Origin of the sequence: Saccharothrix sp. NRRL B-16314 (assembly GCF_000716595.1) — a bacterium.
In the GTDB taxonomy this organism is placed as follows: Bacteria; Actinomycetota; Actinomycetes; order Mycobacteriales; family Pseudonocardiaceae; genus Actinosynnema.
Window position 1 is genome coordinate 1 of the sequence record NZ_JNXC01000019.1, and the last position, 57,671, is coordinate 57,671.

The 57,671-nt window shown below is 68.6% G+C and carries 46 protein-coding genes, 3 pseudogenes and 1 other annotated feature (1 of these 50 running past the window's edge); of the genes and pseudogenes, 31 read left to right on the top strand and 18 right to left on the bottom strand.

Features of this window, described 5'->3' with window-relative positions; genetic code table 11:
• Positions 1 to 420: 420 nt before the first annotated feature.
• From OQ02_RS43980 to OQ02_RS43985, 3 genes are all read right to left on the bottom strand, one after another.
• The gene (locus OQ02_RS43980) at positions 421 to 963 is read right to left on the bottom strand and encodes a HEAT repeat domain-containing protein (protein ID WP_156077253.1); all 543 of its coding nucleotides are present in this window, start codon (positions 961 to 963) and stop codon (positions 421 to 423) included.
• Positions 964 to 1,728: 765 nt separating this feature from the next.
• Positions 1,729 to 5,535, bottom strand: coding sequence for an nSTAND1 domain-containing NTPase (locus OQ02_RS23945; protein ID WP_033440819.1), 3,807 nt, complete (start codon positions 5,533 to 5,535; stop codon positions 1,729 to 1,731).
• A 54-nt stretch (positions 5,536 to 5,589) separates the two neighbouring features.
• Positions 5,590 to 5,775, bottom strand: coding sequence for a hypothetical protein (locus tag OQ02_RS43985; RefSeq protein WP_156077254.1), 186 nt, complete (start codon positions 5,773 to 5,775; stop codon positions 5,590 to 5,592).
• 115 nt (positions 5,776 to 5,890) lie between these two features.
• On the opposite strand from OQ02_RS43985, the gene OQ02_RS44950 reads away from it, so the two are divergent.
• Positions 5,891 to 6,214, top strand: coding sequence for a hypothetical protein (locus OQ02_RS44950; protein WP_033440820.1), 324 nt, complete (start codon positions 5,891 to 5,893; stop codon positions 6,212 to 6,214).
• On the opposite strand, the gene OQ02_RS47210 is transcribed toward OQ02_RS44950, so the two are convergent.
• The 3 genes and pseudogenes from OQ02_RS47210 to OQ02_RS23955 all read right to left on the bottom strand — a co-directional run bounded on the left by OQ02_RS47210 (position 6,098) and on the right by OQ02_RS23955 (position 7,430).
• Positions 6,098 to 6,409, bottom strand: coding sequence for a helix-turn-helix domain-containing protein (locus OQ02_RS47210; protein WP_197043459.1), 312 nt, complete (start codon positions 6,407 to 6,409; stop codon positions 6,098 to 6,100). The genes OQ02_RS44950 and OQ02_RS47210 overlap by 117 nt on opposite strands.
• Before the next feature lie 31 nt (positions 6,410 to 6,440).
• A pseudogene (locus OQ02_RS47215) lies at positions 6,441 to 6,668 on the bottom strand (helix-turn-helix domain-containing protein); the annotation flags it as partial.
• Between the two features lie 345 nt (positions 6,669 to 7,013).
• Positions 7,014 to 7,430, bottom strand: a complete 417-nt coding sequence (locus OQ02_RS23955; RefSeq protein ID WP_156077255.1) for a hypothetical protein — start codon at positions 7,428 to 7,430, stop codon at positions 7,014 to 7,016.
• Positions 7,431 to 7,875: 445 nt separating this feature from the next.
• Here OQ02_RS23955 and OQ02_RS47220 point away from each other — a divergent pair, with 445 nt between their 5' ends.
• Positions 7,876 to 8,028, top strand: coding sequence for an IS3 family transposase (locus OQ02_RS47220; RefSeq protein WP_442973674.1), 153 nt, complete (start codon positions 7,876 to 7,878; stop codon positions 8,026 to 8,028).
• Between the two features lie 55 nt (positions 8,029 to 8,083).
• Here OQ02_RS47220 and OQ02_RS42615 read toward each other — a convergent pair whose 3' ends face one another.
• Positions 8,084 to 9,796, bottom strand: a complete 1,713-nt coding sequence (locus OQ02_RS42615) for a WD40 repeat domain-containing protein (protein ID WP_156077256.1) — start codon at positions 9,794 to 9,796, stop codon at positions 8,084 to 8,086.
• Positions 9,690 to 11,771, bottom strand: coding sequence for an nSTAND1 domain-containing NTPase (locus OQ02_RS42620; protein ID WP_156077257.1), 2,082 nt, complete (start codon positions 11,769 to 11,771; stop codon positions 9,690 to 9,692). The genes OQ02_RS42615 and OQ02_RS42620 overlap by 107 nt, the downstream gene beginning before the upstream one ends.
• A 133-nt stretch (positions 11,772 to 11,904) precedes the next feature.
• On the opposite strand from OQ02_RS42620, the gene OQ02_RS23970 reads away from it, so the two are divergent.
• On the top strand, positions 11,905 to 12,702 hold the full coding sequence (locus tag OQ02_RS23970) for an AfsR/SARP family transcriptional regulator (RefSeq protein WP_197043460.1): 798 nt from the start codon (positions 11,905 to 11,907) through the stop codon (positions 12,700 to 12,702).
• Here the strand turns inward: OQ02_RS23970 and OQ02_RS23975 are convergent.
• Complete coding sequence (locus tag OQ02_RS23975; RefSeq protein ID WP_156077258.1) at positions 12,683 to 13,012, bottom strand: hypothetical protein; 330 nt, start codon at positions 13,010 to 13,012, stop codon at positions 12,683 to 12,685. The two genes, OQ02_RS23970 and OQ02_RS23975, sit on opposite strands and share 20 nt — an antisense overlap.
• A 242-nt stretch (positions 13,013 to 13,254) precedes the next feature.
• Here OQ02_RS23975 and OQ02_RS23980 point away from each other — a divergent pair, with 242 nt between their 5' ends.
• The 7 genes from OQ02_RS23980 to OQ02_RS24010 all read left to right on the top strand — a co-directional run bounded on the left by OQ02_RS23980 (position 13,255) and on the right by OQ02_RS24010 (position 22,123).
• On the top strand, positions 13,255 to 13,449 hold the full coding sequence (locus OQ02_RS23980; RefSeq protein WP_156077259.1) for a hypothetical protein: 195 nt from the start codon (positions 13,255 to 13,257) through the stop codon (positions 13,447 to 13,449).
• Positions 13,450 to 14,029: 580 nt separating this feature from the next.
• Positions 14,030 to 14,587, top strand: coding sequence for a hypothetical protein (locus OQ02_RS23985; RefSeq protein ID WP_033440826.1), 558 nt, complete (start codon positions 14,030 to 14,032; stop codon positions 14,585 to 14,587).
• Between the two features lie 151 nt (positions 14,588 to 14,738).
• Positions 14,739 to 15,812 (top strand): integrase core domain-containing protein, encoded by a 1,074-nt coding sequence (locus tag OQ02_RS45985; RefSeq protein ID WP_033440926.1) that lies wholly within the window; start codon positions 14,739 to 14,741, stop codon positions 15,810 to 15,812.
• A 507-nt stretch (positions 15,813 to 16,319) separates the two neighbouring features.
• Positions 16,320 to 17,546: a hypothetical protein gene (locus OQ02_RS23995; RefSeq protein WP_231500192.1), complete on the top strand. Its 1,227-nt coding sequence runs from the start codon at positions 16,320 to 16,322 to the stop codon at positions 17,544 to 17,546.
• Positions 17,547 to 18,382: 836 nt separating this feature from the next.
• Complete coding sequence (locus OQ02_RS24000; RefSeq protein WP_033440827.1) at positions 18,383 to 18,589, top strand: hypothetical protein; 207 nt, start codon at positions 18,383 to 18,385, stop codon at positions 18,587 to 18,589.
• 37 nt (positions 18,590 to 18,626) lie between these two features.
• Entirely contained in the window at positions 18,627 to 20,519 is a 1,893-nt protein-coding gene (locus tag OQ02_RS24005; protein WP_033440828.1) for a hypothetical protein, read from the top strand.
• Entirely contained in the window at positions 20,516 to 22,123 is a 1,608-nt protein-coding gene (locus OQ02_RS24010) for an ABC transporter substrate-binding protein (RefSeq protein WP_033440829.1), read from the top strand. Before OQ02_RS24005 ends, OQ02_RS24010 begins: the two co-directional genes overlap by 4 nt.
• 130 nt (positions 22,124 to 22,253) lie before the next feature.
• On the opposite strand, the gene OQ02_RS44975 is transcribed toward OQ02_RS24010, so the two are convergent.
• The 3 genes from OQ02_RS44975 to OQ02_RS45990 form a co-directional block, all read right to left on the bottom strand.
• Positions 22,254 to 22,520, bottom strand: coding sequence for an IS3 family transposase (locus OQ02_RS44975; RefSeq protein WP_033440830.1), 267 nt, complete (start codon positions 22,518 to 22,520; stop codon positions 22,254 to 22,256).
• Positions 22,521 to 22,572: 52 nt separating this feature from the next.
• A complete protein-coding gene (locus OQ02_RS40200; protein WP_081915896.1) occupies positions 22,573 to 22,827 on the bottom strand; it encodes a transposase in 255 nt (84 codons plus the stop codon).
• Between the two features lie 120 nt (positions 22,828 to 22,947).
• Positions 22,948 to 23,151 (bottom strand): hypothetical protein, encoded by a 204-nt coding sequence (locus OQ02_RS45990; RefSeq protein ID WP_231500193.1) that lies wholly within the window; start codon positions 23,149 to 23,151, stop codon positions 22,948 to 22,950.
• Positions 23,152 to 23,278: 127 nt separating this feature from the next.
• Between OQ02_RS45990 and OQ02_RS41220 the strand changes: the two genes are divergently transcribed.
• From OQ02_RS41220 to OQ02_RS24030, 3 genes are all read left to right on the top strand, one after another.
• A complete protein-coding gene (locus tag OQ02_RS41220; RefSeq protein ID WP_081915897.1) occupies positions 23,279 to 26,173 on the top strand; it encodes a S8 family serine peptidase in 2,895 nt (964 codons plus the stop codon).
• Between the two features lie 534 nt (positions 26,174 to 26,707).
• On the top strand, positions 26,708 to 26,923 hold the full coding sequence (locus tag OQ02_RS44980) for a hypothetical protein (protein ID WP_231500213.1): 216 nt from the start codon (positions 26,708 to 26,710) through the stop codon (positions 26,921 to 26,923).
• Between the two features lie 30 nt (positions 26,924 to 26,953).
• A complete protein-coding gene (locus tag OQ02_RS24030) occupies positions 26,954 to 27,142 on the top strand; it encodes a substrate-binding domain-containing protein (RefSeq protein WP_033440831.1) in 189 nt (62 codons plus the stop codon).
• On the opposite strand, the gene OQ02_RS24035 is transcribed toward OQ02_RS24030, so the two are convergent.
• Complete coding sequence (locus OQ02_RS24035; RefSeq protein ID WP_081915898.1) at positions 27,116 to 27,952, bottom strand: TetR/AcrR family transcriptional regulator; 837 nt, start codon at positions 27,950 to 27,952, stop codon at positions 27,116 to 27,118. The genes OQ02_RS24030 and OQ02_RS24035 overlap by 27 nt on opposite strands.
• Positions 27,953 to 28,032: 80 nt before the next feature.
• On the opposite strand from OQ02_RS24035, the gene OQ02_RS24040 reads away from it, so the two are divergent.
• From OQ02_RS24040 to OQ02_RS47225, 6 genes and pseudogenes are all read left to right on the top strand, one after another.
• The gene (locus OQ02_RS24040) at positions 28,033 to 28,638 is read left to right on the top strand and encodes a GNAT family N-acetyltransferase (RefSeq protein ID WP_033440930.1); all 606 of its coding nucleotides are present in this window, start codon (positions 28,033 to 28,035) and stop codon (positions 28,636 to 28,638) included.
• 309 nt (positions 28,639 to 28,947) lie between these two features.
• A pseudogene (locus OQ02_RS40205) lies at positions 28,948 to 29,710 on the top strand (transposase family protein).
• 707 nt (positions 29,711 to 30,417) lie between these two features.
• A complete protein-coding gene (locus OQ02_RS44005) occupies positions 30,418 to 30,900 on the top strand; it encodes a hypothetical protein (RefSeq protein ID WP_197043462.1) in 483 nt (160 codons plus the stop codon).
• A 77-nt stretch (positions 30,901 to 30,977) separates the two neighbouring features.
• Positions 30,978 to 31,529, top strand: a complete 552-nt coding sequence (locus tag OQ02_RS24050; protein WP_033440832.1) for a hypothetical protein — start codon at positions 30,978 to 30,980, stop codon at positions 31,527 to 31,529.
• Positions 31,530 to 31,702: 173 nt separating this feature from the next.
• Positions 31,703 to 32,146, top strand: a complete 444-nt coding sequence (locus tag OQ02_RS24055) for a hypothetical protein (RefSeq protein WP_156077262.1) — start codon at positions 31,703 to 31,705, stop codon at positions 32,144 to 32,146.
• Between the two features lie 136 nt (positions 32,147 to 32,282).
• Positions 32,283 to 32,477, top strand: coding sequence for a tyrosine-type recombinase/integrase (locus tag OQ02_RS47225; RefSeq protein WP_442973675.1), 195 nt, complete (start codon positions 32,283 to 32,285; stop codon positions 32,475 to 32,477).
• Positions 32,478 to 32,502: 25 nt separating this feature from the next.
• Here the strand turns inward: OQ02_RS47225 and OQ02_RS24060 are convergent.
• A pseudogene (locus OQ02_RS24060) lies at positions 32,503 to 33,391 on the bottom strand (Tn3 family transposase); the annotation flags it as partial.
• A 586-nt stretch (positions 33,392 to 33,977) separates the two neighbouring features.
• Here OQ02_RS24060 and OQ02_RS45995 point away from each other — a divergent pair.
• The 10 genes from OQ02_RS45995 (at position 33,978) to OQ02_RS44010 (ending at position 50,339) form a co-directional block, all read left to right on the top strand.
• A complete protein-coding gene (locus OQ02_RS45995; RefSeq protein ID WP_231500194.1) occupies positions 33,978 to 34,313 on the top strand; it encodes a hypothetical protein in 336 nt (111 codons plus the stop codon).
• 264 nt (positions 34,314 to 34,577) lie between these two features.
• Positions 34,578 to 36,059, top strand: coding sequence for a family 43 glycosylhydrolase (locus OQ02_RS24065; RefSeq protein ID WP_156077263.1), 1,482 nt, complete (start codon positions 34,578 to 34,580; stop codon positions 36,057 to 36,059).
• A 350-nt stretch (positions 36,060 to 36,409) separates the two neighbouring features.
• On the top strand, positions 36,410 to 37,480 hold the full coding sequence (locus OQ02_RS24070; protein ID WP_033440835.1) for a glycosyl hydrolase 53 family protein: 1,071 nt from the start codon (positions 36,410 to 36,412) through the stop codon (positions 37,478 to 37,480).
• Between the two features lie 40 nt (positions 37,481 to 37,520).
• Positions 37,521 to 39,254 (top strand): right-handed parallel beta-helix repeat-containing protein, encoded by a 1,734-nt coding sequence (locus tag OQ02_RS24075; protein WP_197043464.1) that lies wholly within the window; start codon positions 37,521 to 37,523, stop codon positions 39,252 to 39,254.
• Between the two features lie 11 nt (positions 39,255 to 39,265).
• Positions 39,266 to 41,458: a family 43 glycosylhydrolase gene (locus tag OQ02_RS24080; protein ID WP_231500195.1), complete on the top strand. Its 2,193-nt coding sequence runs from the start codon at positions 39,266 to 39,268 to the stop codon at positions 41,456 to 41,458.
• Positions 41,459 to 41,602: 144 nt separating this feature from the next.
• Positions 41,603 to 43,543, top strand: a complete 1,941-nt coding sequence (locus tag OQ02_RS24085; protein WP_033440836.1) for a glycosyl hydrolase 53 family protein — start codon at positions 41,603 to 41,605, stop codon at positions 43,541 to 43,543.
• Between the two features lie 887 nt (positions 43,544 to 44,430).
• Positions 44,431 to 47,982 (top strand): NACHT domain-containing protein, encoded by a 3,552-nt coding sequence (locus OQ02_RS24090; protein WP_197043466.1) that lies wholly within the window; start codon positions 44,431 to 44,433, stop codon positions 47,980 to 47,982.
• Positions 47,983 to 48,194: 212 nt separating this feature from the next.
• Positions 48,195 to 48,932, top strand: a complete 738-nt coding sequence (locus OQ02_RS24095) for a helix-turn-helix domain-containing protein (RefSeq protein ID WP_231500196.1) — start codon at positions 48,195 to 48,197, stop codon at positions 48,930 to 48,932.
• Positions 48,933 to 48,961: 29 nt separating this feature from the next.
• Entirely contained in the window at positions 48,962 to 50,059 is a 1,098-nt protein-coding gene (locus OQ02_RS46000) for an integrase core domain-containing protein (protein ID WP_033440838.1), read from the top strand.
• 103 nt (positions 50,060 to 50,162) lie between these two features.
• Positions 50,163 to 50,339, top strand: a complete 177-nt coding sequence (locus OQ02_RS44010) for a hypothetical protein (protein WP_156077265.1) — start codon at positions 50,163 to 50,165, stop codon at positions 50,337 to 50,339.
• A gap of 221 nt (positions 50,340 to 50,560) precedes the next feature.
• Here OQ02_RS44010 and OQ02_RS41225 read toward each other — a convergent pair whose 3' ends face one another.
• The 4 genes from OQ02_RS41225 to OQ02_RS24120 form a co-directional block, all read right to left on the bottom strand.
• The gene (locus OQ02_RS41225; RefSeq protein WP_051772729.1) at positions 50,561 to 53,785 is read right to left on the bottom strand and encodes a tetratricopeptide repeat protein; all 3,225 of its coding nucleotides are present in this window, start codon (positions 53,783 to 53,785) and stop codon (positions 50,561 to 50,563) included.
• A 7-nt stretch (positions 53,786 to 53,792) separates the two neighbouring features.
• Positions 53,793 to 54,179 (bottom strand): toll/interleukin-1 receptor domain-containing protein, encoded by a 387-nt coding sequence (locus tag OQ02_RS24110; RefSeq protein ID WP_033440839.1) that lies wholly within the window; start codon positions 54,177 to 54,179, stop codon positions 53,793 to 53,795.
• Between the two features lie 121 nt (positions 54,180 to 54,300).
• Positions 54,301 to 54,483: a hypothetical protein gene (locus tag OQ02_RS44015; RefSeq protein WP_033440840.1), complete on the bottom strand. Its 183-nt coding sequence runs from the start codon at positions 54,481 to 54,483 to the stop codon at positions 54,301 to 54,303.
• Positions 54,480 to 56,633: a hypothetical protein gene (locus OQ02_RS24120; RefSeq protein ID WP_156077266.1), complete on the bottom strand. Its 2,154-nt coding sequence runs from the start codon at positions 56,631 to 56,633 to the stop codon at positions 54,480 to 54,482. The genes OQ02_RS44015 and OQ02_RS24120 overlap by 4 nt, the downstream gene beginning before the upstream one ends.
• A 447-nt stretch (positions 56,634 to 57,080) precedes the next feature.
• On the opposite strand from OQ02_RS24120, the gene OQ02_RS44020 reads away from it, so the two are divergent.
• Entirely contained in the window at positions 57,081 to 57,401 is a 321-nt protein-coding gene (locus tag OQ02_RS44020) for a transposase (protein ID WP_033440841.1), read from the top strand.
• Positions 57,356 to 57,487, top strand: a sequence feature (AL1L pseudoknot). Its footprint overlaps the gene before it by 46 nt.
• Positions 57,398 to 57,671, top strand: partial view of an IS3 family transposase gene (locus OQ02_RS24130; protein ID WP_063747140.1) — the 5' portion only. Its footprint extends 143 nt past the window's final position; only the first 274 of its 417 coding nucleotides appear in the window; the start codon lies at positions 57,398 to 57,400; its stop codon lies off the right edge, out of view. (Overlaps the previous feature by 90 nt.) Before OQ02_RS44020 ends, OQ02_RS24130 begins: the two co-directional genes overlap by 4 nt.

The window sequence follows — 57,671 nt, forward strand, 5'->3', positions numbered from 1 at the left end:
CGCCACCTCCAACGATTACTCGCCGCCTGGACCGGCATCTGCCACACCTGCCGACAACCCGTCCAGGCCACGAACAGCCAACAGAAACCGCAGGTCAACAGCACTTAACAAAGTCCTACTAGGCGCTGCAACTCGCACCACCACGACGGGACCGGCTGATAGCAGAGCCGGGCCGCACCTCAATACGTCGCCTACCAGTCGTCGGCGGCCTGATCAACGAGTACGAACCTACAGCAGCCTAACCCGCAGGTCAGACCACGTGGCCGACTTTGACACCTCGCAGGGCGGCCGAAGGGGCGAACCCCCGGTCCGCTGACGTTGCCGTCAACTACTGCCGTCACCCCACGAAGAAGCCCCGCCAGGTCATGCCCGACAGGGCTCCACTTTTGCCATGTTATCGACGCCCGCCCGGGGTACGCGCTACCTCAACATTTGACCTTCGTCGAACCCAAGCTCATCTTCGATCCCCAGTTCGACAGCCGCATGCCATCGCACAGTGTCAGGCCATGACTGGGCTGTCATCTGACGAATGCACTCAAAGGCCTCCGGCGTGCCAATTTCCCCCAGAGAGGAGATAACCTTCTGGCATAGCCAGTACGCTGGGGCGTCCTTGCTCACCGAACCTTCCGCTACCCGAAACAGACAAGCGACCGAGCCCGCTTCCCGGATCTCACCCAAAATGTCCACGAGATCCTCTTTGTTCAATCCTGCGGCGCCTGAATCAAGAATCTCCTGAAGAACCTCGCCGAGGCCCGCCACCCGGAGGGGAGCAGCCAAGTTGGCAAACTTCTCAACCCTGGTCCATCTTCCCACGTGTGCCGCTTCGCGAATCCAGGAAACGATGCCATCACAGACCCCAGGATGCAGTTCCGCAATAGACCTGGCATCCCGTTCCGCGAGAAACCCATTCACGAGCGATTCCACTCGATCGGCTTCAGATCGTTCGGCCATTGAGGCGGTCACCAGTCATCCACCCTTCCAAACCCGGCAATTCTCGAGTTGAACACTCCGACCATCCCGTCCTCAGACCGAAAGTGTCGGCCGACGCCGCCTGACGGGCAGGACGCGACCACACTGCGACCACATGAACCCAAAACGAACCAGCGGGTTCACCACAAAGGTGAACCCGCTGATCACGACCGTCGGGACGACAGGATGAACATGCACCCCTTGACCCCCAGTGATCGAATCAAGGTCTGACCTGCGGAAATAGTTCCGGAGCGCTCCGAGACGGCTCCGTTGAGCGCAGTTCGAAGCAGGCGAACTCCATTGCAGCACAACGAACTCTCCTTCGTTCGCTCCTCCTGGCCGCTCCCTTGATCACCGATCAAGGGAGCGGTCGCCAGCCTCGACATCCGCCAACGGCAACGACTGGGCGGCATCATCTCCAACGAGTACCACCACGCCGCCTGACCTGCACAAGCACACCCCAGTCCCGAAACACCCAGCGTGTCCGGTCGCAGCAGGTGCAGCAGGCGGCCAGCGTAGATTGTCTCGCCCTCGGCGGTGGGTCCGAACACCGCGCCGACCAGGGCACGGGCTCCGGCCTCGATCAAAGTCATCAACTCAAGCGTCGGACAGCCGCAACCCGCTCAACGGCTTGCCCGCACCCGGCAGGTTCTCGCTCCCACCACGGTCCTGCGCCTCCCGGATCTACCGCTCGATCCAGGTCTCGAACCCGACACCAGCCGATTCCACTCGGTCATCGCAACCACCCCGAGCCCAGATCTACCGAGCACACGGCCGGTCACGGCTGACCCCGGCAGGCAGGTCCAACAGCTCCTCGGGCGTGAACTCCCGATCCGCCATGCCGCACAGGTGTGCCACGATCGCCTCGGGGTCGAGCCGCAACGACGACAGTTCCCTGATGTACCTCCCGTCGCCCCGATCACCGTTGGTGACGTAGTGCAGGGTGGCGCCGTCCAGCCGGAAGTGCCGGATCCGCTCCTCGACGGCGATCTCGCCGATCAACTGGTTCCCGAGCCACACCTGCACCCCGGCGTCCACCTCCACCACCAGCGCGGCGCCGTGGAAGCCGATCAGCGTCCTCACCCGCTCCGACAGCTCACTGAACTTCCAGTCCTCCTGCCACACCTCGACGCCACCCGGCCCGGCTTTCACCGCGGCGATCCGCACGCCGTCCGGGTTGTGCACGAATCCACCCCGAACACCGCTGACCGGCGTCGGCAGCCTGCCGAGGAATCGCCGCCCGACGACGTCCCACCGTTCGAGGCCTGCCGGTGTCTCCAGCACGACCTGGTGCGGGTGGCCGGGGCGCGGGTGGAGGTGGCCCGCCTCGCCGACCTCGGCGAGGCGTTCGGGTGCCGAGGCGAGCGGGAGGGGCCGGTCCACCGGTTGTCCGGTGTCGAGCCTCCACCTGGTGAGCGAGCCGTCGTGGAGGGTGGCCACCTCGCCATCCGACAGCACGGCGAACGACAGCTTCCGCATCGGCAAGTACGGCGGCGCGACTGTGTGCTCCAAACGCAACCCGGGCAGCGAGTACACGCGCAAGACGTGCTCGGACGCGGCGAGCAGGTGGCGACCGCCCGGGGTGAACCGCAACCTCGTGATCCGCTCCGATGCCGCGGTCCGCTGGACACCGTCGGTGGAGACCATCCTCAACTCGGTGTCGGTCGCCTCCGCCCACGATCGGCCGTCCGGCGCGACGGCCACGGTGGGATAGTCGTCCGGCGACTCGGGTGACTGCGGCGGGTCCGCCCGGTCCGCGTGCAGGTGGACCGTGGCCTTATCGTTGATCAAGATCGCAGTGAAGCCACCGTCTGCGGTCAACGCGCCGATCACGCCGTGGACCGGCCGACGCTGCCCGCGGACCGTGTACGTGCGGCCGGTGGGCCAGTGCAGATAGGTGCGCTTGCCGGAGTCGTCCTCCCCCTCCAGGTCGATGAACTGCCCGCTCGCGTCCACCGCGCCGGGAGTCGGGTCCGGAGCGCCGCAAGCACGTCCACGCGGCGGGAACGTGCGGGTCTCGTCGGTGGCGACCACGCGGATCCGAATGCCATCGGGCACGCACTCGGCGACCGCCTCGCCGTGGCCGAGCAAGACGGTGGAACGGCCGTAGTCCCGGCGCTGTCCGGTGATCAGGTCGAGCGTGATCACGTGGAACGGACCCGTCGACCCACCTTGGTGTTCGTACCCGACGAGCGTGCGCCGGTCCGGCTGGAGCACCGCGTAGACACCGTTGTAGGAGAGAGCGGCGACCTGCTCGCCGGTGCGGGAATCCCAGGTGATCACTTTGACGGGCCGTGTCGTCGCCACCAACTCGCTCCCGGTCAGGTACCGCCCCTCGCGGTCGAACCGCAGTGCGTGCGGCACGCCATCGGACGGAATCGTGTGCCGTTTCACGCGATCCGGGATGTGCCACAGTTTCAGCTCACCGGAGGTCGTGACGACCGCGAGCGTGGTGCCGTCCGGGCTCACCGCGTGTCCGATCACGTCGGAGGTCGGCACTTCCCACGCCCGTCCAGCCTGCCGCACCACCAATCGGCTCGGACCGTTCGAGGAGACGGCTACCACGCTGCCGTCACCGCTGGCCGCCGTCCGCCCTTCCGGAGGGCCGAGCAGGTGGTCGGCGAATCCGTGGTCCTGCTCCTGCGCGAACAGCGCCCGGTACGCCTCCGGGTGACGCGGGTACTCGCGCCACGCGACGAGGGCCAGTTGCACCGCCTTGAGCGGGTGGTTCTCCCGCAGCCTCAACGACTCCTGCGCGAGTTGCCTCGCGTTGCTCACCCGCAGCTGCTCGCCCATCTCCCGGCGCTGCGCCTCGGTCCGCACCCACAACCCGGCCGCGACCAGCGCGATCACGGTGACCAGCGCCGTGACGGCGCGCCACGTCCACACCTCCCGCCGTTGCCGCACGCGACTGCGGTCTATGAAGTCGCGCTCCCCCGCCGACAGCTCGCGCCTCGCCCGCCATGCCAACGCCCGTGCCAGAGCGACACCGCCGAGCAGGCTCCTGCGGTCCCGGCCGGCATCCGCCCACTGCGCCCGCCGCTGGTCCAGATCCGACCGCCAAGCCACGAACTCGTGATCCGCCGCCAGCCACGCGCGCAGGCGCTCCCAGCGGTCCGCCAATGCCTGGTGCGCCAACTCCACCGTCCCGTCGTTGACCACCACCAGCCTGGTGGCCACCAACGCCTCCAGCACTTCCTGGTCGTCCACGTCGGATGCGTCCAGCCGCTTGCGGACGAACCCACCGGCGCCGTCGGGGCGGGCCAGCCTGGTCAGAACGTCCCGCACCCTGGTCTCCGGCAGCCACAGCGCCCGGTCGGCGTAGTCGGTCAACGCGCCCGACACGCCGCCGATCTCGTCGTACGCCTGGTGTGTGAGCCGACCACCGGTGCGCCGCCGCCACAGCTCGGTCAACGCGAACTCGACCAACGGCAGCCGACCGGGTTCCTGGCCCGCGTCGGCGATGATGCGGTCGACCAGGCCGTCCTCGAAGTCGATACCGCCCACGGCGGCCACCGGCTCGGTGATCGCCGCACGCATCCCGTCGGCGTCCAACGGCCCCACGAACATCACCGCGTGGTCCAGGGCACGGGCCGTCGAGGCGGTGAGGAGGTGGTCCAGCGAGTCCGACCGCATGGTCAGCACCACCCTCGACAAGGCGCCGGCGAGACGGTCGAGCACGACGCGCGCCAGGTCCGGGTCCTCGTCCACAACCTCCTCGAACTGGTCCACGAACAGCAGCACCCGCCGGTCGCGCGGCAGTTCCGGCAGGCTCGAACCCAGCCGGGCCACCGAGATGTGCACGCCGTCGCGCCGCAGCGCCGGCAGCAGACCCGCCCGCACCAGCGACGACTTACCGCTCCCCGACGGCCCCACGACCAGCACCAACGAACGGTCTTCGACGTGGCGGCGCAGGCGGGCGACGTCGGCCTCCCGGCCGTGGAAGAACGGCTCGTCCTCCTCCTCGAACGCGGCCAGCCCGCGGAACGGCTCGGGCAGGTCGTCCCACGACCCCAAGTCCGCCGACGGCACGACGAAAGCGGTGCCGTCACCGGCCCTCGCCACCAGCATGCCGACCACGCCGGCCCGCTCCTCGTCCCACACCGGCGCGCCGCTGAAACCGGACCGGACCCCGGCCACCTCCGCCTGCAACCACCCGGTGCCCTGCTTGGCCCGCAGCACGCCGGACAGCCACCGGCCGTCCTCGAACCCGGCCGGGAACCCGCACACCCTGATCCGGTGACCCCAGACGTCGTCTGCGGAACTCAGCGGCACGGGTCTCGCCCCGGAGGGCGGCTCCACGTCCAGCACGGCCACGTCACCGGTGCCGTCCGCCGCGATCGGCTGCCACGACACCACCGACGCCGACACCGGATCACCGCCGAGCAGCGGGAAGTCCACGGTCAACGGGCCGGACGGCGGCGCGGCGGCACGGCCGTCGTCCGCGATGACGTGCGCGCAGGTGACGGCCGAGGTGGGCCCGACCAGGAAACCGGCGCCGACGGCCACGCCCGTTGCGTTCCGGACCCGGATCAACGCGGGCCCGATCCGATCACCGACAGTCACGAATAGTGACTGTAGTGGCACCGGGTCAGCAGGCGAGTCGAGCCACCTACTCCATCAGGTAACGCTGCTCGGACGTGCCCGTCGTGCGCGCGGCGGCCACCTGGTAGTGCGCCACAACGCGCGGCGCGTCCCTGCCATCTCGCGCAGGTGGGCGCGCACGGCGTCGAGCCGGCAGTGGCAGGGCAGCCGCTCGTCCAAGGCGTCGATCAGCTTCAGGCCCTCGGCAGGACCGTGCACCATGCCACCGCGATCGCCCGGCTGAATGACACCATCGGGTTGCCGGGCATCTTCTCCAGCAGCCCGTACATGCCCAGGATCTGCGGCCAGTCGGTGTCCTTGGGCGCAGCGCGTTGTCGTGAATGGCCGCGATCACCGCCTGCGACTGGACGAACTGCTGGTCGCCGTCACCAACGTCAAGGTGACCGGAGACATCGAACTGTCACGTGAAGAGGAGAGCAAAGCCGCCCGCAAGGCCGGCGGTTCCGCGACGGCGTCCCTCAAACCGACACCGGCGTTCGAGGCGAAGTTGAGTGCTGAACCGTCCACCGAAGGCCGCGACCTACTACGAGAGACGCGACGCGGCACCGAACGGCTCAGCTTGGACTTCAGCGACGTCACCCGCGCGCGGTCCGCTATTGACCGACAGCGGCACCTGCGGCGAGAAGCCCATGCGGTGTAACAGACACGACACCCCGCGCAGCATGTAACGGGTGTGGAACAGCCGGGCGATCAGATCGGAGACCCGGGCCAGGGTCCAACGCCGGTCCCCACCGAACCCATACGCGGCAGGGCCCCGCTCCAGCGCTTCGGCGAGTTGGTCCAACCGCCGCTGGTCCAGCCGGCACGACGACCCGCCCGGGTCCTTCGACGCCAACCCGGCCTCGCCCCCGGACGCGCCATCGACGCCGCCAGGTGTAGACCGCGTTGGTCGACACCCGCAGCCGACGGGCGATCTCCCCGACCGGCACGTCCCGGGCGAACCACTCCGCCGCGCCCCACCGGGCCTGCTCGCGAGTGGCCCTGCCCCGCACCGACAGTCCACCACCGTCCGCATACCTCATGACTCCGGGATACCCAACCCCGGTCATGTTCATCGAGGGCTGACCATGACCGGCGCCATCAATCCTTTCCATTCAAGGTCTGTAGCTGCCCGCCGCAGGAACGGCGGACGCCTGGGCCGGTGCGAGCATGGCGGTGCCGACGACGGCCGCTACCAGAACCGCTGCGACTCCTCGGAAAAAGCGTGTCGCAAGCATGATCGCACTCCTCCGACGAAGTACCCGCGCCCGTCGGCGCGGTCGCGTCTGACCCTCGTAACCGGCGCGGCGACGCGCTCGTGGCGGGGCAAGGCACTGGGCCTGCACCGGGCACAGCGCCGCACTGCGGACACCGACCGCGTAGAGCGCAAACTCCTCGACGAGGGCTGATCCGCCCGACGCTCCTACCGGTCGGATCAGCCCTCGCAGCGCGGACGTGTCCTACACCCACGCCGTCCCGGTCTTGCACTCCAGCGTGCCCCCACTGGAGGTGAGCGAGCAGATCTGGATCGAGATCTCGTCACCTGACTCGAAGGTGTTCGGCAGCACGAAGTTCTTGCTCTGCCCGTTCACCCCGGACCGCCATTCGTGGGTCGCGGTGAACGTCAGGGTCGTGTTCTTCTTCGTGACCCGCAGGCGTGCCCTGGTGCCGTCGTCGGGGCGGTAGTTCGGGCCGTTGTCCCAGACCGTGAAGGTGTCGATCGAGCTGTCGTACCGGGCGCCCGCGTAGTTCCGCGCCGTGTTGACGTCGGTGATCGCGGCGAACGCCGGAGCGGCCACGGCCAAGCTCAGCAGGATCGCAGAGCCCAACGCGAAAGCGCCGCCGACCACAGTCCGCCCGGATACCTGGAAACCCATCCTGAGAACCCCCTGTAGGGTAGTGACACCCGGTGGTGCTCCACTGACCACCCGTCCCGGGTCTGTACGGTTCCCATGGTGGCCCGGTGATCTGGGAGAAATCTTGGACGAATCTGGTTCGCCGCCCGGTCGTCCTCCGGATCGCGCCGCCGCCAGCGGGGCGAGTCGACGGCTGAGACCGCCGAAGCCGCGAAGTCCAGGGCGTCTGAGGAACATCGGAACGGAGCCAGTGCTAATGGCTCGGCGGATCGACGTCGTGCCCGCCACCGCCCCAGCGGGACTGACCGGTGCTGGCTGTGCGGACGGCCCGCAGTCGCCGACGAAAAGCTTCCCGGTCGCCACCACAAGATCCGACTGCTGTGCCGGCGGCACGACCAACATGTCTTCTGCGGCAACCGCGAGCCACACGACGACCAACAACTCACTCCCGCGGCCCTCATAACTGCTGGTCAGCGATGTCCGTCGGTTCTCGGCGGATGCTGCGGCGACCTCTTACCTCGGCTACTACAACCACGACCGTCTACATTCGACACTCGACTACCGCACCCCGCACGAGTTCCGCGTCGACTATCGTCAAGGTCTCGTCCTCGTGGCATGAAACCCCGTGTCCGGTCTTCGGGGACAACCTCACGAGGTGCCGAAAGTCTGTTGTGTCATCGTGAACAGCTCGATGGCTGTCCTTCGGTGGAGTTCGTGAGTTTGTGGCACAGCTTGTCGATCGCGGTGTCGGGGTCGGTGTGCCACAGGGCGATGGTGCTGTCGGCTCCGGCGGTTGCCAGGGTTTTGCCGTCGGGGCTCCAAGCGAGGGCGGTCACCGGGCCTGGCTGGCCGGTGAGGGTAGCCCAGCGGGTGCGGGTGGCGAGGTCCCACAGGGTGGTGGTGCCATCAGTGGCTCCGGTGGCGAGCAGTGTGCCGTCCGGACTGACCTCGGCGCGCCACACCTCCGAGGTGTGGCCGGTGAGGCGGCCGACCTCCTGCCATGTGGTGGTGTCCCAGAGGATCACTTCGGAGTCGCCGCCGATGGTGGCGAGGAGTCTGCCGTCGGGGGTGGGCGCGATGGCGGCGACCGGTCTGCGGTGGCCCTGCAAGTCTTTGATCGGGCTTCCGGTGTCGGTGTCGACGATCGTCAGTTGACTGCCCATATCGGCCAGGACGAGTCGAGAGCTGCCCGGCAGGAACGCGGCACCGGTGAACTGGTTGCTGTACTGCTGCCGCATCACGGATCTGACCGCGTTGGGCTCGTCGACGTCCCCGATCACAATGGGCAGGCTTGCGCTGATTGCCAGGACGTGGCGTTGGTCGTCGGCGAAGGCCGCCACGTGCGCACGCATGGCGGGCGAGGGCCAGCCGGGGACGGGCAACTGCACCGTTCTGCCGCTGCCCACGTCGTGGACGGTGACGGGATTGCCGGGTGTGCTCAGGACCAGGCGTCTGCCGTCAGGGCTGAACCAGCCACCGGCGTTGCCGTCGGCGAGATCGCGTGAGTCGGCTCGCCGCAGGTCTGGGGTGGTATGCCAAGTGGTGAGCGTGCCGGTGTCCTGGAACGTACGCAGCGTTTCGGGCCCGTCGAAACGCAGGTCGGTGATGTCGTGTCCGGCTGCGGTGGGCAGTTGGTCGGCCGACCAGACGAACAGGCCGCTGGTGCTTGCTGCGATGAGCGTGCCTTCCTGGGCGAACTCCGGTGCCCAGACCCCTGAAAGGTCAGGGCGGTCACCGTGTGGAGGGTCGTCCACCTGCAGTTCGGGCAGGGGCATGCGGTTGACCACGTCCCAGAGGGCGAGTCGGCCGTCCTCTCCGCCGGAGGCCAAGAGCCGGCCGTCCGGGCTGAAGGCGACACCGTACGCACCACCCGCATGGCGAGCTGCGACTGCGACCTTGGTGCGCGTGGTCACGTCCCACAGGACCACCTCACCGCGTTCGTCCCCGACGGCGAGGAGGTCGCCGACAGGCGTGAAGTCCAATGCGACAGGCCTCTGCTCCACAGGCAGCCGCGCTACGCGAGCACGGGTCGACAGGTCCCACAACCCGACCTCACCGGCAGAATCGGTCACAGCGAGGATGCGACTGTCATCAGTGAAGGCAGGCGGCATGTAGCCGTAGCCGTCGGCCTCCAGCTCACCGATGCGGCCGCCGGTCGTGATGTCCCACAGCGTCGTTACAGGGCCCACTCCGCTCACGGCCAGCGTGCGACCGTCGGGACTCGTCGCGAACATCGCCCAACCGTCGGAACCGACCTTCATGCTGCGCACGCGTTTGCCGTCAGGCAGTCGCAGGAAGGTAATGCGCCCGGATCCTTCGGCGATCACGAGCGTCTGCCCATCGGCGGTGAACTGGAGGTTGCCGGTTCTGTCGGGCGGTCCGGACACCGGGAACTCCGCAATGTGCTTCAGGGTGTCGGTCGCCAGGAGGACAACCTTCTCCTCCCCGTGGATCGCGATGCGGCTCCCGTCCGGGCTGATCGCGGTAGCGGCCCCCCACTGGGCGGTCAGCGGGGATGCTGCGGTGATCCCCCTGCCGGGTGACAGCGGCTGTGAGGAGGCTGCTGCGGGCCTCGACGGTCGGATACGCCCGGTAGGCGGCCAAGGCGTTGCGGGAAGCCTCGGCAGAGTGGGCGGCGGCGCGCGTGGCCAGGTTGCGTGACAGGTCCATCCGGTCAGCGAGGCGGCGTTGCCGCACGACGGGAATCGCGACGGCGGTGGCGATTATCAGCAGGGCGACCACGGCGGCGGCCAGCAGACGCCGCCGTAGGCGCACGGACCGGTGCGCGCGGGCCTCGGCTGCGGTGCTGTGGTCGAGGAAGTCCCGTTCGCCCGCGGTCAGGGCCGGCCGGGCGCGGTTTACCCAGTCGACGGTGGTCGCCAGGCGGGTGGTGCGGAACAGGGTGCCGGGGTCGCGGTCCAGCTCGTGCCAGGTGGCGGCGGCCTTGATGAGGTGGCGCTGGGTACGCAGGCCGGCGCGGTCCTCGTCGAGCCAGCCGCGCAGTCTCGGCCAGGCGTGGAACAGCGCCTCGTGCGTGATGTCGACCTCGGCGCCGGTCAGGGTGATCAGCCGGGCATCGGCCAGCGCGTTGAGCACCGGTTCGACGTCGCCGTCGAGGGCGTCCAATTCCACCCGGGGGACGCGGCGCTTGGTGTCGTCGGTCCCCTCTCCGGGTGCGGTCAGTCGCAGCAGGACCTGCCGCGCGAGGTCCTGCCGGGCCGGGGACAGCTCGGCGTAGACCTGCTCTGCGGTACGGGCCAGGGCGCTGCGGATCCCGCCTGCGGCCTGGTAACCGGTCAGCGTCAGGGTGTTGCCGCGGCGACGGCGCCACGTCTCCAACAGCGCGTGGGAGACCAGCGGCAGCGCGCCGGCGCGGCCTGCAGCGTCGGCGACCAGTTGGGTCACCAGCGCCGACTCGACGGTGCAGCCCACCGCGGTCGCGGGACGGGTGACGGCGCGCCGGAACTCCTCGACGGTCATCACCCCCAGCAGCACCTGGGCGTCCTCCAGTGCCTCGGCCAGGTCCGGGTATCGGGCGCAGTGCGGGTAGAAGTCCGAACGCAGGCCGAGCACGACACGGACGCGGCTGGTGGCGGCCTGCGCGGCGGTGAGCAGGAGCGCGATGAACGCCGACCGCGCGTCGTGGTCGCGGCAGAGGGTGAAGACCTCCTCGAACTGGTCGACCACGACTACCAGGTCCGCGCCGTCCGGCTGGTCGAGCAGCAGCTCGCGGGCCACCAGGTGCAGGGCGCGCGGATCCTCGACGAGGTCTGCGTTCAGGCGTCCAGCCGGGCGGCCGGTCAGCCCGGAGAGGTGCACGGCCAACTCCTCCACCGGGTCGGGCCCAGGCGTGAGCACGACACGCCGCCCGGCGGGGAAAGCAGGCAGCAGGCCTGCCCGCAGCACCGAGGACTTGCCCTCGCCGGAGGCGCCGAACAACGCCAGGAACCGCTGCCGCGACAGACGGGCGACCAGCTTGTCGACCACCGCCTCGCGGCCGGCGAACCGGTCGGCGTCCTCGGTGCCGAACGCCGCCAACCCGACGTAAGGCGCGGGCCCGTCGACCTGTCGTGGTGGTGCGGGCCGCGCCTCGCAGGCCACCTCGGCGGCCACCGCCTGCCAGCGCCGGCGCCACGCGTCCTCGTCACCCTCGCACGCCCGTACGAAGGCGAGGGTGATGTCCAGGCCAGGCAGCCTGCGGCCGCCGGCGGCGTCGGACAACGCCGACGACGAGTAGTGCGCGCGCCGGGCCAGCTCGCGGTAGGCCGGTCCGCCCGCCGCCGCGCGCAGCGCCCTCAGATCGGCGGCGAACGCGGTCAACGGGCCACCGTCGAGATCCAGCGGTCGCTCCGCACGCGGCACGACGAACACCCTCCCCCAGGTTGTGGATCACCGATTGTCCGGTCGTCGTTGTCCGCCGTCCACGCGCTCGACGGCGGACAACCCCATCGGCCTACACACGACACGGCACACGACAACGAACCCGGAGGCAGCGGTGGAACTGAGAGTGCTTGGCGCGGTTCGTGCCCGGTCGGAGAGCGGACCGGTGAACCTCGGACACGCCCGCCAACGGAGCGTCCTGGCGGTGCTGCTGATCGAGCCGAACGAACCACACCCGATCAACCAGCTGGCCGACCGCGTGTGGGGCAACGCACTGCCGCACACGGCGCACAACACCCTGTACGGCTACCTGCACCGACTGCGGCGCGCGCTGACGACCGACGGACCGCGCATCGTGCGAACGAGCGGCGGCTACACCCTCGAGGTCGATGAGATGGCGGTGGACCTGCACCGCTTCCGAAGTCTCGTTCGACGAGCACGGACGGCCGAGGACGAACAGGCGTTCGCCCTGCTGGACGACGCACTCGACCTGTGCCGGGGCAGTGCGTTGACCGGCGTCGACTCACCGTGGCTGGACCAGGTGCGGCACATCCTGGAGCGGGAGCGGACGAGCGCCGGCCTGCACCGCAACGACCTCGGACTGCGGTTGGGGCGGCACCACGCGCTGCTCGCCGAGGTTTCGGCCCAGGCCGAGGCTGATCCGCTGGACGAATGCCTCGCCGGGCAGCTGATGCTGACCTTGTACCGGTGCGGTAGGCAAGCCGAGGCGCTGCTCCACTACCAGCGAGTACGGCGGGCCTTGGCCGACGAACTCGGCGTCGTGCCAGGTCCGCAGCTGCGGCAGGTACACCAACAGATCCTCGGCGGGCGGCCGGCTTCTGTAGCCGGGGTGCACCGTGCCACCACCGGTGAGCGAAGCTGCTCGACCAGCTTCACGACCGTCGCCGGCTGAACCGGGCGGCGTCGCAGTGATCGCAGGGCAGCCAGGACAGCCTGAGTCCTTCGGCGATGCCGAACAGGCTGTCTGCTGCCGCGCCGCCGCACTCCAGGCACTCGTAATTGATCGGTTCGTCTCCGTCGGCGTCGCCGAGCGGCAGCAGGGAGCGCATGTTCGCTGCGAGCAGCAGTTGCTCCTGGCGGGCGACGGACCACTGCTGGGTGACCGCGCCGAGCGCGCGGTTGCGAGGACCGAGGTCGATCCACTTGCACATCTGGCAGGTCCATCCACCGCGACGCAGCATGGGCAACGAGACGTCGACCACGGCACCACAAGCGCACCACCGTTCCCGCCGCAGACGGCGTGCGCGCCGGTGAGGTGACGGTGTCGAGCCGGTTCCCCTTGTCCCACGTCAGCGTTTGCTCGCCGGTGGGCAGGGTGCGGCGGGTGGTGTTGCCGGACTGGTCGTGGCCGTAGGTCGACAGCGTCTGACCGGAAGGGCCTGCGGTGGTGGCGCTGGTCAGCGAGTGTGGGCGAGGGCTGCCGCCGGTGGGGTAGGTGTAGGTCGTGGTGGTATCGCCGGTGGTGCCGGGCAGGGCGTGTCGGGTCTGGGTGGTGCGCAGTCCGCCGGGTTCGAAGGTCCAGGACGTCCAGTACGGGGTGGGGCCACCGATGTTGGCGTGGCCTTCGGTCGTGGACGGGGAGGCGGCGCAGTTGTCGGTGGCGGTCCAGGCGTGGTCCAGGCGGCGCAGGGCGTCGTAGGAATAGCACTGGGTGCGGACGGGGGCGCGCCCCTCGGGTCCTCGGGTGTTGACCGACTTGGTGACGTTGCCGGCGTCGTCGTAGGTGTAGCGGGTGGCATCGATCTGGGGGTCTGCCAGGGCCGCGGTGAACGTGGTGCCGGCGAGTCGGCGGGTGTGCGGGTCGTAGTCGTAGGTCAGGCGGGCGCTGTTGTGCGAGGGTCCGAGAGTGAACTCGCGTGCTTCGCCGAACGGTGTGTAGAGGGCGTCGGACACGTAGACGTTGTTGCCCGAGGTGATCGTCGGTTTGCCGTGCGAGTTGTAGTTGGTGCCGACGGCCTCGCTGACTAGACCGCCACTGAGGCGACCAAGTACGGCGTGCCGAAACTGGTCAAGAAGGGGGCATTGCCCGGCCACGGCCTCGTGATCCTCAACGTCGCCGCCTTCGGCGTCGCCGTCCACCAGCAGGGTTGGCAGGGGCGACACTGGACCTGATGGACCCTATGGGCGTGCGGGAGATGGTCGAAGCGGCGCAGCGCAACCCGGGCGACTGCATCGCCTAACGTGGGTGCGGATGACGTGAACGGATCGGTGGTGGGGACATGACGGGGCCGGACGACCGGGTCGAGGTCTGGATCGGCGACGGCCCGGTGGAGGTCGGCCGTAACAGCGTGATGCACGCCCTGTTCGAAGGTGCCGCGCCGAAGCCGGCGGCGCGGCGGATGAGGTGGTCGTTGGGGATGCCCGCCGACCTGATCTGGATGCTGGTACCGGAGTCCAGGCCGTTGTTGGCGGAGCTGGCGGCGAGGCAGTTCGAGACCGCCGTGGAGCTCGGCCGGGAGCTGCACCCGGTCGACGACACCGAGGCGGTGCTGAAGTTCTGGGCGCGGCTGGCCGAGCCCGCCCTCAAGGGCTTCCCCGACACGAGGGCGGACGCGGAGCGTTACTGCGCGTTCATCCGGTTGGTATGGGACTTCGACTGCCCCGAGCAGGAGCGGGTTCGCCAGGTGCTCGGCTGGTACGTGCTGGAGGACATCGCCTCGACGCCCGTGCTGTGGACCGTCGAGGTGGTCGACCCCGCCTTGTTCCAGCTCATCCGGGACGAGTACGGCGACGACTTCGACCTGTCACCTGATCGGGGGGACCGTCCGACGCTCTGAGGCCGCCGACCTGCCTCACCCGTTGGTGTGAACGGTGGTCCACCCGGTCAGGGTGTCGAGGTAGCCGGGTGCCTGTGAGGTGTCAGAACTCTGGGACGCTGAGCTGCGGCGATCGCGCACGCTGGACCTCCGGGGCACGATCGTGAGGTGTGTGGCGTTACGACTGCTGTACCTGATCTTCGTCCAACTCTGTGACTGGCTGGTCCTGCTCAGCCGGTCCTCCGCGGCCAAGGACGTCGAACTGCTGGTACTACGGCACGAGGTCGCCGTGCTGCGCCGGACCAACCCCCGCCCACGGTTGGACTGGCCCAATCGCGCGGTGCTCGCCGCGCTGGTTCGCCGACTCCCCCGCCTGCTGCGCGAGCACCGGTTGGTGACACCGGGAACCATCCTGCGATGGCACCGGCGCCTGGTCGCGGAGAAGTGGACCTACCCGAACCGCACCGTGCGACCGCCGGTCGACGACACCACCGTGGCGCTGATCGAGCGCATGGCGCGGGAGAACACCGGCTGGGGTTACCGCCGGATCCAGGGTGAGCTGCTCAAGCTCGGCCACCGGGTAGCCGCCTCGACCATCCGCCGCGCGCTCAAGCGCCTACGCATCCCGCCCGCACCCGAGCGCGACACCGACACCTCCTGCCGACAGTTCCTCCGCGCGCAGGCCGGGAGCCTTCTGGTCTGCGACTTCTTCCACGTCGACTGCGCCCTCACCCTCAAGCGCGTCTACGTGTTCTTCGTGAGGGAGGCCGCCACCCGATACGTCCACATCCTCGGCACCACCACCACCGACCCCGACGGGACATGGACCACCCAACAAGCCCGCAATCTATTGACGGACGTCGGCGACCGGGCAGACGACTTCCGGTTCCTCATCCGCGACCGGGCCGGCCAGTTCACCGCCTCGTTCGACGCGGCACTCTCCGGCGCAGGCATCCACGTCGTGAAGACCCCGCCACGGTGTCCACGAGCCAACGCCCACGCCGAACGCTTCGTCGGCACCGTCAGACGCGAAGCCACCGACCGACTGCTCATCAACAACCAACACCACCCCCGGACCGTGCTGAACCGCTACACGACCCACTACAACCACCACAGACCACACCAAGCCCTACAACTCACACCACCACGACCAGACCACCCAACCGCAGAGCCAGGCCGCACCTCGATACGCCGCCGACCAGTCCTCGGCGGCCTGATCAACGAGTACGAACCCACAGCCGCCTAACCGCAAGTCAGGCCCTGTGGCCGACTATTGGCACCCCACAAGGCCCGCCACCAGGTGCCCACCGACCGTTCAGAGACCCCGAACACCTCCGCGGCCTGCCGATAGCCCTCGACTTCCCGGACTCCAACGCGGCTACCACCCGCAACCGCAGAACCTCACGCTCCGCAGGCGATAACCGGTGCGCACTCTCGACCTCGATCACGGGTGATCAACCTACAGGAAGGTGATCACTTTCGACTCAATAATCCAATTCTGCTGGAAAACTTTCCTGGTCTACCGGTATCCCTTGTTCGACGACTCTAGTGTTCACCGAGGATCGAGCCCGGTTCGGCAACGATGTGCACATGGGAGTGGCCAGCCAGGATCTATTGGGCCGGCCTTGACCTTCCGTCACTGCCCCGTGTTCGCTACGTTCATTCTTGGCTCGACAAATACACGAACAGGGGGAATTGGGTAATGATGCATTCCATGCGACCCGCTATCAGCGTCGGCAGATCACTCGTAGCGGTGACCGCTACGGCGGCCACCGTAGCGGTCACCGCCGTGGCCTTTGCAGCCTCGTCGGTTGCTGCGGCACCTGCCAATACGATGGCGCTCGTGCCCGGCGACACCTGTACGGCGGCCGATCTCGGCACACGCCATCCGTACATCAAGACCACCGAGGCGTCCCCGACGATCACCCACTTCAAGGGCTGGTACGTCACCCAGGGCACCACAGGCTCCCAGACCGTCACCACCAGCACCGAGACCGTCATCTCGGTCTCCGTCACCGGCACCGTCGAAGGGGACTTCGGCATCGAGGCCCTCCAGAAGGCTGGCGCGAAGCTGGGCCTTGAGGTCAAGGTCACCTACACCTCCTCCAGCAGCGAGTCGAACGCGGTCACGTGGAACTTCAGTCAACCCGCCTACTACGGCGTCTACAAGGGCACCAAGAAGGTCACCGGCACCTACGGAAGCCTTAACTGCAACCGTGTCCAGCAGAGCGGCGGCAGCTGGGCGTTGAAGTGGATCGAGGGGCCCGGGAGCGGGAGTTTCACCACCTACACCACCCTTGAGGAAGGCGTGGTGCGCTGCGAGGACACGGTGCCCGCCAACAGCATCATGGCCAGGGCGCAGGACCTCCTCGACTGCGGCTCGCCCACCGCGCGGGCTGAGCATCCGGCGGGTGCGGTGGCACCGACGGCGAAGCAGACGCGGGACCGTCTCGTGCAGTACCTGGCCCCGACCGCCGGTGCCACGTCCGCCGGGCAGCCCAACGCGGCCGGGAGCAGCGTGCGGGCCGCTCTCGACTGCGCGGCCGGCGTCTACAGGATCGACGTCCCCGGCCAGCCCTTGAACTGGAGCGCACCGCTCCTGACCAACGACGGCATCCGCCTGCGCAAGTCGACGATCTTCAGCGCCCACCTGGACAACTGGCGGCTGTGCAACGTGACGGAGAACAACGGGATCCTTGAGGCGTCCCTGTGGAACTGGGGCAACGGCGGATGTGCGACCATCCCGGCGGGCAGCGCCAACCTGGAGCGGGCCAACCTCACGACGGCCAGCTGCGTGGAGGACGACCTCCAGCGGTTCTACATCTACCGTGACGTACCCGGCAGCTCGAGGATCGGTGTGCAGAACAAGTACACCGGCTCCATGATGGGCTACGACCGGTACGCGGACGGGGAGTTGATCCGCCAGTATTCCAGCGGCAGGCAGGATGGCACGGGTACCTTCGCCCTGACCGGAGTCTGACTGCCTCCGCCCGAGAGCGGCGCGGTTCCGCACGTAACCCAGGGCCTCCTGGTTTCGTGCGGGCCGCGGCTTCTCAACTCCCATTTAGTACGACAACGACAGGTCGTGATGCCCGCGTTTCCGGTGGTGGCTGATCCGGGCGCGGGCTTGGCTTGTTCGTCGCCATGTCGACCAGTGCAGGATGTGGTCGGCGGTGTGGGTGACGCGGATGACGAGCCGGTTCCATAATCGGCGGCGTCCTTGAGGATCCTCCAGACGGCGGAGGCGGCGACTTTGATGCCGAGTACGAGGAGTTCGCCATGGATGCGGCGGTAGCCCCAGGTGGGATTCTCCCGTGCCAGGCGCAGCACCAGGAGCCGGATGGAGCGGACGGTTCGTGGACGGCCGCGGTGCTTGGGTCGGGACTGGGCCGCGTGGCGGCGGGCGAGAAGATCCCGGTGCCAGCACAGGACGTCTCCGGACGCACCAGTAGTCGCAGTCGACGAAGCGCGTCGATCGGAAGTCGGTGTAGCAGCGCTGCGAGGAACACCCGGTCGCCGGGGGAGAAGCGCGGACGGGCGTCACCGAGTTGCCGTTCCAGGACGGTGATCTGGTGCCGTAGCGCCGGGATCTCCACGTCCTTGTCCCGAGCACTCATAGGCACAGGCGCAGCAACGCGAACGCGTTGGTCACACCGAGGCAGGCCAGTCGGAGCAGCACAGCTGGTCATCATGCCGTGCTGGTCGACGTCACAGCGGATGGCGGCCGGTCCGCGAACGCTCGACTTCCCTTGAGCTTCATACGTCCTCTACCTGCATGGATGAAGTTATCGGCAGGCACAACGCCGGTACGAGCAGGTGCTGCTCGGCGCCGGTTGCGAGCACCGGTTCGTGCAGGCGGTGCTGCGGCTCGCCGACTCGCCGGTGCTCGCGGACGAGACGCTCGCCCAGCTGGAGTCGTTGGCAGGCATCGCTGCGGCTGAACGGGTGATCCACTCGGCCATCACGGCGAAACCTGTGGCCGTTTGTGTAATTCGCGCCCGTAGGAACTCGATAGCCACATAAAGTTCTTCGATCCCGCACCCCTCAGAGGAGGCGAACGGTGTTCGAAGGGCGCACCAGGCTGCGCGGTCTCATCAACGGCCTGGCCCGGGCCCGCGGTGCGGGTGCCACGCCGTTGCTCGTGATCGAGGGTTGCGGTGGTTCCGGCAAGACCGCGCTGCTGAACCAGGCCCTCCTCGAGTGGAAGGACAGGACTCCGTCGGTGCTCGTGAAGCCGAAGGAGTTGGGGGACGACGAGCAGGGCAGCGCGGTGCGGCCGGTGCTCGCCGCGGCGTTGCTGGGGCTGAGCGTCGAGGTTCCCGGCTATCCCCTGTCGTTCGAACGCGTGCTGCTCGCGCAGATCGCCATCCGGATGCAGACCGGTGAGGACCTCAACCCGGAGGAGGCGCTCGTCGAGCTCAACCGCCAGACGAACAACTACCGCGCGCCGAACCTGCGCGAGCTCGTCCGCGACCTGGCCAACACGGCCGGCTCTCTGATCAGCCTGCCGATCGACCCCGCCCCGGTCGTGAACCGGGTCGCCGACTACCTGGGTGGCATGCTGGAGGGGTCGCGCCGAACGTCCAACTTCCGATGGAGCAAGGCGGCGCTCGACTGGTTCGGGCACCAGGACCAGGGACTCAAGCTCAACGCGGACCGCGCCCGGCTCCGGTTGAGCTCGCAGGCGCGCAGCAAGGACCCCGACGTGCGGCGCGACGTCGACGACCTGCTGGTCGCGGCGCTGCTCGCCGATCTGCGGCACAGCCTCGCGCCGGTCGGCGCCCGTGAGCACAACGTCCTGCTGCTGCTCGACGACGGTGACACCGAGGTGGCCACGTCGTTCACCGCGGCGCTGCTGAGGGTGCGGCGTGTGGTCGCGGACACCGCGCGTGGCGGTGATCCCGCACCGCCCGACCCGCTGCTCGTCGTGACGACTAGCGGTGGCCTGCTGGCGGAAGAGCTCGCCGACGAAGGGCTGCCGGGCGCCAAGGTGCTCACCGAGTCCGAAGTGGACGACTCGCTCACCGGGCTGTGGGCCCGGATCCGCTCGGAGAGCTTGACGAGCAGGGACGTCGTGCAGCTCGCCAAGGGCCACTTCTGGCCGGACGACCTGGCGGCGAGCACGGTCGGCAAGGTCGTCCACCGGTTGAGCCGAGGTCATCCGAGATCCGTCGACACGTTGCTGCGCAAGCTCCACGACGAACCGAGCCTTGCTCGCGATCCGGCCAAGCTGTTGCGCAACACGGAGAACGCGCTGCTCGAACCGTTCGTGCGCGGGTTCTCCGCCGGTGAGAGCGCGAACCGGCACCACGTGCAGGCCCTGATCACGCTGTCCGCGGCGCTCACCAAGCTCGAAGCCCAGACGCTCGCGGACCTGCTGCCCGACCCGGTCGGTCTCGACTCGCCGCTCTACTCGTCCTCAACGCTGTGGACCCCGCCCGAGTCGCCTCAGGGGCAGCTGCCCGAACTCGTGCGCTACCTCGGTCTGCGGCTGCTGTCCGCCCGCACCGATGACCACGAGGCGTCATGGCACGAGGTGATCGGCAAGTTGCGCGACCACGCGGGCGGTGAAGGGCCGCGGCTGCGGCACACGCTGCTGCTCGGCGACCGCGCCGAGGTCGCAGAGGAACTGCTGGAGTCGTTGTCGGACATGGCAACCGCGGACTGGCTCGTGCTCTTCGACCTGGTGACCTCGGACGTCAACCCGCGCGAACGGGAACCGGAGTCGATCGGCGCGGCCAGGCGTGGCAGCGACGAGGCGCACGCGTTCCGGCTGCTCGGCGTCGTCCCCGCGTTCGACCACGACCCGTGCGTCACCGATCCGGACATCCTGCAGAACCTCGCCGCCCACGCGGCACAGGGCCTGCGACAGCTCTCCAATCGCGCGCAGGACCCGGCGCTGCTGCTCAGGCGGGCGCAACGCTACGAGCGGTACGGGAGGAACTACCGATGAGCCCCCAGTCCCGTTACTACCCGCCCGGGATCTGGCCGAGGAAGCGTGCCGACCGACACCCCGCGAAGTGGACGGACTGGCTGCGCGTGGTCGCCGTGCTGGCCGTCGCCGTGCTCGTGGCCGGGCTGGTCACCGGCGGCCCGTGGCTGTGGAAGCGGTTGTCCTGCAAGGACGGCTGGCTGCCGAGCGCGGACATCTGGTCGGCGGGAGGCGAGTGCGTCGGGCTCAGCGCCGGACCCTACGCCTTCGACCTGGACGCGTTCGCGAACGTGCTCAAGGTGATCGAGAAGCAGAACGCGTCCGCCGCGGACGTCTGCGACCCGAAAGGCACGCCGGTCACCGTCGGCGTGCTGATGACCATGACCGACCAGTACGCGGGTGCGCGCGCCGTGCACGAGCTGGAAGGCATGGCTGCCGGCCAGGCCCGCGCGAACAGCACCGGCTGCCTGCACCCGATGCGGCTGCTGGTCGGCCAGCTCGGCGCGTACGGGCCGGAGCAGGAGGCTGCCGAGGTCGCGCGCAGGCTCGCCGGCCACCCCGAGGTCGTCGCCGTGGCCGGGCTCGGGCTGAGCCACCAGCGTTCCGCCGAGATCGCCGACCTGCTGGCTGCGGAGAAGATCCCGATGGTCGCGGATCTGATCACGGCGGAAGGCTTCGACCAGAGCGGTTCCACGGCACAGGAGACGGACTACAGCGGCTGCGCGCCCGACTCGACGTACCAGAACGGCGTCGGCCGTGACCACTACTACCGCGTGGCGTTCCGCGGCTCCGAGCAGATCAGTGCCCTGGGAGCGGCGCTGCCAGTCCGGCTGGACTTCATCATGGTGCCGACCGGTGGCACCGACCCGTACACCTGCACCGCGTTGCCGTTGATGCACAAGCAGTTCGGCGGCAACATCACCGAGGTCATGTTCGACCCGGACGAGGCGAGCACGGTGTCCCAGACCGCCCAACGGGTCTGCAACGTCCCCCAGGACGTGACCGTCGGCTACATCGCCCGAGGCCGCGACCTAGCGCGGTTCCTGCACAGCCTCGACGAGGAGTTCACCAAGGGCCACTGCTCGGCCAAGTCGATCACGGTGCTGAGCACGTCGGACGGGCAGCGTGTGCGGGCGGCCGAGCTGGACCCGACGCTCGAGGACATGCGGGTGAAGGCGCTCTCCTCGCCGGCGTTCACCTCCGGCAAGCTGCGCCTGGTGTCCACCTTGGTCGGTGGCGCGGACAAGCAGGGACCTGGCAACACCGGTTTCGCCGACTTCGAACGGATCTTCACCAAGATCGGTTTCGACCTCGCGCACACCGACGCCGGCTGGGCGGTCAACGGCTACGACGCGATGTCCGTGGTCGAGGAAGCGATCAACAAGCTGCCGGTGACGAAGCAGGTCCAGCGCAGCCAGGTGAACACGCAGATCAGTTTCTTCTCCTCACCGGAGACTGCCGTGCAGGGCGCCGGCGGGCCGATCGTGTTCGACAACGACGGCAACCGGGTCGGCCACGCACCACCGGTGGTGCGGGTCTGCCCGTTGCCGCCGTCGCAGGACGGGACGCCCGGCCGGGTCCGCAGCGTGGCGCTCGAACCCGGCCGGTCGTCCCCGTCCTGCTAGAACTGGGTCCAGTCGAGCACCGGCGCCGCGAAGTCACGGATGGACGCCAGCAGACCGAGCCGCGCCGACTTCACCTTCTCGTCCTCGGCCATCACCAGGACCTCGTCGACGACGGTGTTGATCGGCGCGGTCAGGCCCTCGGCAGCTCGACCCGCTTGCGCGACACGCGGATACCCCGACGCCGCAGCACCTGGTGAACCCGCGGACCTCCGTAGGTGCCGCCGGAGGCGGTGTGGATGTCGGTGATCTCGGCGGCGATCGCCTCGTCCTCACGCTCACGGCGGGACGGGCCGGCCTGTCGGGCCACCCAGCCGTGGTAGGTGGAGGAGGCGACACCGAGGACCCGGAGGACGAACTCGACCCCGAAGCGGCCGCGAAGCTGCTCGACGAGCTTCACGACCGTCGCCGGGTCGGGTCGAGTTCCGCCGCGAAAGACGCGGACGCGGCCTTCAGGATCTCGTTGGCCGCTTGAGTTCCGCGTTCTCCTTGCGGAGCCGGCGCAGCTCCTCCGACTCGGTGGTCGTGGGCCGGTCGTCCCGCTCGCCCCGGTCGGCCTCGTCCTGCCGGATCCAGTTTCGCAACGCCTCGTGATGCACGCCCAGCTGCTCGGCCAGGCGCCGAATCACCGGCTTGGGATCCGACTCCCGGTACAGCCGGACCGCACGGGCCCTCAGCTCGTCGGGGCACTTCTTCGGTGGTGCCACGGACGACTCCCTTCAGGCCCTATCGGACCATGTCTGGAAAGACTCCGGGCTACCGGGGGAAGCTCACGCCACCGGCACGTTGACGGCGGCGGGGACAATTGGCCACACGCAGACCGTGGGTCACCGAAGCCGGGCACGGATGAACGCGCTGCGGATGCCCACGCGGCTCAGCTCGACGCCGGCCGTCGCGCTGCCGATGGCCGCGAGGGCCGCGGTGAGCTCGGCAGGCGGGCGAACGATGTCGTACGTCTCGACCACGTCGGTAGCTTCCTGAGGTCCGAGCTGATCGAAACCATCGGAGAGTGTCGATGAGAGTTCGATCAAGGCGCAGTCCGGCGAACCTGCCCTCGCGATGTCTTGTGGACAGGCGGCCGAACAGAGCATTGAAGGTTGGTTGGCTATCCACCACCATGAAAGATGGTTGAACCTTCAATATTGCTGAGGTGAGCGGATGCGGCATTTCCGGGTGAGATCAAGGTTGGCCACGATCGCGGTACTCGCCGGCCTGGCAGGAACGGCCCTCTCGTCGACGAACGCCGCGGCCCAACGCGACACCGCCCCGGTCGCGCCGGAACTCGCTGCCCTGGTCGAGGGCACGGACAGGGGTGAGCCGGTACAGGCACTGTTGATGTTGCCCAACGCCACCGGGTACGGCGGCGGCTACGACACCGTGATCGACACGCTGCGCGAGCACGCGGAAGACAGCCAGCGCGAGGTCATGCGCCGCCTCGAGGCCCGCGACGACATCACCGTGCTCAACCGCCTGTGGCTCACCAACATGCTCGTCGTCGAGTTACCAGCCAAGACCGAAGCCCTCCACGCGCTCGCCGAACTCCCAGGGGTCAGCCACCTGCTCCCCAACTTCGAGTTGACCCTGCCGGACGTGAAGGAGTCCCCGGACGTCAGGGCGCAGAGCCACACCTGGGGTGTGGACAAGATCGAGGCCGCGCGGGCCTGGCAGGACCTCGACGTCACCGGCACCAACGCGAAGGTCGCGGTGCTGGACACGGGCGTGGCGATCAACCACCCGGACCTGGCCGGCAAGATGGCCACCACCGACCACCGCGACCCCAAACACCCCGGCGGCTGGGCGGAGTTCGACGCCTCCGGGCGACGGGTTGACTCCCTGCCCCGGGACTCGGCGGTGCACGGCACGCACGTGACCGGCACCGTGGTCGGCGGCGACACCTCCGGCACCGCGATCGGCGTCGCGCCCGACGCGGAGTACATGCACGGCATGGTCATCCCCTACGGGCGCGGTACGTTCGCGCAGATCGCGGCCGGTATGCAATGGGCCGTGGCGCCGACCGACATCAACGGCCAACCAGCGGGCTCACCTCCCGATGTGGTGTCGATGTCGTTGGGCGCCAACGGGTTCCTCAGCGAGATGATCGCGCCGACGCAGGCCATACGGGCCGCGGGCATCGTCCCGGTCATCGCGATCGGGAACAACTGCGGCACGGCAGGCACCGCCAGTCCCGGAAACGTCCGCGAGACGATCGCCGTCGGTGCCACGGACTCGTCGGACAACGTGGCCTCGTTCTCCTGCGGCGGCGTGGTTCGCAAGGACCAGTGGGCCGAACCGCCCGCCGAATGGCCGGAGGAGTGGGTCAAGCCCGACATCTCCGCGCCCGGGGTCGACGTGCACTCGGCCCACCCGGGCGGCGGTTACAGCACGCTCTCCGGCACCTCGATGGCCACCCCGCACACCGCGGGTACGGCCGCGCTGATGCGCTCCGCCGCGCCGGACCTGTCTGTCGACGACCTGTTCACCGCGCTCGCCGACACGTCGTTCTGGGACGACCGCAACTCGCCGGACCGGCCGGACACCCGGTTCGGGCACGGCCGGATCAACGCCTACGAGGCCACCGCGCGGGTCGCGGTGCGCTCCGGGATCACCGGGATGATCACCGGGGGAGCGTCAGGTGACCCGGTCGCCGGCGCGACGGTCGTCGTCTCGCCGGGCAAACGCACGGTGACCACGGACGCGAACGGCACGTTCAGCACCCGGCTCGAACCGGGCGCGTACGAGCTGGTCGTGTCCGTCTTCGGTTTCGAGGACGCCACGGTGTCCGACGTGGTTGTCGCGAAGGACTCCTTCACACCGGTGGCCGTCCCGCTCCGGAGCGTCCCGAGTGGACAGTTGACCGGCACGGTGGTATTCGACGAGTCCGGCGACAGCGTGCCCGGGGCGACCATCAGCGTCCTCGACGTGCCCAGGAACATCGCCGCGACCACCGGCGCGGACGGGCGGTACACGATGCCACTCGTTCCGGTGGGCACCTACTCCGTCGAGGTCAGCCACCCGTCCTTCACGGCGCCGGCCCCGAGCCAGGTCACCGTCACGGCGGACGCGGCGACCACGGCGAACTTCACCCTGACCAGGAGGCCGCCGTCGGTGGCCGTCGTGTCCAGCCCCGAGTCGTACGCCCAGGAGTACGTGGACCGCGTGTTCACACCCGCCGGCATCCCGGCGACCGCCTACTCCCACAGCGAACTCGAGCAGGCCGCGCGTCACCCGGTCGTGCTGATCGGTTACAACACCAGCAGTGGCAACTACGACCCGGCCCGGGTCCAGGCCATGCTGGACACCACCGACGCGAGCGGCGCCGGTGTGCTCTTCGTCGACCACGCCACCGGTTCCCTCAACGGGCTGAGGCTGCTGTCCAGGCACACCGGTCAGCCCGAGGCAACCTGGTCAACGGCGGGCTGGACCGACGGGGAGGACCTCCGCTACGAGGTCACCGAGGAGCACCCGATCTTCGGTGATCGGAAGGTCGGCGACCACGTGATGCTGGCCCCGGTCGACTCGGACCTCCCGAAGTGGGCCGCCTGGTTCGCCGGCTACGAAGGCGAAGGCAGGCGGATCATCGGCGCGTTGGGCCGCAACAGCGGTGTCGTCGGCGGCGGCGTGGCCATCGACCAGCGCGCCAACAACCGACATGTGCTCCTGTCCATGCACGGGGCCGACCCCGGTGCCTGGACGGCCGACGCGAAGGAGATCTTCCACAACGCGATCGCGTGGGTCGCACCCGAACCGCCGGTGAACGCGCCGAACTTCGCCTCCTACGACCTGACCGTCAGCCAGGACACCGTCCAGGTCGGCGAGCCGGTTTCCGTGGCGGTGCGGGTGAAGAACGTCGGCAGTTCAGCAGGCACCTACGACGCCGAGTTGAAGGTCGGCGGCTCGACGTTCGCGGTCACCCCGGTGACCCTGGCCGCAGGCGCGTCGACCACGGTGAGCTGGACGATCACCCCCGATGCCGTCGGCACGTACCTGATCTCCGTCGAGCACCTCGCGACCTCGTTCCGGGTCCGGACACCGGTCGTCACCGGGGTGCGGTGAACGACCCACGCGCTCCCAGGTCCGCCGAGGCTCGCCGGCCGGCCACCTGCTGAGCACGGAAACCGCCGGCAACGGGGCTTCCGCACCGGCGGTTTCCCGGTGAGCTGTTCCTGACTGTCGCACCCGAGCCCGGCGTCTCCCGGTTCCGGAGACGCCGGGCTCGGGTGCGCACGGGGGCTGTGCGACGTGCTCGCCCGTCGGTTCGGTGGCCGGCGTCGTCGTGCCCATGTACTCGTAGACGGTTCCGTCGCTCAAGCAGTAGGCCTTGTCGGTGTTCCCCCGCTTCTCCGCACCAAGCAGGAGGACGCGCCCGGTTGATCGGTTCAGTTGGTCAAGGAGCCCGCGTCTCGGTGAGCCGATCGCCGCGTCGCGACCGCCGGGGCGACCGCAGCGATCACCGACCTTCCGCCGCACAGCGCCACCGCCTCACCCAGCAGCTCGGCCGCCGCCCAGGGATCGCCGGCCCGGAGCCGGTAGCCTCCACCTGGGTCCGGTGGCGTCATTCGACAACCTGCTGATGGACTCGCCTTCGGCATCAACGCCGGCCCGCACAACTGGACCTCCTTCAAGGAGTTCCACGTCAACTTCCAACCCGACCACAACGCCAACACCATCCTGATAAAGCCCGAGTTCTTCAACGAGGTCAACGACGGCGCCCGCGTCACGCTCACCTTCCACTTCTGGAGCGGGACGCAGATCGCCTACCACGTCACCAAGACCGGTAGCACGGTCACCGGCACCACCAGCTGACCACGAGCGACGGGTGCCGCCACCCTCCCGGTGGCGGCACCGTCCCGAGCGGGTGGCCGGCCGCCGTTCACGACCGTGGACCTGGACCCGGAGCGGTTGGGCACGACGGCGGCGCGGTGCCTGTTCGACGCGCTGGACGGGCGTCGGCCGTCCGGGGTGATCCGGCAGCCGTGCCGGCGGGTCGTGCGTGAGTCAACCTCGGCGATCAGGCGTGCGTGAACCGGGTTCATCGGGTTCGAGGAAGACGGCGACGCCGTCCAGGACTCGGTGCAGGCCGAAGTCGAACCAGCCCTCGATGTCGGCGGAGGTCGGCGGGCCGGCGGCGGCCAGCTCGGTGAGCCAGGGGTAGCGGTTGGCACCGACCACGCCCGCGAGTCGGCCGAGCCGGGCATGCCACCAGGTGCCCGAGCTGACGCCGGTGTCGCGGGCCGCTTCGAACTCGGCCACCGCCATCAGGGCCGTGCCCTGCACGTACCCGCTCACCAGCAGGTACACCGGAAGCGCGGTGCGGTGGTCGAGGGCGAGGGCGGCGAGGAACCGGTCCACGGTTTCCAGGAGCGAGCGGCCCAGTGGCGGGCGGGTGGTGGCGAGGGCGGTCAGCGACCACGGGTGTCGCTGGTAGAGCGCCCATTCTTCGCGGGCCTCGTGCTCGAGCAGGGCGCGCCACCCGGTCGCGTGAGGCCGGGGTGGGCGGTGTTCGGCAAGGACGGTGTCGACCATGGCCGTGACGAGGTCGTCCTTGCTGGACACGTGTTGGTACAAGGACATCGTGGAGGTTCCGAGCCGGGCGGCGACGAGTCGCATCGAGACGGTGGCGAGTCCTTCGGCGTCGGCGAGTCGGATGGCGGTGCGGACCACCAGGTCGCGGTCGAGCGGCACTCCGCCCATCTTGTCCACAAAGGACCGCCTGGTGCGCGCGCCGTCCTTGCGTGCGCGGTACGCACGCGCCTGGCAGGCCCTGCCGCAGTACCGCCGGGGTCGGCCTCGGGCGGCTTGCGCGAACTCGGCGCCGCACTGCGCGCAACGCACGGCCGACCTCCTTTTCGTCACACTCCGGTTGTGTGACGTATACTCTCAAACAGGCGTATGTGTTCGGCAACACTGTTCCGGTGTACAGCGTACGAAGAATCGCCGATGTCGATGAGCTGGACCGGATCGCCCCCGCTTACGCGACAGCGTGCGCGGACGAGGCCGTGACCGCGTGGGCGATGGCCGGTCACGACTTCACTGATCTGTTCCGCGAGTGGCTGGCCCACGCGTTGACCGAGCAGGAGGTAGTGGTCGCCGAACGTGATGGGGTCGTCGTCGGAGTGTCCACGTGGATGGCGTTGGAGTCCGCCGAGCCCTTGCGGCAGCAGGCGGAGGCATTGGCGGAACAGGCCAGGGCAAACCCGGCGTTGCGGCGGATGGCCGCGGCGGTCGCGCTCCCCCACCCCGATGTGCCGCACCTGTACCTGGCGTCGATGGCGGTGGTCCCGGAGAGCCGGGGGCAAGGCGCGGGCACCGCCATCCTGCGCCACCGCCTCACCCGCGCCGACACCGAACGCCAACCGGTGTACCTGGAAGCGAGCACACCGCTCAGCGCCGCGCTCTACGCCCGGCACGGCTTCACCCCGTCGGGAGCCCCGTTCGCCCTCCCCGACGACGGCCCACTCCTGCACCCACTCTGGCGCCACCCCGCACTAACCCGCGTGTCCCACGTTCAGAACACCTGAGTTCAACGCTCAGGCGCACGCGAAGTGGCCCGGGAGCCACTTCGACTCCGGGTCACGGTGAAGCGCTGTCAGACGGCGGCGGGCCGCAGGCGCAACAGCCCCGCCTCCTCGTGGTCGATCGTTTCCGTGGAAGGAAAACGACCCTGCTCAGGCGGGGCTGTCGCGCTACTCCCCAAGATCAACCCTTTAGCGCTGCAGTGAGCCCTTTCCAAACCTCATGGTGTGGGCCCGTGGCCGTGGTGGAGACATGACGAAGCTCCTGGTAGATGACTTCTCGACCAAGAGCAAGGCCATCGCCAGGAGCTTCGAGTGCTTGTCCACCCATCCGCGATCGACCTGTCCGGTTCACACCTTCAGTTCCTGGCGCGGGAACTGACCACTCACCGGCGCCGGATCGGCAGCTTGTGGCGCAGGCTCGATCCCGGACGCCAGGCCCTGCTGGGTGCTGGCGCATCTGCGCTGCGGCGACACCTACAGCCGCCTGGCTGCGGGGTTCGGCGTCGGTCTGGCCACCGTCTGCCGCTACATCCACGAAGCGGTCGAACTCCTGGCCGCACTGGCACCGGACCTGGCCGACGCGCTGAAAACCGCCATGCGCAAGGCCTACGTCATCCTCGACGGCACCCTGTTACTCATCGACCGCGTCGCCGCCGGCCGACCCTTCTACTCGGGAAGACACAAACGCCACGGCATGAACGTCCAAGTCCTGGCCGATCCGGCCGGGCGACTGCTGTGGACCTCGCCCGCGCTGCCCGGCTCAGCCCACGACCTGACCGCGGCCCGCACCCATGGCATCGTCGACGCTCTGACCGTGGCCGGCATCGACTGCTGGGCCGACAAGGCCTACCGAGGCACGGGCGGTCCGATCCGCGTTCCCTACCGAGGCAGGTGGCACACACTCTCGCCAGGCCAACAGACGGTCAACCGCTCCCACGCCCGCATCCGAGCCTTGGGCGAACGCGCCGTCTCGATCCGCAAAGCCTGGCGGTTACTGCGTAGGCTCCGCTGCTCCACCACCCGCATCACCGACCTGACCCGAGCAGTCCTCGCACTCCACCTCGCTGCAGGATGAGGTTGGAAAGGGCTCACTGTCCTGTGCGGGGCTGTTGGTGGCAATGCGGCGGCAGGCATCGAGCCACTGGCGCACCTCGTGGTCGCCGAGGCCGCACGCGCGGGTGATGCCTCGACGAACCGTTCCCGGGGCAACGTCGCGCGGCCGAGGGCAGTGGCGATCGTGCCGGCCGGAAGGGTATGCACTGGTGCGGAACCTGGGCCGACCACTTCTGGCGCTGATCCACACCGACATCCCGAGCCCGAGTCATGGCTGGAGCGCCGACCGGCTGATCCTGCTGGACGTCGGCCCGCAGGTGGGCAGAGGGATCCAAGATTCTCCCCAGATCCGCTCGAGACTGTCCGGTCATGGTGGGCCCGGTTGTTCCGACTAGCGAGGGGTCTCTTAACGTCTATCCCGATCGCATCTGGCTTATGCTCAGTGCCCTCACACAAGACCATCCGACCTGCCGGTTTAAGGTTTACCCAGTTTTCCCAGAGCTGACGACTTAAATGTCACACGTCGAAATTCTTTCGACAATGGAGTGCTTTGAATGAAAGCGAAACTCGTCCGACCCCTCGTAATCTTGGCGGCATTGTCCGCCGTCGCAACCCTATCCGGCGTCTCCAGCGTCTGCCGACCTGAGCCATTTCAACACGAAGGCGGCTGACGGGGGGAATGTCGCCTACTGTTTCACCTCGAGCGTCACCTCCTACATCCGCGACAACATGGCCAGTGCGATGAGCTACGCGGATGGCAGGCTCTCAGCCCTCCCCGCAATCAGCTTCCATTCGTCGTGCGACGTGGCGGTCGGCGACGGCACGCCACGTACCGACGTCGCCTGGTTCGACGCCTGGCGCGACGGCGTGTATGGCGAGGCCTTCTGCAAGTACCAGTGGCCGAATGACGGTTCGGGCAACGTGGGCGAGTGCGACCAGAATCATGTGTACCTGGTCGGCGAGGTGATCAGGCGGGACGCCCCCAACGACGAGCACGGCTACTCCTCTGTCGCCTGCCACGAACTCGGGCACACCCTAGGGTTCAAAGGCATCAGAACCCGCCACCCGACAACCAACTGGACTGCATGGCAGGCGGGGATATTGGCACGACTCGGGCCACCGATGTCACGTACAGCAACCACAACACGGCGGACTTCAACCAGTACTACGACTGAGGAGGAACAATGCGTTCAGTGCTTGCACGAGCGTTGAGTGCCGTCGTGGCCCTCGTGTGTGCCGCCTCGGTGGCCGGCTGTGGTGCCGAAAACGCGGCTGGCTTGGGTCCGCAAGTGATGCGGTTCAAGGACTACTCCTACACGCCGCAGGGTACGCCGGAGTCACTGGCGGCCCAGGATTACATCAAAATCACCGCTGTCGGCACGGTTGAGGACTTCGTAGAAGGCGTCACCTACCTCGGGGAACCGGGCAACACTCCGTACCCGCGGGTCTACCTCGTGGTGAAGGTTGACAGGATACTGAAGGGAGCCAATGAGAACGGCGTGCTCGACGATGGGCGGCTGTTCGTCGACCTGGACCGGGGTCCCATCAGCGCGGCGGACGGGAGGACACCGCTCATCTCGATGGCGGACTTCCGGAAAGCGGCACCGGTCGGCACGCGAGTCGCCCTCTTCCTGACCGACCCGCCGGAGGTCCCAGGAAAGGTGGGGGTGGTCGAGGCCAGTTCGGCACCACGGGTGCGGACGCTCAGCCCACACCCGCAGGGCCTGATCTTCGAAGGTGGCGGCGGCCTCGTGTCGGGGCTCGTCGAGTCCGATGAGCTGCCTGCGGACTGGCGCGACATCCGCACGGTGGACGAGCTGGCCACGAGAATGACCGCGTGACAAGCGACCCCGGTGCCCTGGCGAGCCAGGGCACCGGGACAGGGGCGGCGACGGCCAGGATTGAACGCGCACGGTGAATCGCTGCTGGTCAGGGCCTTGAGCTGATCGATCGACCACCACGCTTGAAGGACCGGAGATGCAGAGGGCGATGGGACACACGACAAGGAGGAGAGATGGTGAGAACTGTTCTGAAGCGGGTGCTGACGATGTTGACGGTCACCACCGCGGTGGTGATGCTCTCGGTGAGCCCGGCCTCGGCCGCTTACGACGACAGCTTCGAGGTATGGACGCTGGACGGCTGTGGTTCGGTCGAGTTCGTCGACTACGGCGAAGGCGCGCCCGGCGGCGGCGGCAACGACGATTACGCGATCGTGCACGATTACTGCTCCGACGGGCATGGGGTCCTGGCTTACGCCTGGGTCGACATCTATGCCCTGGGCACCAAGTACAACGGCAACGGACTGGCGGGTGCGCCCGTGATCTGGGATCCGTACGCCGTCCGCAGCAACGTGTTCGCCGGCGAGACGATCAGGCTCAGGGTCTGCCTGGTCGACGGCGCGTCCGACCCGACCCCGTTCCGCTGCGACGAGGACGAGAGCGTCAGCGTGGACGGCTGAGCACGCCCTACCGGTGAGACGTGGCCGCGACGGAGCCGGGTCTGGGGCGGATCTGGCCAGAATCGAACTTCGCTGCTGGTCAGTGCCTTGATATCGGGTCCTTCAAGCGTGGTGGTCGATCGATCAGCTCAAGGCCCTGACCAGCAGCGATTCACCGTGCGCGTTCAATCCTCACACCTTCGGCACCAAGCTGCTGCGCAACGTAGTCGACATCGTCATCGTCGCCGACCTCATGGGACACGCGACATTGCACACCACGCGCTCGTACACCAAGTCCTCGGAAGCTGACCGCGCCCGTGCCATCGAGGACGCGCTGATCAGCGACGAATAGCCCCGCAGCGAGCGGGGCGAGGCGGTCAGAAGTCGACCTCGCCCTCCTCCACGGTGGCCGGATCGCACAGCGGCCGCAGCCCCTGCGCGGGCTGGGACGGGGTGATCGAGTACCGGCCCAGGACGTCGACGTGCTTGTCCTTCAACGGCGAAAGCCGGGCCTTGTCCGCCTCGTCGATCACGTGCCCCTCGGCCTCCAGCCGGGTCACCGCGGCATCCAGGTTCCGGGTCGTCCACAGCACCACCGCGTTGAGCACTAGGCCCAGCGCGGCCAGCTGGTCCTCCTGGCCCTCGCGGTATTCCTGCATGATCTGACCACGCCGGCCGTGGCAGATCGCCCGCGCCAGCCGGTGCCGCGACTCCTGCACCGTCAGCTGCCGGATCATCCGCCGCCGGTAGGTGTCGTCGACCGGGTCGCACAGCGCGACCAGGTGCATTGTTTTGTCGATGCGCCCGTACTCGGCGAACGCCTGCCCCAGCGGCGACATGCGGCCCTCCCGGCCGAACACGCGCATCAGGTCGTAGGCGCGGACCTGGTTGGTGATCAGCGACCCGGCCACCCGCAGCATGTCCGGCCAGTGCGTGATCACCTTGTCCAGGTTGACCTTGTAGCGGGCGATCGCGTTCAGCGGCCCGTAGTCCGCTGGCTTCCGGTCGGGCTCGCCGGGCATCTCCGCCCGCCAGAACCGCTGGTCCGCGAGGTCCCGCAGGCGCGGGGAGAACCGGTAGCCCAGCATCTTGAACAGCCCGAACACCATGTCGGAGTACGAAGCGTGGTCGGTGGCGACCATCTCCGGGCGCACCCCGCCGTCGAGGTTGAGCAGGGTGTCCAGATGAACAGGCTGTCGCGCGGGGTGCCCGGCACCACCATCGCCCCGATCCCCGACACTGGTCATTGACCGCGTTGAGCCAGGTCGGGGGTGGTCCGTTCGTGCAGCGTGCCGGCGCGGTGATGCTGGAGTCTTCCCCGCGCGAGCGGGGGTCCTTCGAGGGTCTGAGGTCTGAGCTGACCGAGGGGGTCTTCCCCGCGCAAGCGGGGGGTCCCTCGCCCGAAAAGCTGGCGTCGACCGCAGCGTCGTCTTCCCCGCGCGAGCGGGGCGTTCGAGTCGAACGTCAAGAGCACTAAGGACTCCGCCGGCGAGTGCGTGGTCAGCCCCCGCACTTACGCCACACGCTGGGCGACCATGCTCTCGACCAATGGCATGAAAGCCGGCGACTGGCTGATCATCCAGTTCGGCATCAACGACGGCGACCGCAACTGTCCCCGCCACGTCGGCACTACCCGCTACCGCGAACTACTCGCCACCATGACCCGCGAAGCCAGAGCACGCGGCGTCAAACCCGTCTACGTCACACCCGTCTCGGCCATCCGCTGCTCCGGTTCGACCGCGGTGGCCACCCGTGGGTTCCTGAACGAGACCATCGCCCAAGGCCAAGCCGATCAGGTGCCGGTCATCGACCTCCACAAGCGCAGCATCGCCCTGTACAACACACTCCGCCTGTGCCCAACAACGGCGACTACACCCAAGGCGCCGTCGGTGCCTTCTTCTGCAACGACCACACACACTTCGAAGCCGCCGGCGCCACCCGCATCGCCGAGACGGTCGCCAAAGCACTACGCGAACAAGGCATCGGCCTCGCCTCCTCCTGCGCTAGTCAGGAGTTGCCAGCCGCCCCGGACACAGCCGACAGCTCATCCGAGTGTCCGCAGACTCGTGAAAACGTTTACTCCAGACAGTCCGAGACTGGGCAGGGCCAGGTGGATGTCAACATCCAGCAGTCACAGGGGTTACGACTGGAAGGGCTGTTGACAGAGACCGTCGATCCTCTAAGCTGACCTTCACGCGTGTAACCGTTTTAACCGCCGGCCCTGCCCCCGGCTCTGGTCGGGCCACGGGCCCGGGATCCGGCGGTGCGCGCGAACAGATCCTGCTCGCAAGGAGGCGAAGCGTGACTCTGTTGGAAGAATCGATGCCCGGGTCGTCCTCACCGGGCCTGGGTTTCGCCTAGGCGGCCGTTTCGGTCGGCAGGCTCTGCGCTTCGGTCGGCTCCGCCGCAGGTCGTCCGAGTCCCCACCCGTTCCCCGTCCTCGGGAGTGCTCATGATGCCCGTCCACCGGCGCGGTGCGGGCCGGCGAGCCCTGTCGCTCGTCGCCGCGCTCATCGTCGCGTTGTCCGTGACCGCGGTGGGCCGCGACCACGCGGACGCCGCGCCCGGTCCTTCGTTCACCAATCCCGTCGTGCCCACGCCCAACAGTGCCGACCCGACGTTGGTGCAGTACAACGGCCAGTACTACTACGTGGCGACCACGTGGACCTCCGACATCCTGATGCGGCGGTCCTCCACCATCGCCGGGCTGCGCAGTGCGCCGGAGCAGCGGGTTTTCCGCGCCTCGCAGAACGAGGGCTGCTGCACGATGTGGGCGCCGCACCTGGAGCAGATCGACAACCGCTGGTACATCTACTACTCGGTCGAACCGCGGGCCGGGTACGGGTCGCGCCGCACGCACGTGCTGGAGAGTGCTGCGAACGACCCAGCAGGCCCGTACACCTACCGTGGCGTGCTCAACCTGATGCCAAACAACGGTTGGGCGATCGACGGCGCGGTGCTCAAGCTCAACGGCGCCCTGTACTTCCACTACTCGGCGTTCCACGCCGACGGGCTACAGTCGATCTACATCGCACCGATGAGCAGCCCGACCTCGGTCTCCGCCCACGGCACCCGCATCTCGGCCCCGACGCTGGCCTGGGAGCGGCAGGGCCAGCCGGTCAACGAGGGGTCGTTCGCACTTCAGCGGGACGGTCGCACGTTCCTGACCTACTCGGCCAGCTACTGCGGCACGGCCGACTACAAGCTGGGCATGCTGGAGTACCGCGGCGGCGACCCGCTCGCGGCGTCGTCCTGGTCGAAGTTCGCCAACCCGATCTTCCACCGCAACAACGCCGCCGGCGTCTACGGTCCCGGCCACCACTCGTTCTTCACCTCGCCGGACGGCACCGAGATCTGGATCGCCTACCACGCCAATTCTTCCGCGTCCCAGGGGTGCGGCACCACCCGCACGACCCGCGTGCAGAAGATCTCGTGGCACGCCGACGGCACACCGAACCTTGGTGTGCCCGTCTCCACCGCCACGGTCCTCGCGGGCCCTTCCGGTGAGGCAGGCGGGTCCGGCACCCGCGTGCGCATCCGCAACGAGCACAGCAACCTCTGCCTGGACGACTACAACTTCGTCACCACGCCGGGTGCGGAGGTGCGGCAGTGGACGTGCAACGGGGAGGCGGTGCAGGACTGGACCCTCACGCCGACCGACAGCGGCTATTATCGGATCACGAACGGCCACAGTGGTCTGTGTCTGGACAACAAGGACGGGGCCACCGCGGCAGGCTCGGCCGTGCAGCAGTGGACGTGCAACAGCTCGGCCGTGCAGCAGTGGCGGATGACCACCACCAGCGGCACCACCACCCTGGTCAACCGGCACAGCAACCTCTGCCTCGACAACTATGCCTGGGGCATCACCCCCGGATCAGAGGTCCGACAGTGGACCTGCACCGGCGCGGCCAACCAGCGGTGGGTGGTCGGCTGACCGCCGCACCCAGGGGCCACCCGGCCGGGTGGTGGACAACCGCGCAGCCCTCGTCGGCCACGCAGTGGAGCTGCGCGGCCGATAAGGGCTGCTCCGGATAGTCGGTACTGAACGAGCAGGCGTGGCGATTTCGCCTATGCCACAAGGAGTTCCGGGATCGCCTGGGTTCGCGGGCGGTCCCGGCGGACGTGCTGCGGTCTCGGCCAGGGTCTTCTGTGCACGTTCACAGCGACTGTGCTGCCAGGCCCTTGAAACGATCTCTTCCATAGGTTTTCATCTGGGTGGACAAGTTGTGCACGTTCACAGTCCTCCGCCGCGCCACTTGCTCACACTCGATCAAAGGAGATCGAATGACCGCGTACGGCACCGGCCGCACCACGGACGACAAGGCCAACCTCCCTGCCGGTATCTCGCGGCGCAGCGTGCTGCTCGGCGCCGCCGCCGGCGCGGGCGCGCTCGCGTTGGGTGCGGACGCCTTGGCGCCGACAGCGGAGGCCGCGACGTTCGTCAAGGGCGCGGACATCAGCTGGATGCCGCAGATGGAGGCGAACGGCTACTACTGGAACAACAAGTCCGGCCAGCGGCAGGACCTGTTCACCATCCTCAAGGGCTACAGCATCACCGCGATCAGCCTGCGGACCTGGGTCAACCCCTCCAGCAGCCCGGCGAACGGGCATTGCAGCATCGAGGAGACCGCGCGGATGGCCGCGCGCTGCCGGGACGCGGGCCTCCAGGTCCTGCTCGGCTTCCACTTCGGCGACACCTGGAACTCCGTCGGCGTGCAGAACCCGCCCGCCGCGTGGAGGAACATGAACTACAGCCAGATGCGTGACGCGCTGCGCAGCTACGTCGACCGCTCGCTGAACATCATGAAGTCCGCCGGCGTCACACCGGGCTGGGTGAAGATCGGCAACGAGCAGAACAGCGGCATCTGCAAGCCGGTCGGCAGCATCAGCAGCCCGGCCCAGATGACCGGACTGCTCAACGGCGCGTACGACGTGTCCAAACAGGTCTTCCCGACCACTCCGGTGATGGTGCACCTCGCCCAGCCGCAGAAGATGGACAGCATCCAGAACTTCTTCAACGCCTACCGCGGCAACGGCGGCCGGTGGGACATCACCGGGCTGTCCTCGTACGCACAGGGCAGCAACGTCGCCCCCGTGCTGAACAACATGCGGACCATCCAATCCAACTACGGCAAGCCCGTGATGCACGTCGAGTACGGCGGCCCGCGGGACAAGGCCAACCAGGTGCGCGACGGGCTGCGGCAGTTCATCACCGGTCAGAAGAGTTTCGGCGGCCTCGGCACGTTCTTCTGGGAGCCCGAGGGCTACTCGCCGTTCACCGGCTACGGCAGCACCGCGTGGGATCCGGGCACCCGCAGGCCGACCGCCGCCATGGACGGCTTCCTCAATGTCTGACACCGGTCGCCGACGTCACCAGGCATCCAAGGAGACCCCCATGCACGTCACAACGCGGTGGCGAGCCCTCCACGTCGTCACCGCCTCCGCAGTCCTCGCCCTGAGCGCCGCAATCGTGCCCGGCACGGCCGCAGCGGCCGGGAACACGTACTACGTCGCACCCAACGGCAACGACAGCGCCGCGGGGACCCAGGCCGCCCCCTGGGCGTCCATCGCCCGCGCGCAGTCCGTGGCCACGGCGGGTGACACGGTCTACTTCCGGGGCGGTACCTACGCCTACACCCGGGCGAACTCGACCTGTTCCAGTCGGACCGCCCGGGTGGACGCGATCACCCTGAACAAGAGCGGCACGTCGGGCAACCCGATCCGCTACTGGGCCTATCCCGGTGAGAAGCCGGTCTTCACCTTCTCGGCCATGCGGGACGACTGCCGGATCAAAGGCCTCAACGTCACCGGCAACTACCTCCACCTCAAAGGGCTGGAAGTCACCGGCGTGCCGCAGAACAACAACCTCAACGCCGAGTCCTGGGGGATCTGGATCTCCGGCAGCAACAACACCTTCGAGCTGGTCAACACCCACCACCACATGGGAACCGGCCTGTTCATCAACGGTGGCGGAGGCAACCTCGTCCTCAACACGGATTCGCACGACAACTACGACCTGCGCAGCTCGGACGGGCCCGGTGAGAACGCCGACGGGTTCGGTTCGCACTACACGCCCGCCGGTCGGCCCGCGAACGTGTTCCGGGGTTCCCGCGCGTGGTGGAACGCCGATGACGGTTACGACCTCATCTCCACCTACTCGCCCGTGACCATCGAGAACTCGTGGGCCTGGCGCAACGGGTACGTGCCGGGGACGACGACGCCTTCCGGCAACGGAGCCGGCTTCAAGGTGGGTGGCTTCGGCGCCGAGTACGACACCGGCGCGGTGAAGCACACCGTCCGCTTCTCGGTGGCGTTCCTCAACAAGTCGCAGGGTTTCTACTCCAACCACCACCCGGTGGCCAACGACTACTTCAACAACACCGGCTTCGGCAACCACCCCAACTTCGACATGCGGGGAATCAACTCGAGCGGCGCGTCCGTCGGCCGGGGCAACCTGCGCAACAACATCGCCTACAACGGCACCGCGACGGCGAACATGACCGGCACGACCGCCTCGTACAACACCTGGAACCTGGGTCTGCCCCTGTCGGACGCGCAGTTCCAGAGCGTGTCGACGTCCGGTTGGGACGCTCCGCGCCAGGCCGACGGCAGCCTGCCCGTGCTGCCCAACCTCCGCCTCGCCGCGAACAGCACCCTGATCGACAAGGGCACCAACGTCGGCCTGCCCTACCAGGGGTCGGCGCCGGACCTGGGCGCCTTCGAGCAGTCCGGCGGCGGGCCGCCGCCATCGCGATATGAAGCGGAGACCGCTCCGGCGGTGTGCCAGGGCACGATCGACTCGAACCAGGCCGGCTTCTCCGGCACCGGGTTCTGCAACGGCACCGCGGCCGTCGGGGCTTATGCCCAGTTCACCGTCAACACGGCGACGGCCGGCCCGGCAACGCTCGGCATCCGCTTCGCCAACGGCAGCAGCAGCGGCACCGCGCGACCCGCGAACCTCGTCGTCAACGGGTCGACGGTCGCCACGGTCACGTTCGAGGCCACCGGCAGCTGGACCGCCTGGTCCACCAAGACCCTCACCGCCTCCCTCAACGCCGGCAGCAACACCATCCGGCTGGAACCGACCGCGGCGGACGGCCTGCCCAACATCGATTACCTCACCCTGTGAAAGGCACCAAGATGACCAGAACATCGCGCACGCCCTTGAAACGGCGCGTACTGACCGCAGCCGTACTGCTGTTCGCGTCGGTGCTGACACCGCAGTCGGTGGCGGCCGGGGCGCCCTCCGGCGCCGAAGCCGCCCCGGTCCCACCGGCTGCCCAGGACACTCCTGGCATCGAGGACGCCGCGGACGATCCCCACGGTCTCAAGAAGACGGTCGCCGACTACCGGACACGCATCCCGACCAAGTACACCACCGACTCCTGGAAGCCCTTCGCCAAGGCGCTGACCACGGCGGACGACGTCGCGAAGAACCCCTCGGTGAGCGCAGCGGAGGCCGCCGCGGCGAAGACGGCCCTGGTCACCGCCGCCGGGGACCTGGAGGCCGCGGACGAGGGCACGTTCCAGACCATCACCAACAACACGTTCTGGAACGACACCAGCGGCAACCCGATCTACTCGCAGGGCGGCGGGGTCTTCAAGTTCGGCGACACGTACTACTGGTACGGCGTGCACTACCGCGGCGCGGAGAGCTACCGGGCCAACCCGACGCGCAAGTACGACGGCGAAGTCTCGTTCGTGTCGATCCCGGTGTACTCGTCCAGGGACCTGGTGAACTGGAAGTTCGAGAACCGGGTCGCGACGCGCTCGACCGCGATCCACAACGGCAACACCATGGCTTCGACGGGGTGGGTCGGGCGGCTCGGGGTTGCGTACAACGAGAACACCGGCAAGTACGTGCTCGCCACCCAGGCATACGTCGGAGGCGCGCACGGGGTGCTGCTCCTCCAGGGCAACACCCCCACCAGCAACTTCACCTACGGCTACTTCCAGGGCCAGGTCGTCAACTCGCCGACGACCGGCACCGGCGACCAGACCGTGTTCACCGACGAGGACGGCAAGGACTACCTGATCTTCTCCAACCGCGAAGGACGTTCCCGCGGCTTCGTCAGCAAGTTCCGCGAGTCCGACTCGCTGCGGATCGAGCCAGGCGTGGAGATCCGCCGCGGCGACGGCCGCGAGGGCAACGCCATGTTCAAGCTCGACGGCAAGTACTACCACGCCGCCTCGGACCTGCACGGCTGGAACACCTCGGTCAACTACGTCAATGAGTCGACCAGCAGCAATATCCAGGGTTCCTACTCGAGTGAGTTCGTTCTTCCCGGCACCGAGATGGACTACAGCCACGTGACCCAGACCGGGTTCTTCGTCACCGTGAAGGGGACCAAGCAGAACACGGTGATCTACGCGGGCGACCGCTGGGCCGACTTCGCCTGGAACGGCATCGGCTACAACCAGTGGGTGCCGATCACCAAGACCGGCGCACGGCCCCAGTTCCACTCGGTCAGCCAGTGGCAGTTCAACGTCACGACCGGCGAGTGGCGCGTCGGGCCGGCGAACAACTACATCCTCAACCCCGACATCCAAGCCGACCGCATCATCGTCTCCAGTGTACGGGGATGGCGAAACCTCGGCGGTTCGGTGACCAACGTCAACGGTGGCGTGAACGGGTCTCGCTTCGCCCTCCAGGTGAGCAACAGCGGCGGCGTCGAGCAGCGGATCGGATCGGTGCCCGCAGGCACCTACACCCTGTCGTCGCACGCTCGGGGCAGTGCCGGACAGATCGTGATCACCGGCGCTGACGGCAGCCAACGCACCCTCGGCATCCCGTCGTCGAGCGGCTGGGCCAAGCGCGAGCTCACCGGCATCGCGCTACCCAGCGGAGCCGCCACCGTCACCGTGCGGGCGTTGGGTTCGGGCGGCGTCATCGTCGACCAACTCTCGCTCGTCAGGACCGACGGTGTGCCGCCGACGGGTCGGCGTTACGAAGCGGAGACGGCGCCGGCCGTGTGCCAGGGCACGATCGACTCGAACCAGGCCGGCTTCTCCGGCACCGGGTTCTGCAACGGCACCGCGGCCGTCGGGGCTTATGCCCAGTTCACGGTCGACGCGGCGCAGGCGGGCGCGGCGGCGCTGTCGGTCCGGTTCGCCAACGGCAGCAGCAGCGGTGTTGCGCGACCCGTGAACGTCGTCGTCAACGGGTCCACGGTCGGCACGGTCTCGTTCGAGGCCACCGGCGCGTGGACGACCTGGTCCACCAAGTCCCTCACCGCCGCGCTGAACGCGGGCAGCAACACCATCCGCCTCGAACCCACGACGGCCGACGGCCTGCCCAACGTCGACTACCTCGACGTCGGAGTGACCGGCTGACCATCCACCGAGCATCGGCGCGTACATCCGGTCACCCCGGATGTACGCGCCGGTGGCGTGCAACGAGCCGATTGCTTCCCCGCTGAACTTTCCGCCCGGAAGGGCGGACGGAATCACGTTGTGAAACACCGTCAGGAGAAGGACATGAGCAACAGACGCCTGACCCGGGTCCTCGCGGGTCTGACGACGCTGGCCACCATGGTGTCCACGGGTCTGGTCGTGGGGACCGCGCCGGCCGGTGCGATCTTCGGAACCGCGGACATCAAGCCGATCGAGAGCAACATCGCCGCCAAGTCCTGGGCCTCGGCGACGGCGGGCAGCGGCTCGTCGACCGCCGGACTGGCCGTCGACGGCGACCCGGCGACAGCCTGGTCCCCCGATCGCGCCGGCGGCCGGCAGTGGCTCACCGTCGACCTCGGTGGCGCCTACGACAACCTGCGCAAGGTCAAGGTGATGTTCCCGGAGCGCGGCGTGGCCTACCGGTACGTCGTCGAGGCGTCGACCGACGGCCGCCGGTGGAAGACGATCGCCGACAGGTCCGACAACCGGGCCGTGTCGCGGGGTGAGGTGCACCTGTTCACCCGGCTGGCGACGCGCTTCGTCCGGTTGACGTTCACCGGTGTGCCGGGCCGTGCGCGGGTCGGTGTCAGCGAGCTCCAGGTCTTCAACTACCTGCGCGACGACCTCGTCCTCGGCGCCGACCTGTCCTGGTTGGACGACCACCAGTCCCGGCAGTACTGGGTCGACCCCCTGGCCCCCGACCGGGGAGCCGGGCCGCACCAGCTGGACGTGGTCAAGGACCGCGGCATGCAGTACGCGCGGCTGCGGGTGTTCAACGAGCCGCGCAGCGAGGCCACCGGTCAGCTGAACGCGGTGCCCCGCCAGGGTCCGCAGCGCACGCTGACCTCCGCGCAGTCGATCAAGCAGCGGAACATGGGCCTGGGCATCGACTACCACTACGCGGACTCGTGGGCGGACCCTAGCAAGCAACCGAAGCCGCGCGCCTGGGCCGAGTTGGAGTTCGCGGACCTGAACCGGGCGGTGTACGACTTCACCGCCGACCACCTGCGCCGGTTGATCCGGCAGGGCACCACGCCGGACAAGGTCGCGGTCGGCAACGAGATCATCAACGGCTTCCTGTACGGCAGCGAGGCGGCCCTCATCGGCACGACGAACCCGCCGTACTTCGTCGACCAGGCCGACGTCTACCAGGCCAAGCCCGGCGGTGGCCTGCTGTGGCAGTACTGGGGTTCGACCGATCCGGTCGAGCAGCAGCTCTACGACCAGGCGTGGGACCGGTTCACCACCCTGGCCGCCTCCGGGATCAAGGCGGTCCGCGACGCGTCGCCGACCTCCAAGGTCGAGATCCACGTGATCGTCAACAAGGACCGGCTCGCCAAGACCATGGAGTTCTGGCGCCAGTACCTCACCAGGGTGAAGGCCAAGGGGCAGAACCCCGACGTACTGGCCATCTCGTACTACTCGGAGTGGCATGGCACGCCCGAGGCGCTGGACACCAACCTGCACACCATGGCCACCACCTACCCCGGCTACAAGATCGACATCGCCGAGACCTCCTACCCCGCCTCGGGCGGCGACGGCTCGCCGATGCCCAACTCGCCCTTCCCCCGGACGATCCAGGGGCAGGCGGACGCCATCCAGCGGGTCTTCCAGGCCGCCAACGACGTAGTCGACAACAAGGGCACCGGCGTGCTGGTGTGGGAGCCAGCCGGCTGGCAGACGATGTTCCGGGCCGTGCCCGAACTGGCGAACACCTGGGAGCCGCACGCATCCATCAACGTCTTCAACGCCAGCCGCGCCAAGCACATCCTCCAGGACACCGTCCACACCGCCACCGCAGTAGGTGCCGCCCCAAAGCTGCCTTCCTCCATCCGAATGCTCACCACCGCCAACAACAAGATCACCAGTGTCCCCGTCCGCTGGCAGCCGTTGCCACCCGGCGCGACCGACACGCCGGGTGAGGTGACAGTCACCGGCATGACCGAGGTAGGACAGGTCACGGCGGTCATCGACGTCGTACCCGGACGCGGCGAACACGACGAACTCGACTCGACCACCTCATGACCGGACGTCCCAAGACACGATCCTGCCCTGGCACCCAAGAAGAAGACCCTCCGGAGACCATCTGGAGGGTCCCCTTCCTGCTCGTCGCCGGCTTGAACGGGTGAGGTTCCCCGACAGCTCGGAGGACAGCCCACGATGCCCAAGACGTACCCGCCCAAGTTCCGACGCAAGGTGCCCGACCTGGTCGAGTCCGACCGCCGCGCGCCGCCGGATAACCGAGTTCGAGGCTGGCCAGGTCCGCGTGCTCCGTCGTCTCGCCGAATTTCGGTCAACACGGGCATGATCACGGCGATCTCGTGCAGGGTGCGACACCCCAGCCAGGGCCGCCATCGGGAAGCCGCCCGCGAGGGCATGATGAATCTCCAGCGCCGTGCGACAGGCGCGGGGCGTAGAGGCCGGTCAGAACCTCGAAGTGGTAGTCCTGCCGTTCCTCCGCCTCGGCCGCCACGCGGCTGTCGAAGCGCTCGCCCGCGTCGTGGGCGCTGGCGCAGATGGCCAGATAGAGGTCGAGCGATCGACCCCAGTACACCATGAACCGAAAAGGTCAGTAATGCACCCGGCACGCGTGGTCGAAACGAGTTTTACCGGACTGCACCGGCCTGTTCATGCGGAATCCTCGTGAATCGGCGGCGTGAACTCGCCGACGCCGGTGCGGTGGTAAACACTGGCTCCCAGTAGGGTACATGCGCTGTCTTAACGGTCATCTGGGGGGGACGTTGGCGAACCAGCGAGGGCCGATCGGTGGTGCCGCTGCCGAGGCGGGATCCGTGCACCGAGCGGGAGTGGCGGCGATTGCGCTGGTCCACGGCCTTTGCCGGGCTCCGCTGACCCGGCTGTTTCCTCGCGTGGCCGCGAACAACGGTGACGCCGTTCCCATCCAGGTGCACATGGAGGTCGATTACCCGGTCGACGACCTGCTGGTGATCGGTGAAACCGGGCAGCGCAGCTACGTGCAGGCCAAAGCCGACCGCAAACCCAGGCGGGCACTGCTCGACGCCCTCAAGCAGTGGGTCGACGCCGTGGTCGGCGGTGGCGGGCCGGACGACACCCTCGTGCTGTGCACCGCGTACTCGATGCCGTCACTCGACCACTTGAGCAGCGCCCTGACCCGTCTGCGTGATCCCTACGCGCAGGCCCTCAGTGCGCACGAGCGAGCGGCCGTCGACGACTTCACGAAGGACATCCTCGAACTGCGCCCGGACGCCGACGTGACCGGGGTGCGCGACGAAATCCTGCGGCGTTGTGTGATCTGGCACGACGACTTCGCGAGCAGTGAATCCCCGGCGGTTCGGGCTGCGTGCACGATGCTCGGCTCGGTGTTCGGGGGCTATGACAAGGGAGAAGCGGCGTTCGCGTTGCTGCGGGCGAAGGTGTCGGACCGGGCGCTCCTGAGGTCCGGGCTGGACGTCGACCAGGCCAGCGCGCTGCTGGGCAAAGCGGGCTTGACGCCGGTCCGGACGGTGTCGACGTCAACCCGGTCGGCACTGGCCAGGTACGAGGAAGCCGTGCGCGACCGAGCCCGGGAACTGACGATCCCGGGGTTGCCGCTCGACGTGCCGCCACTGCCGGTGCCTCGACTCCTGGACAACTTGCGCGTCCGGTACCGCGACCTCGTCGAGGGAGAGCATGCGGTGGGGAGCGCCTACCGGATTGTCCCCCTCGCGGCAGCGGTGCGGCGACTGCCGCGGGTGCTACTGCTGGGAGGGCCGGGCGCTGGCAAGACCACGGCGCTGACCCACCTCGCCGCGGCCACGACGCGCCAGTCGGCCGCGCCGATGCCGATCGTCGTGCAGTTGGGCAAGCTGGCTGCCCGGCTCAAGCACGAGCGGGAGGTGCAGATCGCCGACCATATCCTGGTCGAGGTGATGGACGTGCCGACGCTGGATCCGCCTGCAGCGGACCTGGTCAGGAGTGAAGCCCTGGAGCGGATCCGCACGGGGCGCGCGCTGGTGGTGTTGGACGCCCTCGACGAGACCTGCGACCGCCGGTCGGACTTTGCCCGGGCGCTCAAGTCGTGGTTGGACACCGCCCACGACGACCTGCGCGTGATCGTGTCCAGCCGGGACGCGGCGTACTCCAGCGCCGCCGTCCTATGCCTCACCGAAGCCGAACTCGGCCCGCCGTTCGACCTGAGCGACACGGTGACGCGGGTGATCAGGCACGCCGCCGACTGGCCTGGGCGCCAGGACCGCGACGAGAACGTCGAGACCTGGCTCGCGAAGCGGGAGCAGTGGCTGCGCACGGCGGTCGGCGAGCACTGGGAGATGATGGACATCCCGCTGTACGCCATGCACATCGCCGCCCTCGCGGTCGCGACCAGGTTCGACGACCTACCGCCCAACAACGCGCTCGCGCTCAGAGCCGTCGTGGAATCGATGTGGCTGAGGTGGGAAGCCGGAGTCCGGCGCCAGGGCTACGACCCGCTGCCAGGGCTCCCTGACCGGGACTCGTCGGCAGACGCCTTCAACTCGACGTTCTCGCTGGTCACCAGCCAACTGGAGGACGGCGGCCGGAAAGTCGACGCCCTCGTGGCGGCCATCGCCGAGCACCTCGAGACCGAGTACGGCTCGCCACGAGGGCTTGCGCGGGCCAGCGCACGACAACTCCTGGCGATGTGGGACGACGCGGGACTGTTCGTGGCAGGCGGTGCGGACGCCGTCGTGGCTCCTCGCACGAGGCTGCTCATGGAGCTCGGTCGTGCAATCCGTATGTCGGCGATGGCGGATGGGGAGAAAGAGGCTGTCGTCCGCGAGCTGATCGACGACATTGGGCAACGGGAAGTCCTGCTGTTCGTGATCGCTTTCGACCGGCGGGCCCGCGACCTGGTCGCGCGGCTGGCCGTCGAGGAGCAGGACGTGCTGGCCGCGCTAGTGCTGGCGGCGGCGTACCGACGGCACCCCGCCGGCTTCGAGGACGATCTGCCTGAAGTGGTCGAAACCCTCGTCGCGGCGGTGGTCGACGACGAGTGCCCGCAGCTCCTCTCCGTCGCCCTGATGCTCGCCCACCTGCCGGTGCCCGAGGAGTTGCGGCACGAGGTCCGGTGGACGGCGCGGTTGGACCTGCCACCGGTGTGGGGCGCGATCGTGGAGGCGATCGCGGCGAACGACTGGGAGCCGAGAGAGGCGAATCCGGGCCAGTTGCAGCTCGACCTCCCCGGCCTGCCGGTCCTGCCGCCCGAGGCGGATCCCGAGGACCTTCCGTGGCGGGTGGCGGCCTTCAGCAGGGTGCTGGCGCTGACCGAGCCGCCCGAGTCCGAGGTCGAGCTCTCCGACCTGGAGTGGCGCATCGAGCCGGGCTACGCGTTGTTGAAGTCGGCCGAGGCGATGGCGCAGTTACGCCCTGGGGTCGTCGAGGCAGCGCGCAGGTCCCCGCTGGTGATGGACCCGCACACGGCGTTGCACGTCGACATGTTGGCCGCCGACCTGGCCGGTGTCCCGTACGGCTCGGCCGCGGCCCTGCCATCCGCGGCGCCTTCGGCGGTGCTGCGTGGGGACATGGCGGCGTTGGCGGGCGTGATCTCGACGATCGCCGAATCGTCGGCATCCGCTCCCGGGCAGGGGGATTGGTCGCTCGACCTGATCGTGCAGGTAGTGCGACTCGCCGACCTGCACCGACGTCGGCCGGGGGTGGTCGCCGACATCGTTTCCCTGGCACGGGACACCCTCGTCAGCCTGCTTTACGACGTCGCCGCGTTCCTCGGGTTCCCGCCACAGGCGCTGGCGGGCTCCGCGGCGTCGTGCGCCGAGATTCTGCCGCGGGACGGAGCCGACGAGACCGCCGTAGCCCACCAATGGGGCGCAATCCTGTACGGCGGTGATCGCGAGTCGACCACCCCCGGCCTGCCGTTCCAGGTCGACACCACCGAAGACGACGGCGGTCGACGTCGACAGGCGCTCGACCACGTCATCTCCGTCGCGCTGTCCGACGACCCGATCGTGCTCTACGCGGGGGTGTTCCTCCTGCCGCGGCTGGCCGAGGTCGACCCGGCGGCGGTGCTCGACGCCCTTCGCCCCCGACTGGCCGCAATCGACTCCCTTGAGTTCGCCGCGATGCCGGGCCGGATGTCCATCCTCGCCTGCGACCTCGATCCGGACGTGGTCGCCGAACTCCGGAAGTCCCGCAACCCGGCGATCCGGTGGGGAGTGCTCGACAGCGTGACCCACCGCGTGGTGTGCGAGGGGGCGACGGAATTGCGAGACCTGCTGGAGTCGCTCGCGAGAGACCCGGACCTGACGGTCCGTCTCGCGATGGCGGACCACGTCGACCGGCAACAGCACGTCGCCCTCAACGGCATCGGTGACTCGATCCTCGCCGAGCTGGACGAGCTGCCCGCCTACTGGTCCTGCATTGAATGCGGGGCCACGGATCAGCCGGTGGGGTCGTCGACGTGCCGGAGCTGTGGTGAGGAGACGAAGCCGCTTCTCACCCGTCCAGACTGATCGCGTTCTTGGCCCGCTCCACTGGCTAGGTTCCGCTGTACAGGTCGTCTCGACTTCTGATCAAGGACACGCCGACACAGTGATCACCTCAAATCTCGCTACTCAGGACTCGATACACGATCTAGTGGCGCGTCTCGGAGGGTTGACCCGGTAATCGGTCCTGTGGGCTGATCGGCCAGGCTGGTCCCGCATGTCGAGTGCGGGAGGTGGTCGTGGCTCGTCGACCGAGCGTGTTCGTGAGGCCCTTATCGATGGAGGAGGGCCGGAAGCTTCAGCGGGTCACCAGGACCGCGAAGGACCCGGTGCGGTTGCGGCGGGCGATCGTGGTCCTGATGTCCGGCCAGGGCCAGACGGTCCGGGACATCACGTCGTTGATGCAGGTCAGCGAGGATTACGTGCGGGATGTGATCCACGCTTTCAACGAGCGGGGGTTCGCGGCACTGGACCCAAAATGGAGCGGGGGACGCCTGGGGACGATCGGTGAGGCGGTCCGTGAGCGGATCTGCCTGATCGCCCGGACGTCCCCCGCCTCCTGGGGCATCACCGCGTTCTCCACCTGGTCGCTGTCCAAGCTGCGCGACCATCTGCTCGACCGCGGCACCGTGACCGCGATCAGCCGCGAGACCCTGCGCCGCATCCTGCACACCGGAGGCGTGTCCTGGCAGAGCACCTCCACCTGGAAGGCGTCCACCGACCCGGACTTCATGGTGAAGATGCACCGGATCCTGGACCTCTACGACCATCCACCCGACGACGGCCGGGTGATCTGCGTGGACGAGTTCGGCCCGCTCAACCTCCAGCCCCGCAAGGGCAAAGCCTGGCGGCCGACCGGCTCACCACTGCGATTACGGGCCACCTTGTGCATGCCGATGACCTCATCCACCCAGGTAGAAGGCGTACGTAGCCCAAGTACCCGAAGCTCTCACGGGCCACGGTTGCCATCCGCGTGATGTCCTCCAGCACGGCATGATGACCGGCTGTGCTGCTCCGACTGGCCTACCTGGGCGTCACCAACGCCTTTGCGCTGCTGCGCCTGTTGCCCATGAGCGACCGGGACAAAGACACGGAGATCCTGGCGCTACGGCACCAGATCACAATCCTGGAACGCCAACTCGGAGACGCCCGTACACGCTTCTCCTCCGCCGACCGGGCGTTCCTCGCGGCGCTGCTGCACCGCCTCCCGACCGCCACGCTTCATCAGCTTCGACTACTGGTCCGTCCGGAGACGGTGCTGCGCCGGCACCGCGACCTCATCGCACGCCGCCACGCAGCCAGATCCCGCCCCAGACGGCCCGGCCGACCATGGACCATCCGCTCGATCCGACTCCTGGTACTGCGCCTTACGCGGGAGAATCCCGCCTGGGGCTACCGCCTCATCCACGGAGAACTTCTCGTCCTCGGTATCGAGATCGCCGCGTCCACGGTGTGGCAGATCCTCCAGGACGCCGGGATCGATCCGGCACCCGAACGCACCACGACGTTGTGGTCGGTCCTCCTCCGCTCACAGGCCGACGCCCTGATGGCCGGTGACTTCTTCGAGACCACCACCCTGAACGGCACCCGCCTCTACGTGCTCGCGGTGATCGAGCACGCCAGCCGCCGGATCCGAATCCTCGGCGCCACCGCGCACCCCACCGCATCCTGGGTCACCCAAGCCGCCAGGAACCTCGCCATGAACCTCGAAGACGCGGGCAGACACGCGCGATTCCTGATCCGCGACCGGAACGGGAAGTACCCGGCACTGTTCGACGCCGTCCTCGCCGACGCCGGCATCCAGATCGTCGTCAGCGGAGTCCAGATCCCGCGGATGAACGCGATCATGGAGCGCTGGATCCGCAGCTACCGCCGTGAACTTCTCGACCGAACGCTGATCTGGAATCAGCAGCACCTGCTCCACGCGTTGCACGAGTACGAGCGGTTCTACAACACCCACCGGCCCCACCAGGGCATCGACAACGCCCGACCACTACAACCACTGCCACAGCCAGTCACCGATCAGGCGACCCTCACCCGCCTCGACATCCGCCGTCGGCAACGACTGGGCGGCATCCTCAACGAGTACCACCACGCCGCCTGACCTGCACGGACTACATTTTCGGCAAGCACACCGGCTGCGCGGGACCGTCGTAGCCGCCGACCACCGGATCTCGCGGCCGCAGCACCGGGACGTACTCCTCGCTTTGGCACACAGCCGCGCCGTGATGGACGCCAAGGCGCTGTCCCGCGTGCTCTACGGCGACCCGGGCCGCAGCCGCAACATCCCGCCGCTGCTGTGCCGGCTGCGCGAGGAGCTTTGGTGGCTTTTCGCGGCCAAGGGCTACTGCCTCGCGGACGGACTCGACATCGAGCTGCGGTAGTCACCCGTGGAACCCGACCGGCCCGGCCCAGCCGGACGCGCTCACACCAGACCCGGCGTGAACCAGCCGTCGTGGTCAGCTGATCGTCGTTGGGGCGGCGAGTTCCGCTTGCACGTCGGCGACGCGTCGCCCTGTTGCGGATCCCGCCGTCTGCACCAGGGTGCGCGCCGACCGCCGGCTCATGGTCAGCGGTTATGCCGTTGGAGCGGGGGTTGCGGTATTCAGGACGGCGACCCGCCGCGAGGGCCGGTGAGGCCAGTCAGCTTCCTGCGCACGACTTCCGCCTCTGGGTGCTCGAGGTCATCGAGGATGCCCAGCGCCTCCCGCCACGCCCGCTCCGCGCTGGGCGGGTCGCCGCGGTGGATGTACGTGTCGCCCATGCGGGACAGCGTGCTCGCGGCGCTGTGCTGGTCGCTCGCGGCCCAGTAGAGGTCGATCGACAGCCGGTAGTGCCCGATCGCCCGGTCGTAGTGCCCGAGTCGGTGGTTGATGTAGCCGAGGTTGTCCGAGGTCGCCGCCCGGTAGTAGTCGTCCCGGTGCTCTTCGAACAGCCGCAATGCCTGCTCACAGCACTCCAGCGCCCGCCGGTAGTCGCCCAGGCGGGCGTGACTCGATCCAAGCTGGTTGAGCGCTCGTGCTTGCCGCACCTGATTGCCGAGCGCGCCGTACAACTCGTACGCGCGCTGCGCGTGCGACACCGCCGTGGCGTGGTCGCCTTGAAAGCCCAGGACACGGCTGAGCGCGTAGTGCGCATGTGTCTGCCCATGCAGGTCGCCGAGCGCCTGGAAAACCCGCAGGCTTTCCCGGTAGTGGGAACTGCCCTCCTGGTAGACGCCGAGCCTGGTGTAGGCGTGCCCGAGCAGCCGGTGCGTGGTCGCCTGGGCGTTCACGTCGCCCGCCCGCCGCGCGGAGTCCAGGGCCGTGTGCTGTGCGGCGACGTGGTCACGCGCGTGCCCGTCGCGGTCGAGGAACGTCGACATCGTCCACACGAGCTTCCAGACGTGCTCATGCCGCCCCTGCGAGACGGCGAGGCGTACGACCTCGAGCATGGCCCGCCGTTCCCGGGTGAACCAGGCCAGGGCGTCCTCGTAGGTGGACATGGCGGGTGTGCTTCCCAGGACCGCCGCATCCACGTCGATCGGCTCGCGGAAGGGATCGAACAGGAGCGCGGCCCGCATCCCCGTGCCCAAGTAGTGGTTGAACATCCGCAGCGCGACGGTGTCTCGCTCTTGCGGACTGTCGGTGCTCGCCGCGGTCTCCTCGGCGAACACCGCGACCAGATCGTGCAAGCTGTAGCGGTTCGCCTCGGAGGAGTGCACGATGTTGCTCCGGGTCAGCTCGCGCAGCAGTGCCTGGGCGGTGCGCCGGCTCGTGCCCGCCATGCTCGCGACCACGTCCACGCCGAAGTCCGGGCCGGGGTGGGAGCTCAAGCGGCGGAACAACCGCGCCGCTTCCTCGCTCAACGCCCGGTAGGACCAGTCCATGGCCGAGCGCACGCTCGTGTCGCCCTCGCCGGTGTCGAGGGCGTCCAGTCGGCGTGACGAGTCCTCCAGGTCGGCCACGAGCCGGTTGAGCCGGTCACCGGGCATGTCCCTCGCCCTCGCGCCGATGACCGCCAGCGCGAGGGGTAGGCCGCCGGACAGCTCGACGAGGCGGGTCGCCGCGGCGATTTCCAGGTCTACCCGGTCGTCACCCAGGAGAGACCGCAGCAGGGCCAGACCCTCGTCGAGGTTCATCGCGTCCAGCACGATGCCGTCCATGCCCTCGTGCAACACCAGGCCGCTCAGCGCGTGCCGGCTCGTCACCAGAGCCGCTCCGGCGAAATCGGCGGGGAGCAGGGTCCGCACCTGCTGGGTGCTGCGCGCGGCGTCCAGTACCAGCAGGACGCGCCGCCCGGCGAGGACCCGGTGGTAGAGGGCGGTGATGGCCGCCTCGTCGAACGGCACGTCCTTCACCGCCACGCCGAGGGAAGACAGCAGCCTCGTCATCACCTCGACGTGGTCGTCGTCGGCGTACCGCGACATGTCCACGAACAGCGCACCGTCCGGAAAGGTCGACAGCACCCGCCGTGCCGCTGCCACGGCGAGGTAGGTCTTGCCGACCCCGCCCATCCCGCTGATCACCACGCCCGAGCCCTTGGGCCGGCCGGTCAGGCGATCTGCCACCCGGTCCAGCTCCGCGTGCCGACCGGTGAACGAGCGGAACGACGGCAACGTCACCGGGGCCGATCGCGGCGCGTCCGTCGAGGGGCGCAGGTCGCTGCGGCGCCAGAGAGTCACCGTGACGAAGCCGCCCTCCTGCACGACAACCGGAGGCCTGGCACCGAACCCGGCGCAGTCGGAGAGGGCGGTCGGGATGCCGCTTCCCTCGCCCTCCACGAGCCTGATCCACGACATCATGTGCGCCAGGCGGAAGTTCCGCTTGACCGACTGGCCTTCCAGCTCCGCCAGGTCGACCGGCTGCCCGCCCGTGAGTCCCCGCGAGGCCCATGTCCCGGGGCTGCTCACCTCCAGCCGGTCGTCGAACAGACGCACGTGCACGCACGAGTCCAGTTGCGAGTAGTCGCGGTGCACCAGCGCGTTCACGATGATCTCGCGCACCGCCACCATGGGCAGGTCGTAGACCGGACCGGACTCCGCGCGTTCCGCGCTGGGCCGCTCGCCGACACGGGCGTACCGGGCGACGAACCTCCTCGCCTCGGCCACCTGGCGGGCGATCGGTCCCTCGACCGTGGACGGGTCGCGGGTGGCCGACCGATCCGTCCCGAAGTACCGGGCGCACTTGACCATCGCGCTGGGGCAGGTGGCGGTCGGATCGATGGTGAACAGCAGCGCCCCGGTGCGTGTCAACCGCCCGCACGTCCGGAGCTGGGTGCGGTCGAGGAACTCCCATGGGCTCAACGTAGAAGGGTGGCGGGCGGCCACTTCCGGGCGCACCTCCTCGCGGAACTCCGCCACGGCGTCGACGTCGAACACCGTGGCGTTCGACGGTCCGTCGAGGAACTGGCCGCCCGACTGCGCGGGCGGGATTTCGGGTGGTGCCGACGAGGGACGTGCCGGGAAGTGCTTGGCCAGTGCGGCGAGCAGTTCGCGCACCGCCGCGTCGGGGTCGAGGTGGTAGCGCGCGACCTTGGCCCTGAGCGCCAGGTGGTCCACGGTCGCGTGCTCGTCCATGATGACGACGAACAGCCTGGTCCGGTCACCGGTGTGGCCCGCGTTGACGATCTTCTGGGTCCACCTGCTGCCGGCTGCGCGGGCCGTGGCGCAGAGGACGATCGGGTACCCACCGGCCACAGCCCTGGCGGCTTCGCCGACGAGCGACTCCCCTACCATCACCTGGCCGTCGTGCAGCACGTCGTACCCGGCCGCCTTCAGTGGTGACGCCAGGCGCTCGGCCAGGTGGTCCTCGCCCTCGGCGCACGCGATGTAGACCCGTTGGGCGTCCACGCGCCGTTCACCCGATCGCCGCGCACAACTGGTCGACGCCGCGAGACCAGTCGGCGACCAGATCCGCGTGCTTGAGGTCGGCCAGGATGGCGGGCGCGGTGCCACCGGTGAGCCGCACCGGCAGGATCCTCACCCGTTCACCGTGCATCTGTCGGGCCAGCGCGGACATCCACTCGCGGTTCATCCACGGCCCCGACCAGCCCTGGGAGGAAAAGCACACCACCAGGTATGAGCAGTCGACCAGGCCTTCATCCATCTTCGCGACGATGGAGTCGCCGACGGCGACCTCCCAGGTGTCGAGCCAAACGTCGTGGCCCCTGGCCCGCAACTCTTCGGCCAACCTGGTAGCACGTGCTTCGTCACCGGCCCGATAGCTCACGAAGACCCCTGCCACGGGCCGCCTCCTCCGCAGGATCGGGTAATCGGCTCATGCGATGAAGCTAACGGCATCGTCGCGGCGAGCTATCCGCAGATGTGCGGGATTACCTGCGCTGTCGTGCCGGCCGGTGGCCTGATCACACCGGCGGTGTCGCCACTTGCGGCCCCCGCGCCGTGCCGAACGTGTCGCGCCCTTGGAAGGCCGACATGCGTGTCTCCCGGTTGGCCGCGTCGCGGCCGAGGGCCTCGGCGCCGTGTTCGGGGCGATCCCAGCCCGCCACTTCGCTGATGTTCCGGTTGTACCGGGGCAGCGCTATCACTCGGCGGACGGTTGTCCACCGCGGCGCCGGAGGTCGATCCCGTCGGTTCCGACGACGTGGGACGCGCCGGTGGGGGGCGGTGAGTTCCGCCGGTCGAGTGCGCCGGTCAGGTGATCCTGGAGCCGGGCGTGGCGGAACTGGTACACGGCACCCGCGCGGCGCAGCGCACCCAGCCGGCAGGCATCGTCCATGAACGCGACCAGCCGCCAGGGTAGCCGACCGGTCAGGGGGAGCCAGATGCGGGCGAGGGCGACCCACTGTCCCCAGGCGGTCAGGCAGAGCCCGTAGCCGAGTCCGGCCCCGAACGCGCCTTCGATGCCGAACGCGAGCGCGATCTGCATGCTGCTGACGACGCCGCCGGTGAAGCTGTTCACCACCCCCGCCACCAATCCCAGTGCGACCGCCCACACGAAGAAGTGGGAAGCCACGTTCGCCCGGTTCGACCTCAACAGGTCGGCCGGGCTGGCGGCCGCCCGCACATCGACGGGGGCTTCGAGCCAGGTCATGAGGCCCAAAGCCAGGCCGGCCGACAGCCCGATCTGGAGCGGGAACACGATCGCGGCCGACAGCCCTCCCCCAAGCCCGTCGTCCAGGCCCAGTTGCGGCACGAGAAGCCTGTCGATGAGCAGCAGCGCGAGCGCCGCCAGGAATCCGACCAGAGCCCCCGCCGCGACCCTGGCCGTGAACGGCGCTCTCCTCGGCCGGTGGCCGCCGAGGAGGCGAACCCGGACCGGTGAGGGCTTCAACGCGTCGCTTCCGTCCGCGAGCCGGTACACGAGACCGAACGCCAGCGCGGCCACCAACCCGTGCAATGACCCCACGACGATCCCGCGCCGGACCGCGAAGTCGAGCCCGTGGGATGTGGCGATCAGGTCCACGGGGATGTTCCCGATGCCGGTGACGAGCGCGAAGGACAGGCCCGACAGCGATGCGATCACGAGAATGCGCGTCCAGCGGCGTACCGACACCCCGAACTCCCACCAGGCGAGGTCGCGCGTACCGAGCCGGTCCAGGTGCTCGGCGAGGTAGCGGAGCCAGCGTTGGGCGTGCTCCGGGTCCCACTTGTGGGCGGGTGCGGTGCGGGGATCTCCACGACGCAGCCGGTAGACCGAGGGCAGGAAGCTGCCCAGGAGGTGGTTCTCGATGCTGCGAGAGGTGGGGAACCGGTCGGTGTCCAGCAGCTCCGTCGGCCGGTTCGCGGGGATGCCGTCCCTGCCGCTCTCGTCGTAGACGGTGGCGGTCAGGGACACCATCAGGGGCGTCGTCAGCACTGCGGCGAGGTTGGCGTTGGCCGGGACGTGGGGCTTGTGGCGCAGTTCGTCCAGCACGTGCTGCCAGTCGGGCGTGACGGTCTTGGGACAGGCGCGCAGCAAGTAGTCCGCCAGGTCGTCCAAGCCGAGGTCGGTCAACTCCACCGCGGCGGCGTGGGTCAAGCCCCTGGTTCCCTCCACAGCGGCGGCGTACTCGCCGGAACGGCTGGTCAGCACCAGCGGCAGGGTGGTGGCGGAGAGCTCCCGCAGCGCCACCCGGTGGAGGCCACCGGCGATCTCGTCGAACCCGTCCAGGATCGGCAGGACCAGTCCCCTGCCGACCAGCGCGGCGGCGAGCGTCTCCCCATCGGCACCGACCGTGGCCAGGCCGGGCTGGTCACGGCTCAGCTGACCGCTCAACCAGTCCTTCAGCGGTTCGGCAGTGGGGTTCCACGACCCGATGCCGAACATCTCCGGAACAGGTTCGCCGGGCCCGCGGGCCGCCAGCAGTTCCAGCACCAACCGCAGACCCAGGACGGTCTTCCCGGAACCGGCCCGGCCCAGCACCACGAGGCGACCGGAGGGAATCCGCCGGTAGACGTCGACGATCCGGTACAGGTCGCCGGCGAGGTCCAAGGGCTCGACCGCCGCCCCTGGCGGGGCCAGTCGGATGTTGGCCCAGTGGTCCATCAGGACGTCGTCCACCGCCTCCCACCGCACGGGCAGCGATACCGGATCCCGGATCTCCCGCCTGTCCTCTTCCTCCCGCCAGCGCTCCTGGACGACGTCGGCGAGTTCGTCGGCGGTCCTGGCCAGCTCGACCTGCTTCACATGAGCCGACGAACCGACGATGTACACGGAGCCGTGGATCGTCTCGGCCTGGAGGACGGGCCCACCCACGGTCCCGTGCACTTCGTTGTGGACCTGACGCTCACGCCGCGCGGGTGGTAGGCCTGTCATGGTCGGCTGACCTCCGGTTCGTCGCCGCGACGACGCCTGAGCCACCAGGCACAACCGCACGCGACGGTACCCACGGCCGCGACACCGCCCGCGACGAGCAGCACGCGAAGCAGACCCGAGCCGCCGGTCGGGACGATGTCGCCCGCCGAGGCGGCGGAGGACACGGTGGTCGTGTCGGCGACGGTGTGATCTGGTTCGAAGTCGACGAATGACGGCGTGACTGACTATTGCGCACCTATCCTGTGTTACGAAGCAGGAACCTCGTCATGGACCTCGAAGACGCAGGCCGACACGCGCGGTTCCTGATCCGCGATCACGACGGCAAGTTCCCCGCCTTATTCGACGACGGTTTTGATCGGGACTCCATTGCTTGTGGAGGATGGAGTCATGGCAGGAACGTCACGGCACTCGGCTGAGGTGCGGCAGCGGGCGGTGCGGCTGGTCCAGGAGCACGTGGGCGAGTACCCGTCGTGGTGGGCGGCGGTGTCCTCGATCGCGCCGAAGTTCGGAGTCACCCCGGAGACGCTGCGCAAGTGGATCCGACAGGCCGAGGCCGACCAAGGCGCCCGTCCGGGGAGTACGGCGGAGGAGTCCGCGGAACTGCGACGCCTGCGGCGTGAGGTGGCGGAACTGAAGCGTGCCAACGAGATCCTGAAATCCGCGGCGAGTTTCTTCGCGGCGGAGCTCGACCGCCCCGCGCAACGGTGATCGACTACATCGACCGGCACAAACAGGAGTTCGGGGTCGAGCCGATCTGTCGTGTCCTGCGCCAGGCAGGCGAACGGATCGCCCCGTCCGCCTACTACGCGGCCAAGACCCGCCCAGCTTCGGCGCGATCGGTGCGCGACGAGCGGCTCAAGAGCGAGATCGAGGCCATCTGGAGGGAGAATTACGAGGTCTACGGCGCGCGGAAGATCTGGTTTGCGCTGCGACGCAAGGGGATCACGGTCGCCCGGTGCACGGTGGAACGGCTGATGC

Bases quoted from the DNA above. Each gene is read 5' to 3' on its own strand.
- OQ02_RS43985 (WP_156077254.1), bottom strand. From the start codon at position 5,775: ATGGTGCACGGTCCTGCCGAGGGCCTGAAGCTGATCGACGCCTTGGAC.
- OQ02_RS23955 (WP_156077255.1), bottom strand. From the start codon at position 7,430: ATGGGTTTCCAGGTATCCGGGCGGACTGTGGTCGGCGGCGCTTTCGCG.
- OQ02_RS23985 (WP_033440826.1), top strand. From the start codon at position 14,030: ATGACGGGGCCGGACGACCGGGTCGAGGTCTGGATCGGCGACGGCCCG.
- OQ02_RS24010 (WP_033440829.1), top strand. From the start codon at position 20,516: ATGAGCCCCCAGTCCCGTTACTACCCGCCCGGGATCTGGCCGAGGAAG.
- OQ02_RS41220 (WP_081915897.1), top strand. From the start codon at position 23,279: ATGCGGCATTTCCGGGTGAGATCAAGGTTGGCCACGATCGCGGTACTC.
- OQ02_RS44005 (WP_197043462.1), top strand. From the start codon at position 30,418: ATGGCCAGTGCGATGAGCTACGCGGATGGCAGGCTCTCAGCCCTCCCC.
- OQ02_RS24055 (WP_156077262.1), top strand. From the start codon at position 31,703: ATGGTGAGAACTGTTCTGAAGCGGGTGCTGACGATGTTGACGGTCACC.
- OQ02_RS24065 (WP_156077263.1), top strand. From the start codon at position 34,578: ATGATGCCCGTCCACCGGCGCGGTGCGGGCCGGCGAGCCCTGTCGCTC.
- OQ02_RS24070 (WP_033440835.1), top strand. From the start codon at position 36,410: ATGACCGCGTACGGCACCGGCCGCACCACGGACGACAAGGCCAACCTC.
- OQ02_RS24075 (WP_197043464.1), top strand. From the start codon at position 37,521: ATGCACGTCACAACGCGGTGGCGAGCCCTCCACGTCGTCACCGCCTCC.
- OQ02_RS24080 (WP_231500195.1), top strand. From the start codon at position 39,266: ATGACCAGAACATCGCGCACGCCCTTGAAACGGCGCGTACTGACCGCA.
- OQ02_RS24085 (WP_033440836.1), top strand. From the start codon at position 41,603: ATGAGCAACAGACGCCTGACCCGGGTCCTCGCGGGTCTGACGACGCTG.
- OQ02_RS24090 (WP_197043466.1), top strand. From the start codon at position 44,431: ATGGAGGTCGATTACCCGGTCGACGACCTGCTGGTGATCGGTGAAACC.
- OQ02_RS44020 (WP_033440841.1), top strand. From the start codon at position 57,081: ATGGCAGGAACGTCACGGCACTCGGCTGAGGTGCGGCAGCGGGCGGTG.